Source organism: Pseudomonas yangonensis, assembly GCF_009932725.1.
Lineage (GTDB): Bacteria > Pseudomonadota > Gammaproteobacteria > Pseudomonadales > Pseudomonadaceae > Aquipseudomonas > Aquipseudomonas yangonensis.
In genome coordinates, this window is record NZ_BLJU01000021.1 from 1 (window position 1) to 55,613 (window position 55,613).

A 55,613-nucleotide genomic window follows, 5' to 3' on the forward strand; every position below is an offset into this window, starting at 1 on the left:
CCGAACCAGTAAGGCTGCGGGATATGGGCGATGCCCGGAATCGGCAGATCGCCCTGCTCGTGCATGAACTTCATGCCGCCGAGGCTGGCGCCGGCCACGGTGGAGCCGTGATAGCCGTTCTCGCGGCCAATGACGATTTTCTTGTTTGGCTGACCCTTGCACGCCCAGTAGTGGCGCACCAGGCGCAGCATGGTGTCGTTGCCTTCGGAACCGGAGCCGGTGAAAAACACGTGGTTCATGCCGGCCGGCGCCAGTTGGGAGATGGCATGGGCCAGCTCCAGCACCGGCGGGTGGGCAGTCTGGAAGAAGGTGTTGTAGAACGGCAGCTGCAACATCTGCTTGGAAGCAGCCTCGACCAATTCCTCGCGGCCATAGCCGACGGCCACGCACCACAGGCCGGCCATGCCGTCGAGGATCTTGTTGCCCTCGCTGTCCCACAGGTGCACGCCTTTTGCCTCGGTGATGATGCGCGGGCCCTTTTCGGCCAGCTGCTTGTAGTCACTGAACGGCGCCAGGTGGTGGGCCTGGCTCAGGGCCTGCCAATGTGCGGTTTTCGAGTGGTTCATGTCGCCTCCTTCTATCCGTGACATCACAGGTACCAGCGGTATTCGCGCGGGCTGATGTCGTGCATGAAGGCCAGGTGATCCTGGCGTTTGTTCTCGCAATAAACCATGACGAACTCGCTGCCGAGGCCGGCCGCGACGCGCTCGCTGGCCTGCATGCGGCGTACGGCGTCGAGCATGTCGTTTGGAAAGCCGACACCGCTTTGGCGGTCGTCATTGAGCGGTGCGATGGGCTCGACCTGGGCATCGAGCCCCTGCTCGATACTGGTCAGCAATGCCGCCAGCACAAGATAGGGATTGGCATCGGCACCCGGCAGGCGGAACTCCAGGCGCAGGTTGCGCGCGTCCGACTCGGGAATGCGCACGCAGGCGTCGCGATCCTCGAAGCCCCAGCTGGCCTTGCTCGCCGAGTTCACCTGGGCGCCGAAGCGACGGTAGCTGTTGTGATTCGGTGCGTAGATCGGCATCAGCTCCGGCAACAGTTCCAGGCAGCCGGCCACGGCATGACGCAACGGACGCTGCTCGTCACGAGCCAGCAGGTTGTCGCCGGCCTCGTCGTACAGGCTGACATGGATATGCATGCCGCTGCCCGGATACTGCAGGTACGGTTTGGCCATGAAGCTGGCGCGATGGCCATATTTGAGCGCCACGCCTCGGGTCAGCCGGCAGAACAGCGCCGACCAGTCGGCCGCCTGCATGGGATCGGCGTTATGGCTGAAGTTGATCTCGAACTGCCCCGGGCCGATCTCGGCGGTGATCACCGTGGTGTCGATGCCCTGCAGCCGCGCGGTCTCGGCGATATCGTCGAGCACGTCGGCGAAACGCGAGAGCCGCTCGATGTGCATGTTCGGCTGATCATCGGCATCGCCGCTCAGGTCATCGCGCGGGTACTGCGGCAGACCGTCCTTGAGCGCCTTGTCGAACAGGTAGAACTCCAGCTCGAACGCCACCACCGGGCGGATGCCGCGCGCGGCCAGGCGCTGCACCACGCGCGCCAGCACCTCGCGCGGTTCGAACTCGATGGGCGCTTCAGTGCCGTCGGAGCTGATCAGCATCTGCCCCAGCGGCTGGCGCTCCCAGTTCACCAGCTTGAGCGTGCCGGGAATCAAGCGGCGAGGCGCGTCCGGATCGCCATCGTGAAAGCAATAGTCGCCGATCTCGTAGAGCCCGCCCTGGGCACCCAGCAGTACGCAGTTCTGCGGCAGCTTGAGGGCGCTGCCGGCGGCGACCTTTTCCAGCATCTCGATGGGATAGCGCTTGCCGTAGAAATGCCCGGGGATGTCCAGGCAGATCAGGTCGACGAAGCGCACCTCGGGGTGGGCCTGGCGGAATTGGCGGACTTCATCGAGCAGCTCGACTCGGGTGGCGTTCATTATGATTGTTTCCGGTTCACGAGTAGGTTCAGGTGTAGATCCACAGCACGCGCGCAGGCGTTTCACCCTGGTTGGCATAGCGCAGGCGCGCGTAGCTCGGCACCTGGAAGGCATCGCCGGGATACAGAGTGGCGCTCTGTTCGTGCTCGCCCAGCCACAGGGTCAGCTGGCCTTCGAGCACGTAGCCGGCCTGCTCGGAGCGATCGCTCATCTGCCGCTCGCCGCTGCTGGCGCCAGGTTCGAGCAGGCTGTCGACCACCATGAAGGCGCCCTGCAGGGTGGGCGAGGCCATGATGTCGGTGATGCCGCCGGCCAGGTACAGGGTGCGGCGCTCGTCCGGGCGGGTGACCCAATCCAGCGCCTTGGGTTTGGGCAGGTTGTAGAAATAGGTGGTGGGTACGTCGAGCGCCTCGCTAATGGCGGTCAGGTCCGCCACCGTGGGGCGCGACAGGCCGCGCTCGACCTGCGATAGAAAGCCCACGGAACGGCCGATACGTTCGGCCAGCTCGTTGAGGGTGACCTTCTTGTGCTTGCGCAGGTCGTGAATCAGGACAGCCAGCGCTGCCATTTCTTCGTTCTTGTCCATCTCAGAAATAGTCTCTAAGTCGGTACCAGGCCTTGCCGACAGCCTCCAGCGGCGCCGCCAGGCGCTCGCCGAAGGGAAAGGCGGGATTGCGCAGTTGCCGGTACAGCGCCAGCTCATCGTCATCGCCGAGAATCGCGTCGCTGACCGCCCGCGCCGCCGCGAGCGTGGGCAACACCCCGTGGCCGGAGAAGCCCTGCAGCCAGTAGCGGCCGTTCTCGCCGCCGATATCCGGCGTACGGGCACGAGTGACGTCGATATGCCCGCCCCAGGCGAAGTCGATGGCCGCGCCCGACAGTTGCGGGAAGACGCGTTCGAGGAACGGCCGCGTTGCCGCCGCCATGTCCTTTGGCAGGCCGCCCAGATAGGTGCAACCGCCGCCGAACAGCAGACGGTGATCCGGCGTGCGGCGGAAATAGTCGAGTACGAACTGGTTGTCGGTGACGCAGGCATTGCGCGGCAACAGTGCCTCGGCGCGCTCGGCGCCCAACGGTTCGGTGGCGATCTGGTAGGTGCCGACTGGCAAAATGCGCCGCACCAGGCGTGGCTCCAGATCGTCGATATAGGTATTGCAGGCCAGCACCAGATTGTCGGCCTGCACGCTGGCCTGCTCGGTACGCACCCGGTAGCCCGCGTCCTGTGCCTCCTGGCTCAGCGCGCGACTCTGCTCGAAGATCTGCCCGCCGGCGCGGACGACAGCCTCGGCCAGGCCGAGCGCCAGCTTGAGCGGGTTGAGATGCCCCGCCTCGGGGTCGTAAAGGCCGGCGAGATAGCGCTCGCTGGCGACCCACTCCGGCATCTGCTGACGGGAGACGAACTGCAGCGTGCGGTGCCCCCACTTGTAGGCGGCCTCCTCCTGCCATTCGTGCAGTAACGCCACCCGCCTTGGCAGCACCGCCGTCCACAAATGACCACGGCGGTAATCGCAATCGAAGCCATGGCGCTGCGGCAATTCGCGCAGCTCCCGCGCAGCCCAGGCCATGCCATCCCAGAGGCGGCGAGCACGCTCGATGCCGAGCGCTTTCTCCAGCGGCGGCATATCGCAGGACCAGCCGAGAATCGCCTGCCCGCCGTTGCGCCCAGACGCGGCCCAGGCCACCCGGCTGGCTTCAAGAACGATCACCCGCCGCCCAGCCTCGGCCAGGCGCAAGGCGGTATGCAGGCCACTGAAGCCGGCGCCGATGACCAGCACATCACACCGCAGTTGCCCCTGCAAAGCGGGATACGGGGTCAGTCGATCCTTGCAGCTATGGGCGTAATAACTGTCGACGTGCTCACTGGCGTGGCGAAACATAGACGGCTCATGAAATTTAAAATAATTAATTTCATGAAAATCTATAGAGATAAATTCACAAAGGCAAGCTCGAGCGGCTTGTGAGCGCCCTGCGAAAGACTACCTGAAACCGACCTCAGGCCACCTGCTGCTGCAGCTCCACAGCGCATTCGAGATGGCTGAACAGCACTTCGTCTATCGCCTGCGCCAATACCCGGCGCAGACCTTCGCTGCCGAGAAAGGCATCTCGCGCCGCCGCCGAGCGCCATTGCCCTTCTACCTGCCAGGTCAGCGGATCACTGCGCAGCGAGAAAATCCGTAGGCGCAAGCAACCGGGAATGTCCCGACCTACCTCATCCAGCCGAGCCAGGCACTGCCCCAACCGGGTCGAGCGATCCTGGCGGGCGCGAACGGTCATACGGTGAATGATGCTCATGGCAACCTCCTGGAATGAGTCAGTACATACCGGCAGCGTTTCGCTGCAACACATGGGGCGCCGCTTGCGGCTCGGCGAAAACCGCATCGCCGGCGGTGCGGGAATCGAGCCAGGCCGTGGCAAGCAGCAATAGCGTCAGTGGCGCGATCAACCATTTGCTGGACATGGTTCGCTCCTTGATTGACAGGTGGGGCACCGCTCAGCGGGTACATCGCTAATGCATGGCTTCGGGCCGACGCAGAGGAACGGCGCGATGGCTACAGAGATTAAGACGAAGGTCACCAGGGCGTTAGTCGATTACTGGCAGATTCTTGCCTAAAACTGCAGCCTCAGAATTTGCACCAGGCAGGTGCACAGCGTTGCAGGACAGCTTGAAATACTCTGTATCACCCGCCATTTGCCCATTACTGGCAAATATTTGCCTAATCCTGCCACCCCTCATGACTTGCCTGAAAAACCTGGCTAGGCTTCGCTGACTTCCAGGAGGCTCATCATGCAGTCACCCCTTGCTACCGCTGCAACCCTCGATACCCCACTCGCTGAACTCAGCCACGAAATGGCCCGCCTGGTTGAGCGCTTCGTGCCTGACGACGGCTTGCACCTGACGGCCATTCCAGGCCTCAAACTGGCACGCGCCACCTCGCCAAGCCTGCCGATGCAGACGGTTTACGATCCCTGCCTGTGCATCATCGCGCAGGGTCGCAAGGAGGTACGTCTGGGCGACGAGCTCTATGTCTACGATCCGCTCAATTATCTGGTGGCGTCGGTGATGCTGCCGGTCACCGGCCGGGTGATCGAAGCCAGTCCGGAGGCGCCGTACCTGAGTCTCGCGCTGGAGATCGATCCGGCCCTGATCAGCAGCCTGCTGACCGAGATGCCACCCATCCCGGCGCCTAATGCAGCCTCGCAACGCGCCCTGTTCCTTGACCGCCTCGATCCGCGCCTGCTGGATGCGGTTATCCGCCTGCTGCGTCTGCTGGAAACCCCGCGCGACATCGCCATGCTGGCGCCACTGGCTCTGCGTGAGATCTTCTATCGGATGCTGCTCAGCCCGCAGGGCCATCGCCTGCATGAAGTGGTGATAGCGGACAGCCAGAGCCAGCGCATATCCAGGGCTATCGAGTGGCTGCGCAAGAATTTCGACCAGCCGCTGCGCATCGAAGAACTGGCCCGCGAAGTCAACCTGAGCCCATCGACCCTGCATCACCGCTTCAAGGCCGTCACCGCCTTCAGCCCGTTGCAATATCAGAAGCAACTGCGCCTGCAGGAGGCTCGCCGCCTGATGCTGTGCGATAACCTCGAGGCGGCCGCGGCCAGCTACCGCGTGGGCTACGAGAGCCCTTCGCAGTTCAGCCGCGAATACAGCCGCCTGTTCGGCGCCCCGCCGCAGCGCGATATCGCTCGCCTGCGGCAGGCGGCGCAGAACCAGGTGGCGTCCTGAATGCCGCGCTGGGCCACGCGCCCGTGGGAGGCGCTTCAGCGGCGAGCTTTTCCGCCCTTTGTTAAAGGATGATCGCGGCTAAAGCCCCTCCCACGATACCTGCTACAACCCCATCTGCTTGGCGATGATCTCGTTCATGATCTCGCGCGTGCCACCGCCGATGGAGAGAATGCGGTTGTCGCGGTACAGGCGCTCGACCAACGATTCGCGCCATTGAGGCCCAGATGCCGCCTCTACAGCCCCATCTGCTTGGCGATGATCTCGTTCATGATCTCGCGGGTGCCACCGCCGATGGAGAGAATGCGGTTGTCGCGGTACAGGCGCTCGACGAGAGATTCGCGCATATAACCCATGCCACCCATGATCTGCACGGCATCGTAGGTAAGACGGTCGGCGATATCGGTGGCGAAGTTCTTGGCCATGGAAATCTCCTTGATCACGCTGCGCCCAGCCGCCATCTGCGCGGCCTGGCGGTAGGTGAACTCGCGGGACACCTCCAGCTGCGTGGCCATCTCGGCCAGGCGGTGCTTGAGCACCTGGAACTTGCCCACCGGCTTGCCGAACGCCTGGCGCTCGCGCGCCCATTTCAGTGACTCCTCCAGCGCCAGCTGCGCGGTCATGTTGGCCATGATCGCCAGGCTCAGGCGCTCGCTCTGGAAGTTGGCCATGATGCAGGCGAAGCCGGCGTTCTCCACGCCGATCAGGTTCTCCACCGGCACCTTGCAATCGTCGAAGAACAGCTCGGCGGTGTCGGACGCCCACCAACCCATTTTTTTCAGCTTGCGGCCCACGCTGAAACCCGGGGTGCCTTTCTCCACCAGCAACAGGCTGACGCCGCCAAAACCTTCGCCCCCCGTGCGCACCGCCACCGTGTAGTAGTCGGCGCGTACGCCACTGGTGATGAAGGTCTTGCTGCCACTGATGCGGTAGTGATCACCATCGCGCACGGCGCGGGTCTTGAGATTGGCCACGTCGGAGCCACCGGAGGGCTCGGTCACCGCCAGTGCCATGATCTTCTCGCCGGCCAGCACCTGCGGCGCCACGCGCTCGCGCACGGCGGGCTTGGCCCACTTGACGATGGGCGGCAAGCCGATATCCAGCGAACCGAGCCCGGCGACCATGCCGCCGGAACCGCAGCGCATCAGCTCCTCGCTGGCCGCGACCTTGGCGAACACATCGCCCTCATGGCTGCCGCCGTACTGCTCGGGATAGCCGATACCGAGGATGCCCGCCGCGCCCGCCTTCTGATACAGCTCGCGAGGGAATTCCTCGGCCTCCTCCCACTCATCGATATGCGGCAGGATCTCGCGCTCGACGAAACGCCGAACGGAGTCGCGAATCAACTGATGGGAATCATCGAAGTACGACTGAGGGGCGGCCATGCGGGGTTCTCCCGTTATTGTTTTGGCCACCCTAACCTAGCGCTTGCTTGGTTTTCAAGCAGGCGTTTTATTTTTGCTCACGCAGCGCCTTTCTCACGCGCTCGCCCATTTCGTAGGCCGGCCCTTCGACTGACTGGAAGTTGCGCGTATAACGTTGGGCAAAGCCGTCGGTGCCCCAGTCACGGTACTGCTGCACATGCCAGAGCTCATGCGCCCAGAGTACGGGATCCTCGGCAGCTGCCTGCGCATCACGAAACACCACCACATCCACCAGCGTCACCGCCTGCACATCGGGGTTCTGCAGCATGACAGTGGCGGCGTCCATCTCGTCGGTGATGCCCACGCGAAAGCGTACTTCGTCGAGCAACGCATCGTCGTAGAAGGGTGCGAGCTGCGCGCGAATCATCAAGGGAATGGGTTCGGTACCGGCCCGTAGCGCCGCCTCACGCGATTGCAGCAGCCAGGCTTCCAGACGCGACGCCGCCATCTTCAGACCATCTTCGCGAACGCGTACCGGATCGGGCACGCACAGACAGGAACCGCCCAGGCAGACCTGTATCTGCCCGGTCGGACATTGGGCCTGGGCGACCAGGGGCGCTCCCAGCAGGAGCAGCAGAGCGATGCAGCGCAGAGTGTCGGTGATCACAGGCACTCCGAGTTGGAAGGTTCCGAGGACTTACAGACTGATCGGACGCCGACCGGCCAGGGCATGAGCCAGGGTGCCGCCATCGACCAGCTCCAGTTCGCCACCCAGCGGCATGCCATGGGCGATACGCGAAGCGACCAGGCCCTTGCCGGCGAGGATTTGCGCAATGTAGTGCGCCGTGGCCTCGCCTTCCACCGTAGGGTTGGTGGCGAGGATCACTTCGCTGAAGGCGCCGGCCTCGATGCGCTCGAGCAGTTCGGGAATGCCGATGGCCTCCGGGCCGAGGCCATCGAGTGGCGACAGATGCCCCTTGAGCACGAAATAACGGCCGCGAAAGCCGGTCTGCTCCACGGCATGCACGTCCATCGGCCCCTCGACCACACACAACAGGCTGTCATCACGACGCTCGTCCAGGCACAGCTGGCAGACCTCGTCCTCGCTCAGGCTGCGGCAGCGCTTGCAGTGCCCCACACCTTCCATCGCCGCATTCAGCGCCTGCGCCAGGCGCTGACCGCCGCTGCGATCACGCTCGAGCAGCTGCAGCGCCATGCGCTGCGCCGTCTTCTGCCCGACACCGGGCAGGATGCGCAGGGAGTCGATCAACTGGCGAATCAGGGGACTGAAGCTCATGGCGTTCCTAGGGTTCGTAGCCCGGATGCAGTCCGGGAGCACAGGTTACAGATCATTTCCGGATTGTATCCGGGCTACAAATTTGAAGCCTGTCGCCCGTCCTGCGCATGCGAGCAATAAAAGTATCAGGCGGCGTGCAGGGCAAGGCGCCGGCAGACGAGGAACCGCAGAATGCTGCAGCACATGAGGATTCCGAGTTCGCCGGCAACGCCGCCATGTGCTCGACTGGACGGCACGTGCCTGTCAGAAGGGCATCTTGAAACCTGGGGGCAGCTGCATCCCTGCCGTCATGCCAGACATTTTCTCCTGGCTGTTCTGCTCGACCTTGCGCACGGCATCGTTCACCGCTGCGGCGATCAGGTCTTCGAGCACTTCCTTGTCTTCCTGCATCAGGCTGTCGTCCAGGGTGATGCGCTTGACGTCGTGGCGACCGGTCATCACTACGCTCACCAGACCGGCGCCGGACTGGCCGGTAACTTCGGCGTTGGCCAGCTCTTCCTGCATCTTCTGCATCTTTTCCTGCATCTGCTGAGCCTGCTTCATCAGGCCTGCCATGCCACCTTTCATCATGTCGGTATCCTCGGTATTCGGGGTGTTAGCTAGGGGTATCGATAGGTTCGATGCTGTCGTCGCGCACCTTGGCGGCGAACTGTTGAATCATCTGCTGCACCAGCGGGTCGGCATGGATCGAGGCCTCGGCACTGCGCTGGCGTTCAGCGCGGCGACGGGCTGCAGCCTGCGCCGGGGTCTCTTGCTCCGGCTTGCACAGCTCGATACGCAGTTTGATGGTGCGACCCTGCTGCTGGTTCAGCGCGTCGTTGAGGCGGCGCTGCTGAGTCGGGTTGAACAGCGCGCTGTGCGCCGGATCCAGATGCAGCAGCCAGTCGTCGCCATTGGCTTCGATCAGCGTGCAGTTGGCGGCGATGCTGCCGGTCATGCCGCCCAGGCCAAGCTGCGGGAACAGCGACAGCCATTCCGCGGCCAGGCCGGTAGCGGGCTTGGAGGCTGGTAAGGGTTCTTCGATTACCGGCGTCTCTTCGGTTTCGGGCTGGCCGAAGTCGTAATCGAGCGTCTCCGCGTCCATTTCGACGTAGTCGTAGTCGCCGGGCGGTGGTTCGTCCTCACCGCCATCGGCTTCCACTACAGGCTGCATGATCTCGTTCAGGAAAGGCTCTGCAACCGCAGCAGCAGGCGCCGTTACAGGCTCCGGCTCAGCCGCTGCAACCGGCTCAGCGGGTGCGGCGACTGGTTCAGGCGCTTCAGCCGTTTCCCAAGGCACATCGACGGCAGCCGCGCGTTCAAGAGCAGCGGGCTCGGGCTCGGGCTCGGGCTCGGGCTCGGGCTCGGGCTCGGGCTCGGGCGACAGATTAGCGACTGGCGCCACGGATACTTCAACCTTCGGAGTCGGTTCGGGGATCGCAGGCTCAGCGCCCGCAACCGCAGCGGGCGGGCTGGGTTCGATAGCAGCCGGAGCAACGGGCGCCTGCATGGCAGGAACCGCGGGGGCGGAAACCACAGGAGCCGGCATAGCGGTGCCGGCCACTGGGCTTTGTTGGGAATCAGCAGTGGCCTGGCTGATCCCCAAGGGCTTTAGCGTGACCTTTGGCGCGTCGTCGGCGCCTGCGGGGCGAAACGCCAACATCCGCAGCAGCACCATCTCGAAGCCACCGCGCGGCTCAGGCGCAAGGGGCAAGTCACGACGACCGATCAACCCCATCTGGTAATAGAACTGCACATCTTCGGCCGGCAGCACCTGGGCCAACTGCAATACGCGCTCACGATCACCCTGACCGTTGTCCACGGCATCCGGCAACGCCTGAGCGATGGCCACTCGGTGCAACACATTGAGCATTTCCGCCAGCACGCCGTTCCAGTCAGGCCCTTGCTCGGCCAGATGACGCACTGCCTCGATCAGCGCGCGCGCGTCACCCTCAATAAGCGCATGCAGCACGCCGTAGACCTGGCCGTGATCGAGGGTACCCAGCATCGCACGCACATCGGCAGCCAGCACCTTGCCTTCACCGAAGGCGATGGCCTGGTCAGTGAGGCTCATGGCGTCGCGCATCGAGCCATCAGCGGCGCGGCCAAGCAGCCACAACGCGTCGTCTTCGAACGGTACATTCTCGGCGGTCAGAACATGGGTCAGGTGTTCTACAACCCGCTCCGGCGGCATGTTCTTCAGCGAAAACTGCAGGCAGCGCGACAGCACGGTGACCGGCAGCTTCTGCGGATCGGTGGTGGCGAGCAGGAATTTCACATGGGGCGGCGGCTCCTCCAGGGTCTTCAACAGTGCGTTGAAGGAACTGGTTGAGAGCATGTGCACTTCGTCGATCAGATAGACCTTGAAGCGTCCGCGACTCGGCGAGTACTGCACGTTATCGAGCAGCTCGCGCGTGTCTTCCACCTTGGTGCGGCTGGCGGCGTCGACTTCGATCAGGTCGACGAAGCGCCCTTCATCGATTTCCCGGCAGACCGAGCAGGTGCCACAGGGCGTGGAGCTGATGCCGGTTTCGCAGTTCAGGCACTTGGCGATGATCCGCGCGATGGTGGTCTTACCCACACCGCGAGTACCGGTAAACAGGTAGGCGTGGTGCAGGCGCTGGCTGTCCAGAGCGTTGATCAGGGCTTTGAGCACATGGGTCTGGCCGACCATTTCGCGGAACGAGCGCGGACGCCATTTACGTGCAAGAACCTGATAACTCATGGAAAACCGTCGTATGAGGAAAGCAAAAGTGGGCTAATCCTAGCGGAGCAACCGGCAAATTGCATCCGCCAACCGAACCCGACGGACGCCGCTCATGGAGTCGGCAAATAGAGCTGGTCAAAACTTGAACAGCCATGTATCATCCGCGCTGTTCGTACCACGCTGCAAGTCATAAAGGCCTTTGCGCCCCCTCGCTGGTTTCCCGGTTCAACGTCTAGCGCATCCCTGCGCTGTCGCCCTCCCCGATCCCATCTGCTGACTGAATCAGGCCAATTCACCGTTCATCGGTGCTATATCCCGCCTGTGTCCGACGTACCGACCACGCCGAAGAACCGTAACAATGGAACTTTATCGTGCCAATAAAGCTCCGAATGGTTACTTGCTTGGGCCCTTTTTTCGGCCGACCTCATGGAGCAATACAACGCGCACCGACGCGCACATGTTTTAAGGAAATACTTAGAAAAATGAATACTCAACATCAGATCCAGAAAGCCATCAGCACATTGACTCATGCCTTCGCGCCCTTCGACTGCCGTATCCAGGCCGCGCGCAAGGGCAGCTTCAGCTTTACCCTCGTAGACAAGACCGGTATTGCCCAATACAGCCAGCGCTTGTATCCCGGCCAGTACAATGACGAGTCGCTGCAGCAGGTGATCGAGCGTACCCGCCAGTCGCTTACGGCCTGAACCAATCCACCATCCCGAGGTCGAAGGTGACCAACCATCAGGATGGAGTGGGATATTGAAACTCACCAACCAAGAACTCGTCGACCATCTGTTCAGTCCACTGCGCGCGAGCTTCAGCTTGCCACGCCCGGACGGCAGCATCATCCTCGCCCTGCTCGACGAGAGCGACAGCACTGTCTACAGCCGCGTCCTGACCAAGCCGCAAGTCAACGACCAGAGCGCCTTTACCCAGAGCCTCGAAGAAATTCGTCTCGAGCTGGCCGTACGCGCCGGTAACATCCCGGCCGACCTGCGTAAGACGCTCAAGGAACAGGACAGCGTGTTGAATTACCGCATCGCCTGATTCCGCTCCTCAAGACCGAAGCCCGCGCCAATGCGCGGGCTTTTTTTGCGCGCAAGAAAACGCGGCAAGCGGCTGGCAAATGGGGAATAAGGAAGATGGCGAACGCCAAAAAACTGGAGGTGGACCCCACCAGCCACACCCCGGCACTCGATGTCACCGCTGCGGCTGCTCCCTTCCGGGCCTGACCGGGTTCACGGCTGATCAATGCGAGGGGACCGGCAGGGCCACCATAACGCTGCCCGTCATTGCGACGGGCCGCGCCATTGTAACGACTAAACGCAAACTTACAACTGCTTCAAACACTTAGATACGCCGACCGCTCACCTCAAACCCGGAAACGGCCCACCAGCTGGGCCAGACCATTGGACAGCTCGGACAGGTGCTGGCTGGCCCGCGTGCTCTGCTCGGAGGTCTGCGCCGCTTCGTTGGACAGGTCGCGGATGTCGCTGATGTTGCGTGCGATCTCTTCGGTAACGCTGCTCTGCTGCTCGCAGGCCGTGGCGATCTGCGCAGCCATATCGTTGATACGCTGCACCGAATCACCGGTCACGCTCAGCGCCTGATCGACGCCGGCTGCCTGCTCCACGCTCTGTCGCGCGCGGGCGCTCCCGGAGTGGGTAGCCTTGACGGCATTCTGCACACCGGTCTGCAAACGCTCGATCATCTGCTGGATGTCCTTGGTCGACTCCTGGGTGCGCGCAGCCAGCGCCCGCACCTCATCGGCGACTACGGCGAAACCGCGCCCCTGCTCCCCTGCCCGCGCAGCCTCGATGGCAGCGTTGAGCGCCAGCAGGTTGGTCTGCTCGGCGATGCCCTTGATCACCGCCAGCACGGCGCCGATATTGGCGGTTTCCTGCTCCAGGGTTTGTATGGTGTCGGAGGCGCTTTCCACCTCCTGCGCCAATTGTCGAATCGAGTTGATGGTCACGCCGACGACCTGCGCGCCTTCACGTGACTGCACTTCGGCATGCCGTGCGGCATCGGCGGCATTCTGTGCGTTGCGAGCGACTTCATGCACCGCCACGCTCATCTCGGTCGCAGCGGTGCTGACCTGATCCACCGCGGCATGCTCGCTGCTGATCAGCCGGTCGTTGGCCGCCGCCATTCCCGCCAGGCTCTCGGCCGAATCAGCCACTTCGCCGGTTACCCGTCCGACCTCCCTGATCAAAGGCTGCAGCTTGTCGAGGAAGCGGTTGAAAGCGTGGCTGAGCTTGCCCAGTTCGTCCCGGGACAGCACATCCAGGCGGACCCGCAGATCACCATCGCCGTCCGCGATCTGCTCGATGCGGTGGAGCAGGCTGTGCAAGGGACGGGTTACCAGAAGTGGAAAACCGACCACCAGTACCACGCAGACCAGCAAGCCGATGGCGATTATCAGCCCCTGCTGCCAGGCCAACGCCTCGCCGTGCGCAATGGCTTTGGTACCGACCGCATTGGCAGCACTGTCTTCCAACTCACCCAGTTTATCGATAGCGGTACGCGCTTGTTCGAAATGCACTTCGCTGTCAGCGAAACTCAGCCTACTGGCTGCGTTCGGATCGCTGTCGGCCATTTCCAGTACGCGCAGCGAAGTCGCTTTCCAGCGCTCATAACCTTGATCGAATTCCGCCACCAGCGCCAACGCTTCACGACTCGGCTGCATTGCGGCGAATTCATGCACCCGGTCGTAGGCTTGCTGCAGATTCTCCGCATGGGAGGCACGAAGCTCCGCCGCATGCGCCTCGGAGTCTTCGTCGAGCAAACTGCGCTCGGCAATGAAGGCCTGATAAAGATCGCGGTCTGCGTTGAGCAGCAGACTGATTGCCGGTAAATGACGATTGGTCAACGTGGTGCTGGACTCAGCAACCTGAGCGATACCCCGCATCCCCAGTGTCCCCATGCTCACCAGCAACACGGCCAGCAATAGGATGGGCAGCGCGATTTTCCAACGAAACCCTAGATCAGCGAATGTGCGCAGCATAATGGCACTCCAGCATTGGGCAGATTCCTGTAGCTTAGCCGAGCCGCGCCGAGTCGCCGTCGGCGTGAGCAACAACAGCGACAATTGCCTCCATCAATAATGCCCTCGCCCGGGTATGAGTAACGCCGTGTGATGCGATGCCGCCCACGGTACCCGGGGCCTCGCCGGCCGCTGCGTTTTTTTGGTCGCGCACCGGAACCACGCCGAGCGATGCGACACTAAGCCCTATCGGAAGTGCCTGCTACGGCGCTGCCGAGCCGTATCTTTTGTGCTAGCGTTCCCACGTTTTCGGCTGTGCGGCCCCGCCTGTCGCGCCGAACCTCTTACCTGCAAACGGAGTTACATCATGGCAATCACCAAAGACCAACTGATCAGCGACCTGGCCGAGGCCGTATCCCTGCCGAAAGCCACGGTCCGCACCCTGATCGATCAGCTGGGCGAAATTGTCGGCGACGCGCTGGAAAACGATGGTGAGATCACCCTGCCGGGCATCGGCAAGCTGAAAGTGAGCGAGCGCCCGGCCCGCACCGGCCGCAACCCGCAGACTGGCAAGAGCATCGAAATCGCGGCCAAGAAAGTGGTCAAGTTGGTGCCGGCCAAGGCCCTGAGCGACGCGCTGAACTGAGTGTTCGCCGGCCCGGAGCGCAATGCCCGGGCCGGCTCTGCGGGCTACTCCACTACCTGCAGTTCGGTAACGATGTAACGGTTACCCTCCTGGCGCGCCTGGAAGCGCACCTTCTCTCCCGCCGAAACCCCTTCCAGCAGTTCCGCTTTCTCAACCTCGAAGACCATGGTCATCGGCGGCATGCCGATACTGGCGATTGGGCCGTGACGCAGAGTGATCTTCTGCGCGGCGGCGTCCACCTTGCGTATCTCGCCCTGACTCAGCGGCGCGGGATCGGCAGCCTGCAGCGGCAGGCTGAACAGGGCGGCCAGCGCCGCGATCAGCAATGGCTTCTTCATGCGTGTTTCCTCTCGTAGGTCAGTCGGCCAGCACCTGGATGGTGCCAAGCATGCCAGCCTGGTAGTGGCCGGCGATCAGGCAGGCGAAATCGAATTCGCCGGCGCGGTTGAAGGTCCAGATCATCTCGCTGCTCTGCCCCGGCGCAACGTGGGCCATGTAGGGCTCGTCGTGCTCCATGCCGGGAAAACGCAGCATCGCCTCGGCATGTTCATCCAGGGTTTCGCGGGTACCGATGACAAACTCGTGGAGGATCTTGCCGTCGTTGTGGTGTACAAAACGAATGGTCTCGCCCTGTGTGACCTGCAGCCGATCCGGGGTGAAGCGCATCTGATCGGTCATGCGGATCTCGATGGTGCGGTCGACCTCACCGGCATCGCCGGCAATGCCCCTGGGCTTCTGCTCCCTGATCGTTGCGGCAGCGTGATGTTCCTTGTGCGCCTCGCTGTGGGCCAGCGCTGCCGGGCTGCCGAGCAGCCCGATCAGGGTCAGAACCAGTAACTGTGCTGTTTTCATCGGTGAATCCTCGCTTGCTGTGGGGACCGGGCCGCGTGGCGGCCCGCCCCGTTAATGCCCGGCATGGCCGCCGGGCTTGCGTACCTGCACTTCCACCGGCGCCTCGATCGGTTGCTTGAGTGGCATCGACTGGCCGCCGCCATCATGCGAGCGGCTCGGGTTGGCCAGTGCTCCCTTCCACTCATAGGCCACGGTGCCGGCCGGATGCTTGAACCAGCCCGGGTCGCGGTAGTCGCCGGCGGCCTGCTCCTTGCGCACCTTGAGCATGGTGAACATGCCGCCCATCTCCACCGAGCCGAACGGGCCGTCGCCGGTCATCATCGGCACGGTGTTGTCCGGCAGCGGCATCTGCATCTCCGCCATGTCGGCCATGCCGCGCTCGCCCATTACCATGTAGTCCGGCACCAGCTTGGCGATCTTGCGGGTCATGTCGCGGTGATCGACGCCGACCAGGGTCGGTACGTCGTGGCCCATGGCGTTCATGGTGTGGTGGCTCTTGTGGCAGTGCAGCGCCCAATCGCCCTCCTCGTCGGCGATGAACTCGAGCTGGCGCATCTGCCCCACCGCCACATCGGCGGTCACCTCCGGCCAGCGCGAGCCGACCGGGGTCGGCCCGCCATCGGTGCCGGTGACCTCAAACTCGTGACCGTGCAGGTGGATCGGGTGGTTGGTCATGGTCAGGTTGCCGACGCGCAGGCGCACGCGCTCGCCCTGGCGCGCCACCAGTGGGTCGATGCCGGGGAACACGCGGCTGTTGAAGGTCCACAGGTTGAAATCGAGCATCTGCATGATCTTCGGCGTGTAGGCGCCCGGCTCGATGTCGTAGGCGCTGAGCAGGAAGCAGTAGTCGCGGTCCACCTCGGCGATCAATGGGTGATGCTCCCTGGGGTGAGTGACCCAGAACCCCATCATGCCCATGGCCATCTGCACCATCTCGTCGGCGTGCGGGTGGTACATGAAGGTGCCGGGGCGGCGGGCGACGAACTCGTAGACGAAGGTCTTGCCCACCGGAATCGCCGGCTGGGTCAGGCCCGCGACGCCGTCCATGCCGTTGGGCAGACGCTGGCCGTGCCAGTGGATGCTGGTATGCTCGGGCAGCTTGTTGGTGACGAAGATGCGCACCCGGTCGCCCTCCACAACCTCGATGGTCGGCCCCGGCGACTGGCCGTTGTAGCCCCACAGGTGGGCCTTGTAGCCGGGCGCCAGCTCGCGCACCACCGGCTCGGCGACAAGGTGGAACTCCTTGACGCCGTTGTTCATCCGCCACGGCAGGGTCCAGCCGTTGAGGGTGACCACCGGGTTGTAGGGCCGCCCGCTGTTCGGCTGCAACGGCGGTTGGGTGTCGGCGCTGGCCTGCAGCACCGGTTCGGGCAGGGCCGCCATGGCCACCCGGCTGACCGCCGAAGTGGCCACCGCAGCGCCGATGGCGCCGGCTCCGAGAAAGAAATCGCGTCGTGAAACCATCTGGGAAATTCCTTGTTCAATGGCCGGCGGCGGCGGCCGGCCCGGCAGCAGCGGCAGGCGCCGCGCCGAGCGAGGGATTGGGGGCGCCCAACAGGGCCATGTCGAGGTCGGCGCGCGCCAGCCAGAAGTCGCGTTGCGCCTGCAGGTAGCCATCCACCGCCTGCATCTGCCGGCGCGCATCGGCGAGCAGGTCGAAGGTGCTGATGAACATGCCGTTGAAGCGCAGCAGGTTTTCCTCGGCGATGCGCTGGCGCAGCGGCAGTACCTCGGTGCGGTAGTGCTGCGCCAGTTCGAAGGCGTTGCGGTAGGCGTGGTAGGCCTCGCGCACCTGCGAGCGGGCGTTGATCGCCGTCTCGGCGGCGCGGTTGAGCGCCTGGCGATACTGCGCCTCGGCCCGCGCCACCTTGGCCCCGTTCCAGTCGAACAGCGGCAGCTCGACGCTGATCTCGTAGCCTCGCTGGGTCGGCTCCTCGTTGGAACGGTTGTTGACCACGCCCAGCTCCAGCACGTTGATGAAACGCGTGGTGCGGCTCAGGCCGAGGTTCTGCGCCAGGCGCTCTGCATCCAGGCGCACGGCCTGGATGTCCTGGCGCTGGTTCATGGCCAGGCGCTCCACGTCCGGCAACTCGTCCGCGGTTTTCGGCAGCGCCGGCAGGCGTTCGGGCAGGCGGTAGTCGAGCTGCTCGCCCCACAGGCCGAGCAGCCGAGTCAGCTGCTCGCGGCTGCGCACCCGCGCCTGTTCGGCCTGGATCAGTCCGATGCCGGCCTCGGCGTAGAAGTTCTGCTGCTCGGCCTGCTGCAACTTGCTGAAGTTGCCCACCGCGGCCAGGCGCCGGGCCAGCTCGGCGCCGGCTTCGGCGGCGTCCAGCACCTGCCGCGCGTAGACCAGGCTCTCCTCGGCGGCGACCGCCTGGTACCAGGCCTTGCGCGTCTCGCTGGCCAGGTCGAACACCGCCAGGCTGGTCTGCCGCTGCAGTTGCTCGAAGCGCCGTCCTTCCAGGCGCGAGGTCAGCGGCAGGGCGATCAGCCGCGCCAGATTCAGGTGCAGGCCGCGCTCGTATTCGACCTCGCTGCCCTTTTCCAGACGACCGTAGGAGAAGCCGGGATTGGGCAGGCGCCCGGCCTGCACGCGATCGGCCTCGCCGATGCCCAGCTCGTCGAAGGATGCCTGCAGACCTCGGTTGTTGAGCAGCGCCAGCTGCACTGCGGCGTCCAGACTCAGGGGGTCGGCCAGCAGCTCGGCGACGCGCGCCTCGATCTGCCCACGGTCGGCCTCGTCGCGCGCCCACAGCAGTTGCTTGTCCAGCTGGCGCTCGGCGCTTTGCTGCACCGGGTCGAAGCCGCCGTCCTGGCTGAAGCCGGCGCAGCCGGCCAGCAGCAGCGCGGCGCAGAGCAGTACGGCGGGTTTAATGGTGGTCATGGCCACCTCCCTCGACGGGTTCGGCGCCCTGCTCGGCCGGCTGCTCCCAGCCTTCCATGCTGTAGGTGCGCCAGCCGCCGATACGGCCGACCAGATCGTTGGCCGCGCGCCAGTCCTGCAACGGCTCGTCGGCCTGGGCGCGGTAGTCTTGCAAAGGGGAACGGTAATCCTGCGCCGGCACGGCGGCGTTGGCGTCCAGCGGATCGGGCTGGGCCGCCATCAGGATGCCGGGCAGCGCCAGGGCAGTGATGCCCAGCAGCCTTCCGGCAAGGGAATGCAAAGTCATGATGTGTTCTCGCATACGGCGGCCAGGCGGCCGCGTGAGCTACAGGCGCCGCAGGACGGCGCTAACTAGGGGGCTCAGACGAGAGAAAGACGCGGGGGGCGTTCGGGCGTGTCGGCCACACCGACGATAAGGCGGTCGGGCCAGGCTGTAGCCGGCTCGACGGTTTGCAGGGCAGAGTCGTTCAGAAACGGCTGGCTGGGCGCTGCGACACCGACGCAGAAGGCGCACAGGGTGCAGAGGCTGCCATCGGCGGGAGCATCGCTGCTGGCCAGCGGGGCAGCGTCCTGATGCGCGCCATGTGCGCTGTCGGCCGCCATGTCGTGGTGCATACCGTGCTCGCCGTGCTGACTGGCGCTGATCTGCAGAGCGCCGCTGCGATGCACCTGCTCGCACAACTGCATGCCGAGCGCCGCCATGGCCTGTGCCGGCAGGGCCAGCATCAGCATCCAGATGAGGGCGGTACGCAGGGATTTGCGCATAGGGGTCGCGAGGCCAGGGTCAGAGGGCGATGGGGCGGATTATCCGCGCGCTGGCCGCTTTGTCCAGCGCTAGCAGGCCCTTGAAAAACGTAAGCGAGGCAGGCAAGACAAGGCAAAAACGGCCGAAAAAGCGCAGTTTACGCGTTGTAAATGAGCATTTTGACTGGGCTCGCACGCGAGGCCGTTTTTAACGCAGTATTGCCAACGCAGGTAGTTTTTCAACGGCCTGCTAGAGCGTCAGGTGACCGGCATACAGGCCATAGCCGGCCAGAACGGCGGTCAGCAATACGGCGGCGAAGATCGGCCATTCGTAGCGGGCGAACAGTACCTGCCCCTGCTCGCGCTTGGCCTGGCGAAACAGCAGCGCTCCCGGCGCGTAGAGCAGCGCCGACAGCAGCAGGTACTTGACCCCGCCGGCATACAACAGCCAGATCGCTTAGCCCACCGCCAGCAGGCCGATGGCCAGATCCTTGCGGCGCAGCCCGGCCTGGCCTTCGTAGGTTTCGCCGCGCAGCGCCAGCAACAGCGCATAGACCGCCGACCACAGGTAGGGCACCAGAATCATCGACGACGCCAGGTAGATCAGCGACAGGTAGGTGCCTTGGGAAAACAGGGTGATCAGCAGAATCAGCTGGATCATGCCGTTGGTCAGCCACAGCGCGTTGACCGGCACCTGATTGGCATTCTCGCGGTGCAGGAAGGCCGGCATGGTGCCGTCCTTGGCAGAGACGAAGAGGATTTCGGCGCACAGCAGCGCCCAGGACAGCAATGCGCCAAGCAGCGAAATCGCCAGGCCGATGCTGATGAAAACCGCGCCCCAGCGCCCCACCACATGCTCCAGCACTCCGGCCATGGACGGGTTCTGCAGCGCCGCCAGCTCGGGCTGGCTCATCACCCCCAGCGACAGCAGGTTAACCAGCATCAACAGCGCCAGCACGCCGAGAAAACCGATCACCGTGGCCTTGCCCACATCGCGGCGGCGCTCGGCGCGCGACGAGTACACGCTCGCCCCTTCGATACCAATGAACACGAACACGGTGACCAGCATCATGTTGCGCACCTGCTCCAGCACGCCACCGAATTGCGGATTGCTGCGCCCCCAGATGTCACGGGTGAAGATGTCACGGTCGAAGGCCAGGCCGACGATAACGATGAACACCAGGATCGGCACCAGCTTGGCCACTGTGGTGATCAGGTTGATCAGCGCCGCCTCCTTGATGCCGCGCAGCACCAGGGCGTGTACGCACCACAACAACACCGAGGCACAGGCGATGGCCAGCGGCGTGTTGCCCTGGCCGAAGGCCGGGAAGAAGTAACCCAGAGTCGAGAACAGCAGGACGAAGTAGCCGACGTTGCCCAGCCAGGCGCTGATCCAGTAGCCCCAGGCCGAGGAAAACCCCATGTAATCGCCCAGCCCTGCCTTGGCGTAGACGTACACCCCACCGTCGAGCTGCGGCTTGCGGTTGGCCAGGCTCTGAAACACGAAGGCCAAGGCCAGCATGCCTACTGCGGTAATGCCCCAGCCGATCAGCACGGCGCCGACATCGGCCCGCGCGGCAATGTTCTGTGGCAGCGAGAAGATTCCGCCGCCGACCATCGAGCCCACCACCAGCGCGGTCAGCGCCCCCAGGCCCAGCTTGCGATTCCCATCCGACATGGCGGCTCCTTCGTGCGGTTACCGCCAAACTCTAGCCGAGGCTGGCTCAGCTGCCAGCCGCCCGGGCGGCTCAGCCCAGCATGGTCACATGACGTGGATGGCTGGCGACGCGTTCGACCCAGGCGCGCACAGCCGGGAAGGCGTCGAGGCTGAAGCCGCCCTCACCCGCCACATGGGTGTAGGCATACAGGGCGATATCGGCGATGGAGTAATGCTCGCCGACCAGGTAGGGCGTACGCTCGAGCTGTTTCTCCATCACTTTGAGGGCCTTGTAGCCGAGCTTCAGGCAGCGCGCGTGTTCCTCGCGGCGCTCCTCGGGCATGCCCTGGTAGAGCTGGATGAAACGCGCGACTGCAACGTAGGGCTCGTGGCTGTACTGCTCGAAGAACTGCCATTGCAGCACCTGGGTGCGCAGGCGTGGCTCGGTCGGCAGAAACTCGCTGCCATCGGCCAGGTAATTGAGGATGGCATTGGACTCCCACAGGCAGGTGCCGTCGTCCAGCTCCAGCACCGGAATCTTGCCGTTGGGGTTCTTGGCCAGGAAGGCTTCGCTCTGCGTCTCGCCCTTGAGAATATCGATCAGCACCCATTCATAGGGTTTGCCGAGCAGATGCAGCATCAGCTTGACCTTGTAGCAGTTGCCCGAACGGTAATCGCCGTAGACCTTGAACATCGCATTGCCCTCCCTATCAAAACGTCGCGGCAAGCTCGCCGCCAATCACCCCTGCCTTGGTAGGAGCGGCTGGGCAGCATTTCGCTTCAGCCGCGAATCGCGGATAAATCCGCTCCTACAGGGGAACATCCAATCACGCACTCTGCGCATCACGAATCACCGCCGCCAGCCGGCGCAGCCCCTCGCCCAGACGCTCCGGCGCCACGTGGCTGAAGTTCAGTCGCAGGTGACCGGGGTTGGCATCCGGATCGATGAAGAACGGCTCGCCCGGCATGAAGGCGACGTTCTGCCCCAGTGCCGCATCGAGCAGCGTGCGGGTATCCAGCGGCTGCTTCAGGGTCAGCCAGAAGAACAGACCGCCCTGCGGGATTTCCCACGTGGCCAGATCGCCGAAGTGTTCCTGCAGCGCGGCCTGCATGGCGTCGCGACGAATGCGGTAGAAATCACGTAGCTCGGCCAGATGGCCCCGGTACTGCTCGCTGCCCAGCCACTGCAGCGCCTGCCACTGACCGATGCGGTTGGTGTGCAGGTCGGCCGACTGCTTCAGACGCAGCAGATGCGGGTAAAGGTCCTTGGTGGCGATCAGGTAGCCGACGCGCAGGCCCGGCAGCAGGGTCTTGGATACGGTGCCGGTGTAGATCCAGCTGGCCTTCTTCAGGCGGCTGACGATGGGCGTGGCGCTGCCTTCATCGAACACCAGCTCGCGGTACGGCTCGTCCTCGATCAGGGTCACGCCGAACTCGTCGAGCAGTGCCGCCACCGCTTCGCGCTTGGCTTCGCTGTAACGGGTGCCGGACGGGTTCTGGAAGGTCGGGATCAGGTAGGCGAAAGCCGGCTTGTGGTTTTCCAGACGCTGGCGCAGCGCCGCCAGCTCGGGGCCGTCGGCTTCCTGCGGCACGCTGATGCAATCGGCACCGAACAGCTGGAAGGCCTGCAGTGCGGCCAGGTAGGTCGGCGCTTCGAGCAACACTTCGGTGCCCGGATCGATGAACAACTTCGAGGCCAGATCCAGCGTCTGCTGCGAGCCGCTGACGATCAGCACCTGGCTGGCCTCACAGGGTACGCCCAATGCACGCGCCTCGGCAGCGATGGCTTCGCGCAGCGCCGGCTCGCCCTCGCTCATGCCGTATTGGCCCATACTCGCCGGCATCTCGGTCCAGTCCACCTTGGGCAACATCGGCTCGGCCGGCAGACCACCGGCGAACGACATCACCTCCGGACGCTGCGCCGCGGCAAGGATTTCACGAATCAGAGAGCTTTTCAGGCGGGCGATGCGTTCGGAGAAGGCCATTGGATGTCCTGGGGTGCAAAAGTCATTGGAATTAAGTCAAACTGCTTGACCGAAACTACGCCCGCAGCCCGAGATACGTCAATATGTCTGACCTAAAAAATTTCCCCGAGAAGTTTTTAACGTCGCCCCTCGAGGGCGCACAGGGCGGCCGTCAAGGCCTGCAGGTCATCAAGAATGCCGCTACTCAGCAAGCCGCCATGGAAGCCTTCTTCTTCGGCTACCAGGCCTTCACCGCCAAGCCCGACGAAATGCTGGCCAAGCGCGGCCTGTCACGCGTGCATCACCGCATACTATTTTTCATCGCCAAGTATCCGGGCCTGAACATGACCGAGCTGCTGGGTTATCTGGGTGTGAGCAAACAGGCGCTGAACATGCCGCTGCGCCAGCTGATCGAGATGAACCTGGTGCAAAGCGAAGCCGCCGCTGACGACAAGCGCAAACGCCTGCTCGGCTTCACGCCAGAAGGCGCCAAGCTGGAACAGGCCCTGCGCCGTGAGCAGGCGCGCCTGCTGCAGCGCGCGTTCGCCGAAATGAGCGAAGATGCGGTGCGCGGCTGGCTGGAGGTCAATCACGCCCTGGCACGCAGCCGCCAAGAACGCACCTGAGCCCTTCCACTCCCCGACTCAACCTGCCTCTTTCGTTGGCCCGCACCACCGGTCACGCCAGCAATTGCGTGATTGCACCCTGACACGAGCTCTGCAATCATATGCGAATCATTATCACCTTAACTTAGATATCGCGAGGTGCGCGTGTCGGTTCAGGATTCCAGCGATCAGCAGCTGGTCGGTCTGCTTTACCGCGACCACCGTGACTGGCTGTTCGGCTGGCTGCGCAGAAGCCTGAACTGTGCGCAGCGCGCCGAAGACCTGAGCCAGGACACTTTCGTACGCCTGCTCGGTCGTACTGATCTGCACAGCCCACGCGAGCCCAGGGCGCTGCTGACCACCATCGCCAAGGGCCTGCTGGTCGACCAGTTCCGCCGCAGCGCGTTGGAGCGCGCCTATCTGGAAGAACTCGCGCAAGCTCCCGAAGCCGTGCAGCCGAGCCCGGAGGAACAGACACTGGCGCTGGAACAGTTGGCCGAAATCGACCGCCTCCTCGACCAACTGTCGAGCAAGGCACGCGCGGCCTTCTTCTATAACCGGCTGGATGGTCTGGGCCATGCCGAGATCGCTGAACGCCTTGGCGTGTCGCCATCCCGCGTGCGTCAGTACCTCGCCCAGGCTCTGCGCCAGTGCTATGTCGCGCTGTACGGAGCGCCGCGATGAGCCAGGTCTCGGCGCGCGTGCTCGATGAAGCCATCGCCTGGCAACTGTGCCTCGACTCCGGCGAAGCCAGCGAACAGCAGCGCAACGATTTCGCCGACTGGTTGGCTGCTCACCCGGAGCATGGCCTGGTCTGGCGGCGTCTTGGCGGGATCGACCAGCAACTCTACGCAGCCAGCGCCCCCATGGCACGACGCGCACTGCTACAAGGCAATGCCAGCCGTCGACGCAGTCTGCGCCGGCTTGGCGGTGGTGCTCTCGGCCTGCTGCTGGCCACCGGCGTCACGCTGCTGGCTCAGCAACGCCCGCTGGGTGATTATTTCGCCGACTACCATACGGCCAGCGGCGAGCAGCGCGACCTGTTGCTCACCGACCGCAGCCAGATTCGCCTCAACAGCCGCAGTGCACTGGATATCGAGTTCGACGACAACGAACGACGCCTGCATCTGCGCAGCGGCGAGATTCTGATCCAGACGGCCAATGGCGATGCCCGACCGTTCATCGTCGAGACGGATCAGGGGCGTTTGCGGGCGCTGGGCACGCGCTTTCTGGTGCGGCGCGACGGCGCCGCGACCGAGTTGATCGTGTTGCAGTCGGCGGTCGCAGCCAGGCCGCTGGCCGGCTCGCAGGAGCGCATCATTCACAGCGGTGAACAGGTGCGCATGGACAGCCAGCACCTCAGCGCCAGCAGCCCCGCGCCGGTCGGCGCCGACGCCTGGAGCCGCGGCATGCTGGTGGCGGACAACCTGCCGCTGCAACACCTGATCGACCAGCTTGGGGAATACCACAGCGGCTTTCTGAGCCTCGATCCCAGTCTGGCCGGGCTGCGCATCAGCGGCAGTTTCCCCCTGCATGACAGTGACAAGGCGCTGGCAGCGCTGGCATTGAGCCTGCCAGTACGGGCCGAGCGGCTGGGGCCCTGGTGGACCCGCGTGGTGCCGGCGGAAAAATAATTTTTCCCGCCCCTGTCACTTTTCCTTTCTGCTTCGGCAGAAGGGCATTGAGATACATTAACTCTTAGGAGAGGTTCGCAATGTCCTTCCGCCCTGCCCCGTTCCGCCATACGCTGCTGGCCCTGACCATCGCCTTAGCCGGCCATGCCGGGCTGACTCATGCCGAGCCCTATCAGTTGCCGGCCGGTCCCTTGGCCACCACGCTCAACCAGATCGCCAGCCAGGCCGGCGTAACACTGAGCATCGATCCCACGCTGACCGAGGGCAAAAGCTCGGCACCGGTCACGGGTGACTACGAGGCCATCGAAGCGCTCAATCAGGCGCTGCGTGGCACCGGCCTGCAGCTGCAAGGCAGCGGCGGCGCCTACAGCCTGGTCCCGGCAGCGGAAGCTGCCGTAGCACTGCCGGACGTGACCGTCACCGCCAGCGAGCAGGCCGCCGAAACGGCGCTGGGCCCGACCCGCGGCTACCTGGCCAACCGCACCGCGACCGGCACCAAGACCGACACGCCGCTGCTGGAAACGCCGCGCTCGATCTCCGTCGCCACCCGCGAACAGATGCAGGACCGCAAGGTGCAGAACCTCGATGACGCCGTGCGCTACATGCCAGGGGTGATCGCCAGCAGCTACGGCAGCGACAGCCGCGCCGACTGGATGAAGATCCGCGGCTTCGAGCCGATCCAGATGCTCGACGGCCTGCCGCTGCCCAAGGGCAGCTACACCATGGCCAAGCTGGAAACCTGGAATCTGGAGCGTGTCGCCGTGCTGCGCGGCCCCGCCTCGGCTGTGTATGGCCAGACGCCGCCCGGTGGCCTGGTGGATGCCGTCAGCCGCCGCCCGCAGGCTGAAAGCAGCCATGAAGTACAGGTCCAGGTCGGTAACTACAACCACAAGCAGATCAGCTTCGACAGCACTGGCAAAATCGATGATGAAGGCCAGTTTCTCTACCGTTTCAGCGGCACCGGCCGTGACAGCGGCACCACCGTCGAACATATCGACGATCAGCGTTTCAATCTCGCGCCAAGCCTGACCTGGAATATCGCCGACGACACCAGGCTGACCTTCCTCGGTCAGTTCAACCGTGACGATACCGGCGGCACCAGCCAGTTCCTGCCGCTGCAGGGCACCAAGCTGGGCACGCCGGCCGGCAAGGTCGACTACCACAAGAACCTTGGCGACCCTGACTGGGAGTTCTACGACAAGACCTTCTATGCACTGGGCTATGCCTTCGAGCACCGTATCAACGATATCTGGCAGTTCAATCAGAACCTGCGCTACAGCAAACTCGAACTGGATAACCAGATCATCACGGCTGGCGGCTGGGCCACCGCTGTCGCTGACGACGGCACCGTTGCGCGCGGCGCGAACGTGTATGACGAAAACATCAGCCACTTCGCCGTGGACAACAACTTCCAGGCCGATTTCAACACTGGCGTAGTCGGGCATACCCTGCTGCTCGGCGTCGACTATTTGCGCGTCGACACCGATTACCGCTGGCTGTATGGCACAGCGCCGAGCAGCAACATCATCCGCCCGGTCTATGGGCAGGACTTTAGCGGCGTCACTTACTCAGCCTTTCAGGACTACAACCAGAAACGCCGTAATACCGGCCTCTATCTGCAGGACCAGATGGCACTCGACGCCTGGCGCCTGACCCTGGGCGGTCGCTGGGATCGGCTGGATACCGACTCGGTCTTCTATAACGCCAACAATGCCAGGGACAGTCGCCGCGATAGCCAATTCAGCGGCAACGCCGCGCTGAGCTACGTGTTCGACTCAGGTTTCACACCTTACGTGTCCTATGCCGAATCCTTCCAGGCCGAAGCAGGCGGCATGGTAGACACCGGCGCTGGCAGTGGAGAAGCCTTCCAGCCCAGCACGGGCAAGCAGTATGAACTGGGCATCAAGTACCAACCGCCTGGCAGCGAAATGCTGTTAACTGCCGCAGTTTACGATCTGAAACGCCAGAACATCATCACGACCAACACACTGGGGGCCAGCGAGCCCGTGCGTGAAGTAGAAGTTCGCGGCCTGGAGCTGGAGGCCACCGGCAGCATCACTGAAAGCATCAGCCTGACCGCCTCCTACACCTATACCAATAGCAAAATGATCGATACGGCTGATCCTCGTGACAAGAACCGCGCCCTGCCGCTGATTCCCGAGCATCAGGCGTCGATCTGGGCCGACTACGACTGGAACCGGGGTATGCTGGCGGGCTTCGGCGTCGGTTTTGGCGCCCGTTTTGTCGGCTCCACCGATAATATTGCCGTCGGCAACATGGGTTTCGTACGTGACGCCTCCGACGGCCACAGCAGCGCTTACACCGTCTACGACGCTGCGGTGCGCTACGACCTCGGTCAGCTCGATGCCAGCCTGCGTGGTGCCAGCGTATCGCTCAACGCCAACAACCTGTTCGACAAGGAATACCTGGCCACCTGCGACGGTTTCTACTGCTATGCCGGCGACCCCCGCCGCGTGACGGCGAGCCTCGACTACAAATGGTAAGACGCTGAAAAACCAGAGCCGCCCATGGGCGGCTCTCGTCACTTCGGGCGCAGGTGATCGGCCGCCTGCAACTCGGCAGCCCCTCTGAAGAACACCAACATCAGCGCCACCCCGGCGCCGAGCAACGGCAGCAGCGCCAGCAGCATCAACAGCACGGTGGCCAACATCAGCCCACCGACGATATCGAGCCAGGCCATCACCTTCAGTGGCGGATAAGGGTATTGCAGCTTGAGCAGCCGGATGCCCAGCCAGGTGGTGCCTATCCCTGTCAGGCACAGCAGCGTCATATAGCTCAAAGTCTGCCAGTCGAGCCCAGTAAACAGCTGCTCGCCGAACAGTAAATCGACCAGCTCCAGCAACAGAGAACCTGCCAGCACAGCCCATACCGGTGCGCCCAGGTTTCGTGCAGCAAAGCGGGCTTCGGCAAAGGCCTTGAAGCGCAGCAGCAGGTAGCAGCCAAGCAGTACCAGCACCAGACCCAGCCAGTCGGTGTAGGTAAACAGCAGCTCGGCCTCATGCGCTTCCAGCAGCGCGCCGGCGAACGTCAGCCCGACCACCAGCGCATTGCCCAGCACCGAGACCAGCGCCAGCCAGCCAAGTACACGCAACTGCCTGGCATGCCAACCCGGCAATGCCCGAGCATCGGAGCCGTCGAGCAATTCCACCTCAGGCGTACTGTAAGGATTGTCCGGTTGCATGGCCTTTATCCCTGTTCGGCAAAAATCCGAGGCTAACCACCCAGGCAGCGCTTGGCCAGACTGTACGGCCCAACCCAGCCATGGCTGTACCGCGACGCCGCTGCGGTGGCGCAATAGGCTTTGCCAGTCCCGGGAGAACGACCATGTCCACCGAACTGCTGCTCGCCTTCATCGCCTTCGCCTTCGTCACCTCGGTGACGCCTGGCCCCAACAACATGATGCTGCTCGCCTCCGGCGTGAACTTTGGTGTGCGCCGCAGCATTCCGCACATGCTCGGCATCAGCCTGGGTTTCATGCTGCTGGTGGCCGCCGTAGGGCTGGGCCTTGGCCAGGTGTTCCAGCGCCTGCCGGTGCTGCACGATGTGCTGCGCTATGTCGGCGCTGCGTATCTGCTCTACCTGGCTTGGAAGATCGCCCAGTCCGGCGCGCCGCAAAGCCGTGAGAACCCGGAGGCCAAACCCTTCACCTTCATTCAGGCAGCGGCCTTTCAGTGGGTCAACCCGAAGGCGTGGATCATGGCCATCGGCGCCATTACCACCTATACACCGCAGGATGGTTTTTTCAGCAACGTGTTGCTGATCGCAGCCCTGTTCGCGTTGGTCAACTGCCCCAGCGTAGGTTTGTGGACCGTCGCCGGCAGCATGCTGCGCAAGTGGCTGGACAACCCGCGCGCCCTGCGCGCATTCAACATCGGCATGGCGCTGCTGCTGGTCGCCTCGCTCTATCCCATCATCGTCGACACTGGAATGTTCTGATGCAAGACGCCGCCCCTACCCGCCTGCGACCACTGGCGGACACCTCCACCTCGGCCGTGGTCGCTGGCTTCATCGCCATGCTCACCGGCTATACCAGTTCCCTGGTGCTGATGTTCCAGGCCGGTCAGGCTGCCGGCCTCACAGCAGGGCAGATCTCTTCGTGGATCTGGGCGCTGTCGATCGGCATGGCGCTGTGCTGCATCGTGCTTTCGCTGCGCTACCGCGCGCCGGTGATGATCGCCTGGTCCACTCCCGGCGCCGCGCTGCTGATCACCAGCCTGCCGCAGGTCTCCTATGGCGAGGCGATTGGCGCCTACATCCTGGCCTCGGGCCTGATCGTGCTGATCGGTCTGACCGGCACCTTCGACCGCCTGATGCGCCGCATCCCCGCCTCCATTGCTGCCGCGCTGCTGGCTGGCGTGCTGTTCAAGATCGGCCTGGAAATCTGCGTGGCCGCCGAGCAGCAACCCATTCTGGTGGTTGCCATGCTGCTCGCCTACCTGCTTGGCAAACGCCTGTGGCCGCGCTACTCGGTGCTCTGCGCACTGATCGTCGGCAGCGTACTGGCGGCGGTCTTCGGTCTGCTGGACTTCAAGGACTTCCAGCTGCAACTGGCCACGCCTGAATGGACCACGCCAACCTTCTCGCTGGCCGCGGCAATCAGTATCGGTATTCCGCTGTTCATCGTTGCCATGGCTTCGCAGAACCTGCCGGGCATGGCCGTATTGCGCGCCAACGGCTATGACGTGCCGGCCTCGCCGCTACTGACCAGCACCGGCCTGGTATCGATTCTGATGGCGCCGTTCGGCAGCCACGGGATTCACATGGCCGCCATCAGCGCTGCCATCTGCGCCGGCCCGGAGGCTCATGAAGATCCGCGCAAACGCTACACCGCGGCGGTCTGGTGCGGGGTGTTCTACGCCATCGCCGGCATTTTCGGCGCCACCCTGGCCTCACTGTTCGCGGCGCTACCGGCAGCGTTGATTCTTTCAATCGCCGCGCTGGCACTGTTCGCCTCGATCATCGGCGGCCTGACCCAGGCCATGAGCGAGCCCAACGAGCGCGAAGCGGCGCTGATCACCTTTCTGGTCACCGCCTCGGGCATGACGCTGGCCGGTGTCGGCTCGGCGTTCTGGGGTATCGTCGCCGGCCTGCTGACTCTGGCCGTGCTGAACTGGGGCAAGCGGTAGATTCTCTGTAGCCAGATGCAATCCGGGCTACGGTCTCCGTCGAAAGTGGGAGGGGCTTAGCCGCGACTATCGCAGGCAAGCCCCTCCGCCATTCTTCAACGCTACGCCTTCTCCCCTTGCACCACTGGCTCGGCCAGCTCGGCGCCATGCACCCGATTGACCCACAAACCGAACAACGCCGCCGTGATGAACATGATCAGGCTGTAGATGGCCGCGGGGATGGCCATGGTCGGGTTGTTCAGCAGCGCCGGGCTCAGCGCCAGGGCGATGGCCAGGGTGCCGTTGTGGATGCCGATCTCCATGGCGATGGCAATCGCCTGGCGCAGGTTGAGCTTGAGCAAGCGTGGCACGCAGTAGCCCACCGCCATGCTCAGCAGGTTGAAGGCCAGCGCCGCACCACCGACCGAGGGTGCGTAGTCCACGAAAGTACGCCAGTCCTTGGCCACCGCCAGCAGGATGATCAGCAGCAGGAACAGCGCCGAGACGATTTTCACCGGCTTCTGCATGCGCTCGGCGAACCCTGGGAAGCGGCTGCGCAACCACATGCCGATCGCCACCGGGCCGAGGACGATGATGAACACCTGCACCACCTTGGCGAACTGCAGCGGAATGGCCTGATCGGCGGACATGAAGTATGCCAGCGACAGATTGACGATCAGCGGCATGGTCAGGATCGCAATGACCGAATTGACCGCAGTGAGGGTGATGTTCAGCGCTACGTCGCCATGGGCCAGATGGCTGTAGAGGTTGGCCGTGGTGCCGCCTGGCGAGGCCGCCAGCAGCATCAGGCCGACGGCCAATGCCGGTGCCAGACCGAACAGTTTGGCCAGGAAGAAACACGCCAGTGGCAACAACAGCAGTTGGCAGGCCAGCCCGATCAATACCGGTTTGGGAAATTTGGCCACACGGGCGAAGTCGGCCAGGCTCAGGGACAGGCCAAGCCCGAGCATGATGATGCCCAGTGCAGCGGGAAGGAAAAACGTCAGCAAGGGGTCGGCGGTCATTATTGTTATCGCTCCAGTTGAACCTGGCAGGATTTTGCGCAGTCAGGGCCACTGCTGACAGTGGCCCTGCGAGCCAACCTTAGCCTGCGGGCCAAAGCCTTCAGATTGCCGTAGCGCCGCCATCGACCGCCAACGCATGGCCGGTGGTGAAAGCCGCATGGTCGCTGCACAGGTAAAGCACCGCGGCGGCGATTTCCTCGACCTTGCCGATACGCCCCACCGGGTGCATGGCAGCGGCGAACTCGGCCTTCTTCGGATCGGCTTCATAGGCGCGGCGGAACATATCGGTGTCGATCACCGCCGGGCACACCGCGTTGACGCGGACTTTTTTCTTCGCGTACTCCACCGCTGCGGATTTGGTCAGGCCGATGACCGCATGCTTGGAAGCGGCGTAGATACTCATCTTCGGCGCGGCCCCGAGGCCAGCCACCGATGCGGTATTGACGATGGCACCACCGCCCTGGGCCAGCAGCAGCGGAATCTGGTGCTTCATGCACAGCCACACGCCCTTGACGTTGACGCCCATGATCGCGTCGAACTCGGCCTCGTTGCCATCGGCCAGCTTGCCCTGCTCGATCTCGATGCCGGCGTTGTTGAAGGCGTAATCCAGACGACCGTATTGCGCCACCGTGGCGTCCAGCAGCGCCTTGACCTCGGCGTCGCGGGTCACGTCACAGCGCACGAAGCAGGCCTCGCCACCGGCCGCGCGAATCAGCTCGACGGTACCCTCGCCGCCTGCCACATCCACGTCGGAAACCACCACCTTCAGCCCTTCGGCGGCGAAGGTCTGGGCCGTGGCACGGCCAATACCGGCGGCAGCGCCGGTGACCAGGGCGACCTGGCCGGAGAACGTCATGCTCATGTCTGCTTCCTCGCAGCGATTCTTGTTGAATTGGCGAGGAGTCTAGCCAGCAAGCCAGACGGCGAGCAGCACTATCAGGCTCTGGAGTGGTGGGTTATGCAGGGCACTGATGGCGACTTCACCAGCGCGGCGCTGCGATCAGCGGGCAGCCCGGATGAAATCCGGTAAAGATCGGACGGCGTGCCAGGCCGCCCCGGATCTCATCCGGGCGACAGGGCTCAGGCGCGCAGTTCTGCGACCACGTCAGCCAAGGCCTGCGCCGGATCGGCGGCCTGACTGATCGGGCGACCGATCACCAGGTAGTCGGAGCCGGCCTCCAGCGCCTGGCTCGGGGTGAGGATGCGCTTCTGGTCGTCGGCGCTGCTGCCGGCAGGGCGGATGCCCGGGGTCACCAGTTGCAGGCGCGGCTGCGCGACTTTCAGCGCGCGGGCCTCCTGCGCCGAGCAGACCAGGCCATCGAGCCCGGCATCGGCGGCCAGGCCGGCCAGTCGCAGCACCTGCTCCTGCGGCGGCACGTCCAGGCCGATGCCGGCCAGGTCCTGCTGTTCCATGCTGGTCAGCACCGTCACGCCGATCAACAGCGGCTTGGCGCCGGCCAGCTTGTCCAGTTCATTGCGGCAGGCCGCCATCATGCGCAGGCCACCGGAACAGTGCACGTTGACCATCCACACGCCCAGCTCCGCCGCGGCCCTAACCGCCATCGCCGTGGTGTTGGGAATGTCGTGGAATTTCAGATCGAGAAACAGCTCGAAGCCCTTGGCCTGCAGCGCCTCGACCACCTGCGGGCCGCTGCGGGTGAACAGCTCCTTGCCGACCTTGACCCGGCACAGCGCCGGATCGAGCTGATCGGCCAGGGCCAGAGCGGCATCACGGCTGGGAAAGTCGAGGGCGACGATGATCGGAGTTTGGCAGGCGGGCATGAACGGGTCTCGGACAGGTAAAGAACGCCGCGCATTGTAGCGCAAAGCTCGCGGGCGCTGGTCATGGCCTAAGACCAGCACACAGGCAGGGTCTTACGGGAAATACGCTGGGGGAAGCCGTAGGAGCGAGCTCTGCTCGCGAACGCGTTTTCGCGAGCAGAGCTCGCTCCTACAAGGTTTTCCGGCCGATCAGGCAATCAGACGCTCACGCAGACGGCCGAGCATGCCCATCAAACTGCCCACCTTCTCCTGCTCACGCTCGTCACGCGGCGCCTCGGCCAGACGGCTGACCACCTGCTGCGGCTGTGCGCGCCAGATCAAAGCCTGCTCGGCGGCGGCCTTGAGCCCTTTCTCGAACAAGCCGCGGCGAATCGGCTTGGGCAGATAACGAAATATCTGCGCCTCGTTGACCAGTCGCAGCAGCGCCTGGGTGTCCTGAAACGGCGTGACCACCAGGCTGAGCAGGCGCGGATGCGCTTGTGCCAGGGTCTTGAGCAGCGGCGCGGTGTCTTCGCCGGCCAGCTTGAGGTCGCTGACCAGAATGTCCACGTTGTCGTTATTGAGCATCAACATGGCCTCGGCCAGATTGCGGGCACGTAGCAGGTTGTGGCCGCCCGCAACGCAGAAATCGCCTACAACGCCGAGCGTGTCCGGCTCGTCGTCCAGCAACAGCAGCGTCAACGGCGCGCTCAGCTTCTCGCTGGCAACAGCCTGCAGCGGCTGCGCCTGACGCACGGCCAGCTCGGCCGCCTGGCGCAGGGTGAACGCCATTTCCTGCTGATCCCAGGGTTTGGTCAGATAGCGGAAGATGCCACCGTTGTTCAATGCGTCCACCGCGGCATCCAGATCGGAATAACCGGTGAGCAGGATGCGCAATGTATTCGGCGCGATCTCACGCGCTTCGGCCAGCAGCTGTGCCCCACTCATCAGCGGCATGCGCTGGTCGCTGATCAGCACATCAATGTGTTCCTCACGCAGTCGCTGCAGCGCGCGCAGCGGGTCGCTTTCGGTCAGCACCTCGTAATGGCGGCGAAACTGCAGGGCGAGACTGCGCAGAATGCGCTCCTCATCGTCGACGAACATGATGCGAACGGGTGCAGACATCAGGCGCTCCTTTGCATGGCGACGGTGGCGGGCAGTGGCAGGCTGATAAGAAAGCGCGTGCCTCGTCCCGGCTCGGAGGCGACGCGAATCTGGCCGCCATGGTCCTGGACGATCTTGTAGCTGATGGACAAACCCAGGCCGGTGCCCTGGCCGACCGGTTTGGTGGTGAAGAAGGGATCGAATATCTTCGCCATGACCTCAGCGGGCATGCCACGGCCGTTGTCCTGCAGCGAGATGTGGATGCCCTGGGCATCGGCCCAGCTGCGAATCTGGATGCGCCCCATGCCATCGATGGCCTGGGCGGCGTTGGTCAGCAAGTTGAGCAGCACCTGGTTGATCTGCGATGGCGCACAGGCGATACGCGGCAACTCGCCAAGTTGCTGCACCACTTCGGCCTTGTCCTTGATGTTATTGCGCGCGATCAGCAGCGCGCTGCGGATGCAGTCGTTGAGGTCGACCTCCTCGCTCATGGCGCGGTCGAGACGGGCGAAATCCTTGAGACCAACCACCAGTTCGGCAATCTGCTCCAGGCCGTAAAGGGTGTCGCCATACAGCTGCTGCAGGTCCTCGGCCAGCAGTTCCGGCGCGGCCTGCTGGCGAGCCTGTTCGGCAGCCTGCAACGCCTGAGCAAGGCTCGCCTCATCGCAATCGGGGTCGTTCAGGCATTGGCCCAGCCGCGCCTGGGCGGCGGCGAGTTCGAACAGCGGCTCACTCAGTTCGCGCAATAACTGCACGTTGTTCTTCACATAGCCCAGCGGCGTGTTCAGCTCATGAGCGACGCCAGCGACCATCTGCCCGAGCGATGCCATCTTTTCCGACTGCAGCAGTTGTGCCTGGGATTCCTTGAGGTCCACCAGGGCCTGACGCAGTACACGGTTGCGCTGGGCTACCCTCGCCTCCATGGCTTTGAGCAGGTCCAGGACCGTGCCCAGTCCGCAGTACTTACCCTGGACATCGATCAGGATAAAGTCCTCGGTGATCGGGTACTGCAACTGCGCGGAGACCTGCTTCGAGGCCTCCTCCAGGCTGGCTTGCAGGCTGACGATCAGCGGCGCATCGTTCATCACCTCGCCAACCGGGTGGCGGCCGCGCAGGTCGCGCCCGAAACGCTGCATGAAGATGTCCTGCAGGGTGGCGCGGCTAACCAGGCCGATCGGCCGATTATGCTCATCCACCACCGGCAGGGAGAGAAACGCACGGTGCTCGGTGGCCAGGAACAGGTCGGCCACCTCGTTGATACTCATCGATGCGGCGAGCGGCGTGACGGCTCGCATCAGCGATTGCAGCGCTCTGGCATGGGTCACGAACGGCCTCCCCGTGCGATCGGAAAGCCGCCATTCAAACAGCATCAGGTTGCCATCATGTGACAGGTGTCACACGCAGATGCGCCAGGCAGGTGCATCAGGCTCTGCCCTGCACTCATTTCATTCACAACACAGGTCCCACAGCTTCCTCGTACTACGCATTGGCGGCAGTCAGGCGCTGGCATGAGCGCTGCACGGCAAAGCGAGTTCTCTTTGCTACGGATTGCAGACATGCCCTACCAGACCACCATCGGCAGCCTGGTCTACCGCTTCGCCGACCTCAAGACGCTGCTGGCCAAGGCCAGCCCGGCGCGCTCCGGCGATTACCTGGCGGGGCTGGCCGCCGCCACCTACGAAGAGCGCATGGCGGCCAAGCTGGCCCTGGCCGAGGTGCCGCTCAAGCGTTTTCTCGACGAGGCGCTTATCCCCTACGAACAGGACGAAGTCACCCGCCTGATCATCGACCGCCATGATGCCGCTGCCTTCGCCCCGATCAGCCACCTGACCGTGGGTGACCTGCGCGACTGGCTGCTGCTGGAAAAGACCGACAGCGCGCGACTGGCGGCCGTAGCCGCCGGCCTGACGCCGGAGATGGTCGCCGCCGTGAGCAAGCTGATGCGCAATCAGGACCTGATTCTGGTGGCGCGCAAATGCCAGGTGATCAGCCGTTTCCGCAACACCCTGGGCCTGCCCGGTCATCTGGCCGTGCGCCTGCAACCCAATCACCCCACCGACGACGTGCGCGGCATCGCCGCCAGCATGCTCGATGGCCTGCTCTACGGCTCGGGCGACGCCACGGTGGGCATCAACCCGGCCAGCGACTCGCTGCCGACGCTGATGCGCCTGTGGCAGATGATGGACGAGGTGCGCCAGCACTTCGAAATCCCCATGCAGAGCTGCGTGCTGACCCACGTGACCACGCAGATCCAGGCCATCGAAGCCGGCGCGCCTATCGATCTGGTGTTCCAGTCCATCGCCGGCACCGAGGCCACCAACGCCGGATTCGGCGTCTCCCTGGCGATCCTGCGCGAGGCTCACGAAGCCGCGCTGTCGCTCGGTCGCGGCACCCTGGGGGATAACGTCATGTACTTCGAAACCGGCCAGGGCAGCGCGCTGTCGGCCGGCGGCCACCATGGCGTCGACCAGCAGACCTGCGAAACCCGCTCCTACGCCGTGGCCCGTGAATTCCGCCCGCTGCTGGTCAACACCGTGGTAGGCTTCATCGGCCCGGAATACCTCTACGACGGCAAGCAGATCATCCGCGCCGGCCTGGAGGATCACTTTTGCGCCAAGCTGCTCGGCCTGCCGATGGGCTGCGACGTCTGCTACACCAACCACGCCGAAGCCGATCAGGACGACATGGACAGCCTGCTCACCCTGCTCGGCGCGGCCGGCATCAACTTCATCATGGGCATCCCGGGCGCCGACGACATCATGCTCAACTACCAGAGCACCTCGTTCCACGATGCGCTGTACCTGCGCAGCGTGCTGGGCCTGAAACGTGCCCCGGAGTTCGATGCCTGGCTGGCGCGCATGGCCATTACCGAACCGACCGGCCGCCTGCGCGAGATCGGCCGCGGCCACCACCTGCTCAAGCAACTGCCACATATCTCGGGAGCCGCGTGATGGCCAACGATCTGATCCAGCACAACCCCTGGGACGAACTGCGCGCGCACACCTCGGCGCGCATCGCCCTCGGCCGCGTCGGCTGCAGCCTGCCCACCCGCGAGGTGCTCAAGTTCGGCCTGGCCCATGCCCAGGCGCGCGATGCCGTGCATCGCCCGCTGGACTTCAACAAGCTCAAGCACCAGCTGCATGCCGCCGGTTTCCGGGTGCTGAAGGTGCGCAGCAATGCCGAGGACCGCCAGACCTACCTGCTGCGCCCGGATCACGGCCGCCACCTGCATGGCGACTGCCGGCTGCAGCTGCAACACGAGCTTCCGGCACCGGAACTGGCCATCGTGCTGGCCGACGGCTTGTCCGCCATCGCCGTGCAGCGCCATGCCCTGCCGCTGCTGCAGGTCTTTCGCGAACGCTTCGCTACCGATTGGGCCAACACCCCGGTGGTGCTGGCCGAACAGGGCCGCGTGGCGATTGGCGACGGCATCGGCGAAGCGCTGCGCGCCCATCTGGTGATCGTGATGATCGGCGAACGCCCTGGCCTGTCTTCGCCGGACAGCCTGGGCCTGTACCTGACCCATGCGCCGCGGCTGGGCTGCCCGGACAGCGCACGCAACTGCATCTCCAACGTACGTCCCGAGGGCCTGCCTTACGAACTGGCGGCGCACAAACTCGACTACCTGACGCGCCAGGCGCTGCGCCTGCAACTGAGTGGCGTGCAGCTCAAGGACGAAAGCGATCTGCAAGCCGTAGCGCTACAGGCTAACTGACAACTCTCGGATCGCGGGGTATGGTGAAGGCTACATTCCCCCGTGAGGACTCGTCATGCCCTGGTACGTCTGGCTATTGCTGGTCCTGGTATTCGGCTCGGTGATCGGTAGCCTGCTGGTACTGCGCAGCAGCGCCAAGAAGATGCGCCTGAGCGAGGATCAGCTCGAACGCATGCGTAAACGCGCCATCGAGCAGGAAGCCAAGGACGCGCGCGAGCGCCAGCGCTAGGCGCGCCCGCTCTCCTCGCCCGCAGAGACAGCCTGCTAGACTGCGCGCCTTCCAAGGAGGAAGGTGCCATGCTTCTGCATCTGCGCTTGCTGTTCCCCGTTCTTACCCTGGCCCTGGGCACGGGGCTGGGCTTCATCGAGCCCCTCGGGCTGCTGCTGGGCAGCCTGTTCGTCGTGCTCCTGCTGGCCGGGGAGCGACATCTGCCGGACTGGTTGTGGCTGTCTCTGATCCTGCTCGGCGGCATCGCCCTGGCGGCACACCTGATCCCCGGCTTCAGCCCCTGGCAACTGTGGCAACCGCGCCTCATCAGCGCCGATGCTGCGCCCTACGGTCTGCGTCTTTCCTGGGACAAGCTGCTGCTGGGCACCGCTCTGCTGGCCTGGTGGCTGGGGCAACCCCGCCGGCCCGTCATATCGCTGCAATGGGCCTGGCTGGTGTGCCTCGCCACCCTGCTGCTGACACCGGTTCTCGCCATGGCCTTGGGGCTGGTCGCCTGGCAACCCAAATGGCCACAAGGGCTGCTGCTGTGGTTGGCAGTCAATCTCGGTGTGGCGGTGCTGGCGGAGGAGCTGCTGTTTCGCGGCGTACTGCAGCCGGCACTGGTCAAGCGCCTGGGTACCAGGCCTGGTTTGCTGCTGACGGCAGCTCTGTTCGGCGCAGCCCACCTGCCCTTCAGTCCGCTATTCGCCGCGGTGGCGGCCTGTGCGGGATTGGGCTACGGCCTGGCCTTTCACTACAGCGGCCGCATCAGCCTGGCCATCGCTCTGCATGCAGCGGTCAATCTCGTTCATTTTCTGTTGCTGAGTTATCCGCTACGACTGGCATGACGGCAATGCGGTAAGGCGAGAAGATACGCTGCAATTCGCCGCTGACCCGCAGTTGCTCGAGCAGCGCGGCGAAGCGTTCGGGGCTGATCGGCGCCCCGGCCCGAATCATCGCATGGTGGCGATAGACCTGATCGATACGCTCCGAGACAAGCAACTGCCGCGCATACTCACGATTGCGCTCGAAGAAGTCATAGAGATTGGAGCGGGTCACCAGCGCGACATCGGCTCGCCCGCGCAGCACCATCAGCAGGTTGCTGTCATGCGAATGACCGAGGTTGGCGTTGAAGGTGCTGCTGAGGAATTCCGGATCACTGTTGAAGCCGGCGAAGCCGTAGTGGTAACCACGGTACAGCGCCAGACGCTTGCCCTGCAGCTGCTCGAAATACTGCTGGCCGCGCAGCTCTTCGCTCTTGGCGACGAAAACCTCCGCATCCTCCAGGCCCATGTCGACGGCTTCGGCATCGATGCCCTGCCAACCCCATTGCGGATTCTCGAATATCGCCATGTCGATGCGTCCGCGCTGCAGGTCGCCAAAGCGGCGCACGATGGCAGTGGGCAGCATGGTGAAGTGGTATTCGCTCTGGGCTTGATTGAGCGCCTCGAGCAATTGCGGCAGCAGTCCGCTCGACTCCTGCAGATTGGACTTGATCACATAGGGCGGGAAATGCGCGCCGCCGACCTTGACCACTTCGGCAGCGCAAAGAAAACCGGCAAGTAACGTACACAAGGCACCCACGCATCCATGAACCCAGCGCCGCATATGCCGCATCTAGAATCCCCAATTCGTTCTGCCAGTGAGGTGCAGCCTACCCGAGTCTCTCCTGACCGACTAGATAGATTTTATGACGCCAGCACTTTATTGATTGATAACAGACGATAGCCCCAAATCCTGCACCATCTGGAGCCATTGCAAGGGCGGAGGACCGCTTAGCGTATTGGGGATTCCCGGGATCGAATCGGCTCAGAAGTCTTTGCACACCAGCGACAGCGCCTCTTCGGCCAGTTGATCCAGGCTCATCGGCCCCTGCGGTCGGAACCAGGTATTGGTCCAGCTCAGAGCGCCGGTGAGAAAGCGTCGCTGAATGAAAGGGTCGCCCTTGAAGTACCCCGCATCGCGCGCCTCGCCCAGCACCGCCAGCCAGATCTGCTCGTAGGTGTCGCGCAGCGCCAGAACTTGAGCCTGCCCCTCCTCCGAGAGCGAGCGCCACTCATAGACCAACACCGCCATGGCCTCACCGGTGCCGCCCATGATCGACTGCAGCTCGCAACGGATCAGCGCCAGCAGCCGCTCGCGAATCCCCTGCGCCTCGGCCAGCGCGGCGCGCATCAGCGCAGTGTTGTAGGTGATGGTCTCTTCCATCACCGAGCGCAGGATTTCGTCCTTGCTCTTGAAGTGGTGAAAGATGCTGCCCGACTGAATGCCGATGGCGGCGGCCAGGTCACGCACCGTGGTGCGCTCGTAGCCCTTGCTGCGGAACAGGTGGGCGGCCATCTGCAACAGCTTGCCGCGGGCACTGTCCGGATCGGTCACTTGGCCGCTGGCGACCAGTTCCTGCATCACGGCCTGGGCTCTGTGTTCATCCACGCTGACTTCTCCCCCTGATTGCCCTGCACGGCGATTGTTCTGATGGATTCTTCATGCTGCCGGCAAGTGCTTGTCTTGCTTGATGAAATGTATGCGCCGCCAGCTGACCAAGCAAGCGCTTGGCCGCACTTTTGGCCACTTTGCCCTTCTTTGACGCTTTTCAACCAAGCGCTTGCTTGGTAATGTCGACTCACCTTCAATGTGTGACGGGCCAATTCCAATGAACAAAACCGTACGCATCGGCTGCGCCTCCGCGTTCTGGGGCGACACCTCTACCGCTGCCGCCCAGCTTGTTCGGGGTGCCGAGCTGGATTACCTGGTGTTCGACTACCTGGCCGAAATCACCATGTCGATCATGGCCGGCGCCCGCATGAAGAAGCCGGATGACGGTTATGCCCGTGACTTCGTCGAGGTACTTACCCCGCTGCTCGGCGAACTGGCGGCGAAGAAAATCCGCGTCATCAGTAACGCCGGCGGGGTCAACCCGATGGCCTGCGCCGACGCCCTGAGCGCAGCGTGCGAGCAGGCCGGCGTACAGCTGAAGATCGCCGTGCTGCACGGCGACAATCTGCAACCCAAACTCGGCGAGCTGGTCAAGGCCGGCACTCGCGAGATGTTCACGGGCGCGCCGCTGCCGCCCTTTTGCGTCTCGGTCAACGCCTACCTGGGCGCACCGGGCATCGTCGCTGCATTGGAAGCCGGCGCCGACATCGTCATCACCGGCCGCGTGGTCGACAGCGCGGTGGTCAGCGCTGCCCTGGTGCACGAGTTCGGCTGGGCCTGGAGCGATTACGACAAGCTGGCCCAGGCCGCGCTGGCCGGGCACATCATCGAGTGCGGCGCGCAGTGCACCGGTGGCAACTTCACCGACTGGCGCGATGTGCCGGATTACGAGCACATCGGTTTTCCCATCGTCGAAGTCGAAAGCGATGGCCGTTTCGTCGTGACCAAGCCGGAGGGTTCCGGCGGCCTGGTCACGCCTTTTACCGTTGGCGAGCAGATGCTCTACGAGATCGGCGACCCGCGCGCCTATCTGCTGCCGGACGTGGTCTGCGACTTCACCCAGGTCGAACTGAGCCAGGTCGGCGACAACCGTGTGCAGCTCCAGGGCGCTCGCGGCCTGCCGCCCACCGAGCAGTACAAGGTCAGTGCCACGCACCCGGACGGTTTTCGCTGCACCGCCAGCTTTCTGCTGGCCGGTATCGATGCCGTGGCCAAGGCCGAGCGCGTCAGCCAGGCGATCATCAACAAGACCGAAGAGATGTTCGCCGAACGCAGCTGGGGGCCTTATCAGGAGGTCAGCATCGAGCTGCTGGGCAGCGAAGCCACCTATGGCGACCATGCCCACCGCAAATACAGTCGCGAAGTGGTGGTGAAAATCGCCGCACGCCATGCCAGGAAGGAGGCGCTGATCCTCTTCTCCCGCGAGATCGCCCAGGCCGCCACCGGCATGGCGCCGGGCCTGACCGGCATCGTCGGCGGCCGCCCCACCGTCTACCCGGTGATCCGCCTGTTCAGCTTCCTGGTGGACAAGAATGCCTGCGCCCTGAGCGTCGAGATCAATGGCGAACGCCAGCCGGTCACCCTGCCCCAGGTCGACGCCTTCGACCCAGCCCAGCTTCGTGCGCCAGCCGCCCTGCCCGTCTCCGAGGGTGAAGCCGACGCTGCCGTACCGTTGATCCGCCTGGCCGTGGCCCGCTCCGGCGACAAGGGCAATCACAGCAACATCGGCGTGATGGCGAGAAAGCCCGAATACCTGGCGTGGATAGCCGCTGCGCTGACGCCCGAGGCCGTGGCCAACTGGATGGCGCATACCCTGGAGGCCGAACAGGGCCGCGTTAGCCGCTGGTACCTGCCGGGCAGCCACAGCCTCAACTTCCTGCTGGAAAACGCGCTGGGCGGTGGCGGCGTCGCCAGCCTGCGCATCGACCCGCAGGGCAAGGCTTTCGCCCAGCAACTGTTGGAGTTCCCGGTGCCGGTGCCCAAGGCGCTAGCTGAAAGCCTGTAGGAGCGAGCTCTGCTCGCGAAGACGTTTCGTTCGCGAGCAGAGCTCGCTCCTACAACAGATCTAGGCGTCCCCAAAGAGCCGAAGGACAAGAACAATGAGCTACGACTCCGTATTCAAACCCGGCCTGTTCGCAGACCAGACCATCCTGGTCACCGGCGGTGGCAGCGGCATCGGTCGCTGCGTGGCCCACGAGCTGGCCCACCTGGGCGCCCATGTGGTGCTGGTTGGGCGCAAGCAGGAAAAGCTGGAAAAGACCTGCGCCGAGATCATCGAGGATGGCGGCAGCGCCAGCTTCCAGGCCTGCGACATCCGCGACGAAGAGGCGGTCAAGGCCATGGTCGGCGCGGTGCTCGCGCAGCGCGGACGCATCCATCACCTGGTCAACAACGCCGGCGGCCAGTTTCCCGCGCCGTTGATCGGCATCAACCAGAAAGGCTTCGAGACCGTGGTGCGCACCAACCTGGTGGGCGGTTTTCTGGTGGCCAAGGAAGTCTTCCTGCAGAGCCTGAGCAAGCACGGTGGCAGCATCGTTAACATGCTCGCCGACATGTGGGGCGGCATGCCCGGCATGGGCCACTCCGGCGCTGCGCGCGCGGGTATGGAGAACTTCACCAAGACCGCCGCCTGCGAGTGGGGCCACGCCGGCGTGCGGGTCAACGCCGTGGCGCCGGGCTGGATCGCCTCCAGCGGCATGGACACCTACCCCGAATCGATGAAGAACATGATCCGCAACCTCAAGGATCACGTGCCGCTGCAACGCATCGGCAGCGAGTCCGAGGTGGCTGCCGCCATCGTCTTTCTGCTCAGCCCCGGCGCCAACTTCATCAGCGGCAACACCATTCGCATCGACGGTGCAGCCAGCCAGGGCACCCGTGCCTGGACGCTGGGCAAGGCGAGAAACAGCGAGCCCTACAACGGTTTCCACCGGGCCTACCTGCCCGATGTACTGAAAGATCAGGAGTAAGGCGATGCCCGTGATCCAATCGGAAATCGACGTGCATGGCGAAGCCTTCGCACAGAATCGCAAGGCCATGCTGGCCGCCATCGCGACCTTTCGCGACGTCGAGCAGAAGGCGCTCGACAAGGCGCAGGAGGCCAAGGCCAAGTTCGACAAGCGCGGCCAGCTGCTGCCGCGCGAACGCCTCAACCTGCTGCTCGATGCCGGCGCGCCCTTTCTCGAACTGGCCTCGCTGGCCGGCTACAAGCTGCACGACGACAAGGACGGCAGCCAGGCCGGCGGCGGCCTGATCGCCGGCATCGGCTACATCGCCGGCGTGCGTTGCCTGGTGATCGCCAACAACAGCGCGATCAAGGGCGGCACCATTTCCCCCACCGGCCTGAAGAAATCCCTGCGCCTGCAGCAGATCGCCTTCGAGAACAAGCTGCCGGTGGTGACCCTGGCCGAGAGCGGCGGCGCCAACCTCAACTACGCCGCCGACATCTTCGTCGAGGGCGCGCGCGGCTTCGCCAACCAGGCGCGCATGTCCGCCATGGGCCTGCCGCAGATCACCGTGGTACATGGCTCCAGCACCGCCGGCGGGGCCTACCAGCCCGGCCTGTCAGACTACGTGGTGGTGGTACGCGGCAAGGCCAAGATGTTCCTCGCCGGCCCGCCTCTGCTCAAGGCCGCCACTGGCGAGATCGCCACCGACGAGCAACTCGGCGGCGCCGAGATGCACGCCCAGGTCGCCGGCACTGCCGAGTACCTGGCCGAGAACGATGCCGATGGCGTGCGCCTGGCGCGCGAAATAGTCGGCATGCTGCCGTGGAACCAGCAGCTGCCGGCACGTGAGAAACGCACCTGGCGCGAGCCGCTGTACCCGGCCGAGGAACTGCTCGGTATCGTCCCGGCCGATGCCAAGAAGCCCTACGACGTACGCGAGATCATCGCGCGTATCGCCGACGGCTCGGCGTTTCTCGACTTCAAGAACGAGTTCGACAGCCAGACCGTCTGTGGCCATCTGCAGATCGAAGGCCAGGCCTGCGGTTTCATCGGCAACAACGGCCCGATCACCCCGCAGGGCGCGGCCAAGGCGGCGCAGTTCATCCAGCTGTGCGAGCAGAGCAATACGCCGATCCTGTTCTTTCATAACACCACCGGTTTCATGGTCGGCACGGAATCGGAACAGAACGGCGTGATCAAGCACGGCTCGAAGATGATCCAGGCCGTGGCCAACGCCACGGTGCCGAAACTGACCATCGTCGTCGGCGGTTCCTACGGCGCCGGCAACTACGCCATGTGCGGCCGCGGCCTCGACCCGCGCTTTATCTTCGCCTGGCCCAACAGCCGCACCGCCGTGATGGGCGGCGCCCAGGCCGGCAAGGTGCTGCGCATCGTCACTGAGGACAAGCACGCCAAGGAAGGCAAGGAGCCTGACCCGAAGATGCTCGACATGCTGGAGATGGCCACCGCGCAAAAGCTCGACAGCCAGTCCACCGCCCTCTATGGCACCGCCAGCCTGTGGGACGACGGCCTGATCGACCCACGCGACACCCGCAAGCTGCTGGGCTTCTTGCTGGATATCTGTGCCGAAGCCAACCTGCGACCGCTGAAAAAGAACAGCTTCGGCGTCGCGCGTTTCTGACCTCGATAAAAATATTTGGTGCGCACAGCGCACCCTACGGAGAACAATAATGATCTTCACCCAGGAACACGAAGAACTCCGCCGTACCGTCCGCAACTTCGTCGACAAGGAAATCAACCCGCACGTCGACGCCTGGGAGAAGGAAGGCCGCTTCCCCATCCACGACATTTTCAGAAAGGCCGGAGAGCTGGGTCTGTTGGGCATCTCCAAGCCGGAGAAATTCGGCGGCATGGGCCTGGACTACAGCTACTCGATCGTGGCCGCCGAAGAGTTCGGCACCATCCATTGCGGCGGCATCCCCATGTCCATCGGCGTGCAGACCGACATGTGCACACCGGCCCTGGCGCGCTTCGGCTCCGATGAGCTGCGCGAGGAGTTCCTGCGCCCGGCCATCAGCGGCGAGATGGTCGGCTGCATCGGCGTCTCCGAAGTTGGCGCCGGCTCCGACGTGGCAGGCCTGAAGACCACCGCGCGCAAGGACGGCGACGACTACGTGATCAACGGCAGCAAGATGTGGATCACCAACTCTCCGAGTGCCGACTTTATCTGCCTGCTGGCCAACACCTCGGACGACAAGCCGCACGTCAACAAGTCGTTGATCATGGTGCCGATGAAGACCCCGGGCATCAGCGTCAGCCCGCACCTGGACAAGCTGGGCATGCGCAGCTCGGAGACCGCCCAGGTGTTCTTCGACAACGTGCGCGTGCCGCAGCGCTACCGCATCGGCGCTGAGGGCGCCGGGTTCATGATGCAGATGCTGCAGTTCCAGGAAGAGCGCCTGTTCGGCGCGGCCAACATGATCAAGGGCCTGGAGCACTGTGTCGACAGCACCATCGACTACTGCAAGCAGCGCCACACCTTCGGCCAACCGTTGATCGACAACCAGGTCATCCACTTCCGCATGGCCGAGCTACAGACCGAGATCGAGTGCCTGCGCGCGCTGGTCTACCAGGCCACCGAGCAATACGTGAAGGGCCGCGACGTGACCAAGCTGGCGTCCATGGCCAAGCTCAAGGCCGGCCGCCTGGGCCGCGAGGTGTCCGACGCCTGCCTGCAGTACTGGGGCGGCATGGGCTTTATGTGGGACAACCCTGTGTCGCGCGCCTACCGCGACGTGCGCCTGGTCAGCATCGGCGGCGGCGCCGACGAGATCATGCTCGGCATCATCTGCAAGCTGATGGGCATCCTGCCAGGGAAAAAGAAGGGCTGAACTGCCACTCATACCGTTGCGGCGGGTTTCACCCGCCCTACACCGAGGCTATGCGATGAACGACCTGCCCAACTGCGAAACCCTGCTGCTGAACCTCGACGGAGGCGTACTGCACGTCACCCTTAATCGCCCGGACAGCCGCAACGCCATGAGCCTGGCCATGGTCGGCGAACTGCGCGCGACCCTGGAGGCTGTGCGCCATGAGCCGAACGTGCGCGCCCTCGTCCTGCGCGGCGCGGGCGGCCACTTTTGCGCCGGCGGCGATATCAAGGACATGGCCGGCGCCAGAGCCCGCGGCGGCGATGCCTACCGCGAGCTGAACCGCGCCTTCGGTGCGCTGCTGGAAGAGGCCCAGGCCGCACCGCAGGTACTGGTGGCGGTGCTGGAAGGCGCCGTGCTCGGCGGTGGTTTCGGCCTGGCCTGCGTGTCCGACGTGGCCATCGCCGCCAGCGGCACCAGGTTCGGCCTGCCGGAAACCACCCTCGGCATCCTCCCGGCGCAGATCGCCCCCTTCGTGATGCGGCGCATCGGCCTGACCCAGGCGCGCCGCCTGGCGCTGACCGCCGCCCGCTTCGACGGTGCAGAGGCGTTGCGCCTGGGTCTGGTGCACTACTGCGAGCACGATGACGCCGCCCTGCAGCAGCGCCTGGACGAGACCCTGGAGCAGATTCGCCAGTGTGCGCCGCAGGCCAACGCCCAGACCAAGGCCCTGCTGCTGGCCAGCGAACGCGAAGCCCTCGGCCCGCTGCTCGACCGCGCCGCCGAACAGTTCGCCGCCGCGGTCACCGGCGCCGAGGGCCTCGAAGGCACCATGGCCTTCGTGCAGAAGCGCAAGCCGAATTGGGCCCAGTAGTAGCTCCCCTCTCCCCAGGGGAGAGGGAACGAATAGACCGTAGCCCGGATGCAATCCGGGAGCGCTCGGCCAACATGATTCCCCGGATTGCATCCGGGCTACGCACAGCAGGAGCACGAAGATGCCCGCATTCAACAAGATTCTGATCGCCAACCGTGGCGAGATCGCCTGCCGGGTGATGCGCACCGCCATCGAGCTCGGCTATCGCACAGTGGCGGTGTACTCCGAGGCCGATGCCGATGCCCGCCATGTACAGATCGCCGACGAAGCCGTATGCATCGGCCCGGCCCAGGTCAGCCAGTCCTACCTGCGCATCGACGCCATCATCGAGGCCGCGCGCAAGACCGGTGCCGACGCCATCCACCCCGGCTATGGCTTCCTCTCCGAGAACGCCGACTTCGCCCGCGCCTGCGAGGCGGCCGGCATCGTCTTTATCGGCCCGACCGTCGAAGCCATCCACCTGATGGGCAGCAAGCGCCTGTCCAAGATCGCCATGCTGGAGGCCGGCGTGCCCTGCATCCCCGGCTATGAAGGCGCCGCCCAGGATGACGAGACCCTGGCCAGCGAAGCCGAACGCATCGGCTACCCGCTGATGATCAAGGCCAGCGCCGGCGGTGGCGGCCGCGGCATGCGCCTGGTACAGGAGTCATCCGAACTGCTGGCACAGATCCGCACCGCCCGCTCGGAGGCGCAGAACGCCTTCGGCTCCGGCGAGCTGATCCTCGAACGCGCGGTGATCCGCCCACGCCACGTGGAAATCCAGGTGTTCGGCGACCAGCACGGCAATATCCTCTATCTCGGCGAACGCGACTGCTCGGTGCAGCGTCGCCACCAGAAAGTGGTCGAGGAAGCCCCCTGCCCGGTGATGACGCCCGAGCTGCGCCGCGCCATGGGCGAGGCCGCGGTGAAGGCGGCGGCCTCGGTCAACTACGTCGGTGCCGGCACGGTGGAGTTCCTCCTCGACGCCAGCGGCGAGTTCTTCTTTCTGGAAATGAACACCCGCCTGCAGGTGGAACACCCGGTCACCGAGCTGATCACCGGACAGGATCTGGTGGCCTGGCAGATAAGAGTCGCCGAGGGCCAGCCCCTGCCGCTACAGCAGGGCGAAATACGCCTCACCGGCCACGCCATGGAGGTGCGTCTGTACGCCGAGGATTCGGCCGCCGGCTTCCTGCCGCAAACCGGCCAGGTACTGCGCTGGGAACCCGAGTTGTTGACTGGCGTGCGCATCGACCACGGCCTGGTCGAGGGTCAGGCCGTCACCCCTTTCTACGACCCGATGCTGGCCAAGGTCATCGCCTACGGCGAAACCCGCGACGAAGCCCGGCGCAAGCTGGTGCGCGCAGTCGAGCAGTGCGTGCTGCTCGGCGTCAACGGCAACCAGCGCTTTCTCGCCAACCTGCTCAAGCACCCGGAGTTCGCCGCCGGCAACGCCACCACGGCGTTTATCACCGAACACTTCGCTGATGACCCCAGCCTGCAGCCGCACACGGCCAGCCTGGCCGAGCTGGCCATGGCCGCCGCCCTGCTCTACCAGACCTCGGCCTGGTCTCGCGCGCACCAGCCCGGCCTGTCCGGCTGGCGCAGCGCCGGCAGCGCGCCCTGGCGCTTCGTCCTCAAGCAAGGCGAGCACAAGCACGCGGTGGAGCTGGACGTGCTCGCGAGCGGTACGCAAGCGCACCTTTGCGTGCGTCGGGGCGAAGAACAGCTACCTGTGCGCCTGCTGGCCAGCGACGGCCGCTGGCTGAGCCTGGAACTGGACGGCGTGCGCCGCCGCCAGGCCTACCACCTCGAAGGTGAGCGCCTGTGGCTGTACGGTGAGCATGGCAACCTGGAGCTGCTGGATGTTACCCACGAGCCGGCCGGCGGGCAGAACGCCGCCAGCAGCGGTGCGGTGAAGGCGCCGATGGATGGTGCCATAGTCGAGGTGCTGATCGCCGAGGGCGCCAGCGTCAGCAAGGGGCAACTGCTGGTTGTGCTGGAAGCGATGAAGATGGAGCACCCGCTCAAGGCTGGCGTCGAAGGCATCGTCCGCCACGTTGGCGTGAGCCAGGGCGACCAGGTGAAGAGCCGCCAGTTGCTGGTGGAAATCGAAGCTGCGGAGGCTTGATTTATCGCTGTGGGAGGGGCTTTAGCCGCGAGCGTTGTTCATCGCGGCTAAAGCCCCTCCCACGCCCCGATAACAACAAGAAGGAGCACGCCCATGTCCCTTTCCGGCAAGACCCTGTTCATCACCGGCGCCAGCCGTGGCATCGGCCGCGAGATCGCCCTCAAGGCCGCCGCCGATGGTGCCAGTATCGTCATCGCGGCCAAGAGCGCCGAGCCACACCCGAAGCTGGCGGGCACCATCCACAGCGTCGCCGCCGAGGTCGAAGCCGCCGGCGGCAAAGCGCTGGCCCTGCAGCTGGATGTGCGCGATGAGCAGGCCGTGGTCGCCGCCATGGCGCGCGCGGCCGAGCATTTCGGCGGCATCGATGCCCTGGTCAACAATGCCGGAGCCATCAAGCTGGTCGGCGTGGAGAAGCTCGAACCCAAGCGTTTCGACCTGATGTACCAGATCAACACCCGCGCAGTGATGGTCTGCAGCCAGGCGGCCTTGCCATATCTGAAACAGAGCGCCAGCGGGCATATCCTCAACCTCTCCCCGCCGCTCAACCTCGACGCCAAGTGGTTTGCCCAGCACGGCCCCTACACCGTCACTAAGTACGGCATGAGCATGCTCACCCTGGGCATGAGCGAGGAGTTCAAGAAGTACGGCATCAGCGTCAATTCGCTGTGGCCGAAGACCATGATCGCCACCGCGGCCATCGAGTTCGAACTGGGCAGCCGCGACGCCTTCAAGCGGGCACGCACGCCGGCCATCATGGCCGATGCGGCCCACGCCATCCTCAGCAGCGAAGGCCGCAGCCTCACCGGGCGTTTGCTGATCGACGAAGACATCTTGCGTGAACGGGGCGTCAGCGACTTCGAGCAGTACCGCTTCGATCCCGCTGGCGGCAGCCTGGTGCCCGACCTGTTCGTCGATTGACGCCCTGAATGCGTTGGCTTCGTAGCCCGGATGCAATCCGGGGATTGGCCGCAAGGGCCTTCCCGGATTTTCATCCGGCTACGTGCGAGCCGCGATCCGTAAGATGCGCCGCGTGCACCTAGACAACCGTGGGATTCGCGCCTTGCCCGGTGCGCACGGCGCACCGCTACGAGCGGCAAGGCTATTTGCCGATCTGCCCGCCGCTCGGCGCACCAGAGCCATGGCTGGTGCGCGCCAGGCTGACTAGAGTCAGGACTCGCCTCCAATTCATAACAGCCCAAGTGCGAGCCCCATGAGCCAAGCCGATCTGATTTCGCCCTTCCGCTTCCTGGCCCACCTGCCGCAGCACCTGCCGCGTGTGCCGCGCATGTTGCGTGGCCTGTACTACGCCGGCATCCGTAACCGCGAGAAGAACCTGTCGCTGGCCTGGGCACTGCAGCGCGCCGCCGAACGCCATCCCGAACGCCCGGCGCTGATGGATGAAAACCGCCAGCTCAGCTACCGCGCCTTCAATGCCTGGGCCAACCGCCTGGCCTGGGCGTTCAAGGCCGAGGGGGTCGGCCATGCTGACGTGGTCGCGGTGATGCTGGAAAACCGCCTGGAATTGCTGGCGATCCTCGCCGCCCTGAGCAAGCTCGGCGCCGTGGGCGCGCTGATCAACACCACCCAGCGCGGCAAGGTGCTGGCGCACAGCTTCAACCTGGTAAAGCCCGGCTACCTGGTCATCGGTGACGAACTGCTCGGCGCCTTCGAGGAAATCGCCACGCAATTGCACAATCAGCAGGCCAAACGCTACTGGGTCGCCGACCAGGACTGCCTGCGCGATCCCGGCCAGGCGCCAGATGGCTGGCTCAACCTGATGCAACTGGCCGCCGGCCAGGCCCAGGACAACCCGTCGGACAGCCAGCGCGTACGCATGAAGGATGCCTGCTTCCTGATCTACACCTCCGGCACCACCGGCCTGCCCAAGGCCTCGATCATGAGCCACGGCAAGTGGATCAAGGCCTATGGCGGCTTCGGCCATTCGGGGCTGACTCTGAAAGAGCACGACGTGCTCTACCTCACCCTGCCCTGCTACCACAACAACGCCGTCACCGTATGCTGGAGCGCAGCCCTGGCCGGCGGCGCGGCCATCGCTCTGCGCCGCAAGTTCTCTGCCAGCGCCTTCTGGAGCGACGTGGCGCGTTACCAGGCCACCTGCTTCGGCTATATCGGCGAACTGTGCCGCTACCTGCTCAACCAGCCGGAAACCGACAGCGAAAGAAACAACAGCCTGCGCTGCATGATCGGCAACGGCCTGCGTCCCTCGATCTGGGCCGAGTTCAAGCAGCGCTTCGGCGTCGAGCAGATCACCGAGTTCTATGCCTCCAGCGAAGGCAATATCGGCTTCACCAACGTCTTCAACTTCGACAATACCGTCGGCTATACCCCGGCCACCTACGCCATCGTCCGTTACGACCTGGAAAACGACCGCCCCGTGCGCGGCAAGAAGGGCTTTCTGCAGAAGGCCGACAAGGGCGAAGCAGGCCTGCTGATCAGCGAAATCAGCGCCAAGTGGCCGTTCGACGGCTACACCGATCCGGCCAAGAGCGAGGCGGCGATCCTGCGCGACGTGTTCAAAAAGGGCGACGCCTGGTTCAACACCGGCGACCTGATGCGCGACATCGGCTGCAAGCACGCACAATTCGTCGACCGCCTTGGCGACACCTTCCGCTGGAAGGGCGAGAACGTATCGACGACCGAGGTGGAAAACGTGCTCGGCGCCTTCCCCGGGGTGGAGGATGCGGTGGTCTACGGTGTGGAGATTCCCGGCACCAACGGCCGCTGCGGCATGGCAGCACTACGTCTGGCGCCAGGCTGCATGCTAGATGGCGCGGCGCTGGCCGCGCACCTCGACGCGGAGCTGCCGGCTTACGCCGCGCCGCTGTTCGTACGCCTGCTCGGCGAAGTCGAGACTACCGGCACCTTCAAGTACAAGAAGGCCGATCTGAAACTGGCTGGATACGATCCGGCCAAGGTCGATGGCCCGCTATTCGTGCGCCTACCAGGCTCGAACGGCTTCCAGCCACTCGATGGCGAATTGCATAAGACCATCATCGGGCAAACCTACCGTTTCTGAGCGCCATGCCACTGGTCCGGCCTGCTATTGCCTGAACTCGAACTGCAGTTCGGCACCTTCGATGGAGTCCCAGTAGTCGTCCACTCGCTCGTTATTGATCAGCCGACCGCTGATCTGAAATGGGCTGACCCCCTCGGGCTTATCGCCGAACAAAGGCGGCAGCAGCGGCGCAAGCTCCTCGCTGGTTTCGCTTTCCAGCGCCTGCTCGAACAACTCCTGCGGCACGCTCAGATCCAGCGCCAGCCGGGGTTCGGGCTGGGGTGCGATGGCGGGTTTGGCCTTGGCCGGGGGCTTGGCCTGCGCTTGCGGTTTGTCCGTGGCCGTGGCCTTGGGCTTGGCGGGTTCCGCCGGCTCCGGCTTGGGGGCAATGACCGGAGCAGGCGCCTCGTCCGGCTCGCTCACCGTCACATCCGCCGGTGCCTCGGGGGCTGGCGAAACGACAGCGGGAGCGGCGCTTTTGGGCTTTTCCGCAGCGGGCTCCGGGGCGGGCTCGCAGCCGCTCAGCAAAGCCAGGCATACGAGCGTTAGACAGGTTCTACGCATCATTGGGCAGCAGCAACTCGATCAACATACTGCCCATGCTCCCCTGCCCGGCGGCAACTGGCAAGCCGACTTACAGGACATTTACCGGTCCTTGCCCGCCTCGCCGCTTTCAGACGCCAGATGCGCGAGTTCAGCTTCGATATCCAGTTGCGGATAGTCGGCCTCAAGCTGCTCCAGCAGCCGCTGCGCTTGCTCCTGCTCGCCAGCCTTGCGCAGCTCAAGCAAACGCAGCAACGCCTCGCGCGGTTCGCTCTGCATCACCAACTCAGCCATCGGAGCGATTGCGGCAGCACTGGCCATCGGTGCCTCGGCCATATCGGCAGACGGCGCCTGGCGTGCCATGGCCTGGCTCTTCATGCGCTCCTGCGGCGCCACCATGGGAGCCACCGCCTCCTGCTCGGCCGCACGCTTGGCCGCCATCGGAGCCGGTGTAGCCGGGCTCATCAGCACGCTGGGCGGGACTGCATCGAAGGTATCCGGCGCCCGCTCCAGCGTGCGCCAGGTCAGGCTGACACCGATGCCGACGCAGGCCAGTCCGGCCACTGCCACCGACCAGCGCTGCCGGCCGCTGCCGAACAGCCACTGGTGCAAACGCTGCGCCCAGCCAGCCTTGTCGCTGACGGCTTCGGCCTGCTGCGCCTCACGGGCGGCTGCGCTTGCCGCCGCCAGAATGCGCGCATCCAGCTCGGCCGAGGGTTCGCCGCTGCCATGGGCTCGGAAATGCGCCAGCAGCGCCTGTTCGTGATCCAGCGGTTCTCGATCATGGGTCATGCGGACAACTCCTCGGTGGCCAGCAGTCGGCGCAGTTTCTGCAGGGCGTAGCGCAGACGGCTCTTGACCGTCTCGGCCGGCGTGCGGGTCAACTCGGCAATCTCGTTCAGTTCCAGGTCGCCATGGGCGCGCAACAGAAAGACCTCGCGCTGATCTTCCGGCAGGTCGGCCAGCGCCGCCTGCAGCCGTTCGCTGTCGCGACTCAGGCCCCACTGCTGCTCCGGGCCGGGCTGCGGGTCGGCCTGGGCATGCCGGCTCTCGTCGTATTCGTCGTGCCCGGCCTGATGCCGGCCCGTTTTACGCCAATGGTCGATCAGGCGATTGCGCGCGATCTGGTATAGCCAGGTCTTGAACAGCACCGCCTCGCGCTGTTCGCTCTGGCTGCGCACCAGGCTCATCCAGGTTTCCTGGAACACTTCCTCGGCCAGGGCATGATCGCCACACAGGCCGAGCAAAAAGCGGAACAGGCCAAGCCGATGGCGCTGGTACAGCGCATTGAAAGCCGTGGCATCGCCGCGGCGGTAACGCCGCAGCAAGGCGGCGTCGTCATCCGTGAGAGGTGCGTTCACTGCTGGACTCGTGCAGAGGTGGAGCCGGAAGTGTGCAGGCTCTGGGCAATTTCGGCCAGCTGGATGAACTCGCCGCGCAGACCGAAGCGATCCTCACCCTTGCCCGAGCGGGCCAGCGCGATGCTCTGCGCCAGGTCGAAGTCGCCGGTGTAGCGGCCGTCCTTGAGCTGCTGGGCGAAGGCAGCGACCGCGGCGGCGAAACGCAGATCCTCGCTGGCGGCCGCAACCGGTTTCGCCTCGTTGCGCGCAATGGGTCGTTCCAGCAGGCGACTGCTCGCCTCCCCCGGCGCCTTGTAGCGAATCCGCAGCCAGGCCAGCTCGCCGCTCTTGCCCGCTGGCTGAGCGCTGCTCTGATAGCGCAATGGCTCCAGCCAACCCTTGCCACCGGCCGGGACGATCTCGTACAGCGCGGTGACGGTGTGCCCGGCACCGATCTCGCCGGCATCGACCTTGTCGTTGCTGAAATCCTCGCGCTTGAGTGCGCGGTTCTCGTAGCCCAGCAAGCGGTACTCGCTGACCTCGGCCGGGTTGAATTCCAGTTGCAGCTTCACGTCGCTGGCCACGGTGGCGAGGGTCGACGCGAGCTGATCCACCAGCACCTTGCGCGCCTCGCGAAGGTTGTCGATGTAGGCGTAGTTGCCGTTGCCGGCATCGGCCAACTGCTCCATCAGGCGCTCGTTGTAGTTGTCCACGCCAAACCCCAGGGTAGTCAGCGAGACGCCGCTCTTGCGCTTGTCGGCGGCCAGCTGCTTGAGGCTGTCGAAGTCGCTGATACCGACGTTGAAGTCACCATCGGTGGCCAGCAGGATGCGATTGATGCCGCCCTCGATCAGGTGCTTGCCCGCCTGCTGATAAGCCAGCTGGATGCCCGACTCACCGGCAGTGGAGCCGCCTGCCGTCAGTTGATCGATGGCCGCACGAATCTTCGCCTTGTCGCTACCTGGCGTGGAATCCAGCACCACCCGGCTGTCACCGGCATAGGTGACCAGCGAGACGCGATCCTGCGGGCGAAGCTGGTCGACCAGCAGCTTCAGCGTGCCCTGCACCATCGGCAACCCTTCGCGGCGATGCATCGAGCCGGACACGTCGACCAGAAACACCAGGTTGGCCGGCGGCAGATCATCCACGCCGCTATCCGACGCCTTGATGGCGATGCGCAACAGGCGCGTCTGCGGGTTCCACGGCGTCACCGCCAGTTCGGTGCTGACGCCGAAAGGTACGTCCCCCTGCGGCAACGGATAGGAATAGGGGAAGTAATTGACCAGTTCCTCCAGACGCACCGCATCCTTCGGCGGCAGTTGCCCGCCATTGAGAAAGCGCCTCACGTTGGCGTAGCTGCCGGTGTCGACATCGATGCTGAAGGTGGACACCGGTGTCTCGGCGACGGCGAAAACCGGATTGTCGGGGTAGTTTTGGTACTGCTCGCGCGACTCGTCACGGTAGCTCGGTGGCAGGATATCGGCGCTAGGGGCCGGCGCATAAGCCAGGGTCGCCATACGTTTCTGGCTGGCCTCGGCATGCATCTCGGCAACCGCGGGTTGAGCCAGCCGTTCGCGTACTAGCGATGGCG

The 55,613-nt window shown here is 64.4% G+C and carries 57 protein-coding genes, 1 other RNA gene and 1 pseudogene (1 of these 59 running past the window's edge); 22 read left to right on the forward strand and 37 right to left on the reverse strand.

Features of this window, described 5'->3' with window-relative positions; translation table 11 throughout:
- The 6 genes from GYB81_RS19190 to GYB81_RS24515 form a co-directional block, all read right to left on the reverse strand.
- Positions 1-566 (reverse strand): aminotransferase class III-fold pyridoxal phosphate-dependent enzyme (locus GYB81_RS19190; RefSeq protein WP_161897937.1); only part of this gene is annotated, 566 nt, incomplete at its 3' end.
- A 23-nt stretch (positions 567-589) separates the two neighbouring features.
- On the reverse strand, positions 590-1,936 hold the full coding sequence (locus GYB81_RS19195; protein ID WP_161865253.1) for a glutamine synthetase family protein: 1,347 nt from the start codon (positions 1,934-1,936) through the stop codon (positions 590-592).
- A 28-nt stretch (positions 1,937-1,964) separates the two neighbouring features.
- Positions 1,965-2,522 carry a helix-turn-helix domain-containing protein gene (locus GYB81_RS19200; RefSeq protein ID WP_161865254.1) on the reverse strand — a complete coding sequence of 186 codons (558 nt, stop codon included), beginning with the start codon at positions 2,520-2,522 and terminating at the stop codon, positions 1,965-1,967.
- 1 nt (position 2,523) lies between these two features.
- Positions 2,524-3,813 carry an NAD(P)/FAD-dependent oxidoreductase gene (locus tag GYB81_RS19205; protein WP_161865255.1) on the reverse strand — a complete coding sequence of 430 codons (1,290 nt, stop codon included), beginning with the start codon at positions 3,811-3,813 and terminating at the stop codon, positions 2,524-2,526.
- A gap of 115 nt (positions 3,814-3,928) precedes the next feature.
- Positions 3,929-4,228: an antibiotic biosynthesis monooxygenase family protein gene (locus GYB81_RS19210; RefSeq protein WP_161865256.1), complete on the reverse strand. Its 300-nt coding sequence runs from the start codon at positions 4,226-4,228 to the stop codon at positions 3,929-3,931.
- Between the two features lie 19 nt (positions 4,229-4,247).
- The gene (locus GYB81_RS24515) at positions 4,248-4,394 is read right to left on the reverse strand and encodes a hypothetical protein (RefSeq protein WP_177323702.1); all 147 of its coding nucleotides are present in this window, start codon (positions 4,392-4,394) and stop codon (positions 4,248-4,250) included.
- Positions 4,395-4,721: 327 nt separating this feature from the next.
- On the opposite strand from GYB81_RS24515, the gene GYB81_RS19215 reads away from it, so the two are divergent.
- Complete coding sequence (locus GYB81_RS19215) at positions 4,722-5,669, forward strand: AraC family transcriptional regulator (protein WP_161865257.1); 948 nt, start codon at positions 4,722-4,724, stop codon at positions 5,667-5,669.
- Positions 5,670-5,771: 102 nt separating this feature from the next.
- Here the strand turns inward: GYB81_RS19215 and GYB81_RS24970 are convergent, their stop codons facing one another.
- The 6 genes from GYB81_RS24970 to dnaX form a co-directional block, all read right to left on the reverse strand.
- Entirely contained in the window at positions 5,772-5,870 is a 99-nt protein-coding gene (locus tag GYB81_RS24970; protein ID WP_074676714.1) for an acyl-CoA dehydrogenase family protein, read from the reverse strand.
- Between the two features lie 32 nt (positions 5,871-5,902).
- A complete protein-coding gene (locus GYB81_RS19225; protein WP_161865258.1) occupies positions 5,903-7,051 on the reverse strand; it encodes an acyl-CoA dehydrogenase family protein in 1,149 nt (382 codons plus the stop codon).
- Positions 7,052-7,118: 67 nt separating this feature from the next.
- Positions 7,119-7,697: an eCIS core domain-containing protein gene (locus GYB81_RS19230; protein ID WP_161865259.1), complete on the reverse strand. Its 579-nt coding sequence runs from the start codon at positions 7,695-7,697 to the stop codon at positions 7,119-7,121.
- A 30-nt stretch (positions 7,698-7,727) separates the two neighbouring features.
- Positions 7,728-8,327 (reverse strand): recombination mediator RecR, encoded by a 600-nt coding sequence (gene recR / locus GYB81_RS19235; RefSeq protein WP_129483408.1) that lies wholly within the window; start codon positions 8,325-8,327, stop codon positions 7,728-7,730.
- 243 nt (positions 8,328-8,570) lie between these two features.
- Positions 8,571-8,897 carry a YbaB/EbfC family nucleoid-associated protein gene (locus tag GYB81_RS19240; protein WP_003460931.1) on the reverse strand — a complete coding sequence of 109 codons (327 nt, stop codon included), beginning with the start codon at positions 8,895-8,897 and terminating at the stop codon, positions 8,571-8,573.
- Between the two features lie 25 nt (positions 8,898-8,922).
- Positions 8,923-11,031: a DNA polymerase III subunit gamma/tau gene (dnaX, locus tag GYB81_RS19245; RefSeq protein WP_161897938.1), complete on the reverse strand. Its 2,109-nt coding sequence runs from the start codon at positions 11,029-11,031 to the stop codon at positions 8,923-8,925.
- 464 nt (positions 11,032-11,495) lie between these two features.
- On the opposite strand from dnaX, the gene GYB81_RS19250 reads away from it, so the two are divergent.
- Together GYB81_RS19250 and GYB81_RS19255 are read left to right on the forward strand one after the other, a co-directional pair.
- Complete coding sequence (locus tag GYB81_RS19250; protein ID WP_090428363.1) at positions 11,496-11,717, forward strand: hypothetical protein; 222 nt, start codon at positions 11,496-11,498, stop codon at positions 11,715-11,717.
- A 55-nt stretch (positions 11,718-11,772) separates the two neighbouring features.
- The gene (locus GYB81_RS19255) at positions 11,773-12,060 is read left to right on the forward strand and encodes a DUF3509 domain-containing protein (RefSeq protein ID WP_161865261.1); all 288 of its coding nucleotides are present in this window, start codon (positions 11,773-11,775) and stop codon (positions 12,058-12,060) included.
- Positions 12,061-12,184: 124 nt separating this feature from the next.
- Here the strand turns inward: GYB81_RS19255 and ffs are convergent.
- The 3 genes and pseudogenes from ffs to GYB81_RS25305 all read right to left on the reverse strand — a co-directional run.
- Positions 12,185-12,281: signal recognition particle sRNA small type (gene ffs, locus GYB81_RS19260), an RNA gene on the reverse strand.
- A 104-nt stretch (positions 12,282-12,385) separates the two neighbouring features.
- On the reverse strand, positions 12,386-13,165 hold the full coding sequence (locus tag GYB81_RS25300; RefSeq protein ID WP_438810727.1) for a methyl-accepting chemotaxis protein: 780 nt from the start codon (positions 13,163-13,165) through the stop codon (positions 12,386-12,388).
- A 78-nt stretch (positions 13,166-13,243) separates the two neighbouring features.
- Positions 13,244-14,020 (reverse strand): annotated as a pseudogene (locus tag GYB81_RS25305) (HAMP domain-containing protein); the annotation flags it as partial.
- Positions 14,021-14,366: 346 nt separating this feature from the next.
- On the opposite strand from GYB81_RS25305, the gene GYB81_RS19270 reads away from it, so the two are divergent.
- A complete protein-coding gene (locus GYB81_RS19270) occupies positions 14,367-14,645 on the forward strand; it encodes an HU family DNA-binding protein (protein WP_037054278.1) in 279 nt (92 codons plus the stop codon).
- Positions 14,646-14,689: 44 nt separating this feature from the next.
- Here GYB81_RS19270 and GYB81_RS19275 read toward each other — a convergent pair whose 3' ends face one another.
- The 10 genes from GYB81_RS19275 to GYB81_RS19315 form a co-directional block, all read right to left on the reverse strand.
- Entirely contained in the window at positions 14,690-14,983 is a 294-nt protein-coding gene (locus GYB81_RS19275; protein WP_161865263.1) for a copper-binding protein, read from the reverse strand.
- A gap of 19 nt (positions 14,984-15,002) precedes the next feature.
- Positions 15,003-15,497 carry a cupredoxin domain-containing protein gene (locus tag GYB81_RS19280; RefSeq protein WP_161865264.1) on the reverse strand — a complete coding sequence of 165 codons (495 nt, stop codon included), beginning with the start codon at positions 15,495-15,497 and terminating at the stop codon, positions 15,003-15,005.
- Between the two features lie 51 nt (positions 15,498-15,548).
- Entirely contained in the window at positions 15,549-16,961 is a 1,413-nt protein-coding gene (locus tag GYB81_RS19285; RefSeq protein ID WP_161865265.1) for a multicopper oxidase family protein, read from the reverse strand.
- 16 nt (positions 16,962-16,977) lie between these two features.
- Positions 16,978-18,381 (reverse strand): TolC family protein, encoded by a 1,404-nt coding sequence (locus GYB81_RS19290; protein WP_161865266.1) that lies wholly within the window; start codon positions 18,379-18,381, stop codon positions 16,978-16,980.
- A complete protein-coding gene (locus tag GYB81_RS19295) occupies positions 18,368-18,667 on the reverse strand; it encodes a hypothetical protein (protein ID WP_161865267.1) in 300 nt (99 codons plus the stop codon). Before GYB81_RS19295 ends, GYB81_RS19290 begins: the two co-directional genes overlap by 14 nt.
- Before the next feature lie 74 nt (positions 18,668-18,741).
- Positions 18,742-19,146: a hypothetical protein gene (locus tag GYB81_RS19300; RefSeq protein WP_161865268.1), complete on the reverse strand. Its 405-nt coding sequence runs from the start codon at positions 19,144-19,146 to the stop codon at positions 18,742-18,744.
- A gap of 229 nt (positions 19,147-19,375) precedes the next feature.
- On the reverse strand, positions 19,376-19,570 hold the full coding sequence (locus GYB81_RS25310) for a hypothetical protein (protein WP_438810724.1): 195 nt from the start codon (positions 19,568-19,570) through the stop codon (positions 19,376-19,378).
- A 12-nt stretch (positions 19,571-19,582) separates the two neighbouring features.
- Positions 19,583-20,803: an arginine-ornithine antiporter gene (arcD, locus tag GYB81_RS19305; protein ID WP_438810725.1), complete on the reverse strand. Its 1,221-nt coding sequence runs from the start codon at positions 20,801-20,803 to the stop codon at positions 19,583-19,585.
- Between the two features lie 70 nt (positions 20,804-20,873).
- Positions 20,874-21,476: a glutathione S-transferase family protein gene (locus GYB81_RS19310; protein WP_161865269.1), complete on the reverse strand. Its 603-nt coding sequence runs from the start codon at positions 21,474-21,476 to the stop codon at positions 20,874-20,876.
- A 133-nt stretch (positions 21,477-21,609) separates the two neighbouring features.
- Positions 21,610-22,767 carry an aminotransferase-like domain-containing protein gene (locus GYB81_RS19315; protein ID WP_161865270.1) on the reverse strand — a complete coding sequence of 386 codons (1,158 nt, stop codon included), beginning with the start codon at positions 22,765-22,767 and terminating at the stop codon, positions 21,610-21,612.
- Between the two features lie 83 nt (positions 22,768-22,850).
- Between GYB81_RS19315 and GYB81_RS19320 the strand changes: the two genes are divergently transcribed.
- From GYB81_RS19320 to GYB81_RS19335, 4 genes are all read left to right on the forward strand, one after another.
- The gene (locus GYB81_RS19320) at positions 22,851-23,372 is read left to right on the forward strand and encodes a MarR family winged helix-turn-helix transcriptional regulator (RefSeq protein ID WP_161897939.1); all 522 of its coding nucleotides are present in this window, start codon (positions 22,851-22,853) and stop codon (positions 23,370-23,372) included.
- Between the two features lie 138 nt (positions 23,373-23,510).
- The gene (locus tag GYB81_RS19325; protein ID WP_438810726.1) at positions 23,511-24,035 is read left to right on the forward strand and encodes an RNA polymerase sigma factor; all 525 of its coding nucleotides are present in this window, start codon (positions 23,511-23,513) and stop codon (positions 24,033-24,035) included.
- Entirely contained in the window at positions 24,032-24,985 is a 954-nt protein-coding gene (locus tag GYB81_RS19330) for a FecR domain-containing protein (RefSeq protein ID WP_161865273.1), read from the forward strand. Before GYB81_RS19325 ends, GYB81_RS19330 begins: the two co-directional genes overlap by 4 nt.
- 80 nt (positions 24,986-25,065) lie before the next feature.
- A complete protein-coding gene (locus tag GYB81_RS19335; protein WP_161865274.1) occupies positions 25,066-27,489 on the forward strand; it encodes a TonB-dependent siderophore receptor in 2,424 nt (807 codons plus the stop codon).
- Between the two features lie 38 nt (positions 27,490-27,527).
- Here GYB81_RS19335 and GYB81_RS19340 read toward each other — a convergent pair whose 3' ends face one another.
- Positions 27,528-28,187, reverse strand: coding sequence for a hypothetical protein (locus tag GYB81_RS19340; protein WP_161865275.1), 660 nt, complete (start codon positions 28,185-28,187; stop codon positions 27,528-27,530).
- A gap of 143 nt (positions 28,188-28,330) precedes the next feature.
- Here GYB81_RS19340 and GYB81_RS19345 point away from each other — a divergent pair, with 143 nt between their 5' ends.
- Positions 28,331-28,942 carry a LysE family translocator gene (locus GYB81_RS19345; protein WP_017677277.1) on the forward strand — a complete coding sequence of 204 codons (612 nt, stop codon included), beginning with the start codon at positions 28,331-28,333 and terminating at the stop codon, positions 28,940-28,942.
- On the forward strand, positions 28,942-30,132 hold the full coding sequence (locus tag GYB81_RS19350; protein WP_161865276.1) for a benzoate/H(+) symporter BenE family transporter: 1,191 nt from the start codon (positions 28,942-28,944) through the stop codon (positions 30,130-30,132). The genes GYB81_RS19345 and GYB81_RS19350 overlap by 1 nt, the downstream gene beginning before the upstream one ends.
- A gap of 101 nt (positions 30,133-30,233) precedes the next feature.
- Here the strand turns inward: GYB81_RS19350 and GYB81_RS19355 are convergent, their stop codons facing one another.
- The 5 genes from GYB81_RS19355 to GYB81_RS19375 all read right to left on the reverse strand — a co-directional run bounded on the left by GYB81_RS19355 (position 30,234) and on the right by GYB81_RS19375 (position 35,326).
- A complete protein-coding gene (locus GYB81_RS19355; protein ID WP_161865277.1) occupies positions 30,234-31,136 on the reverse strand; it encodes a bile acid:sodium symporter family protein in 903 nt (300 codons plus the stop codon).
- A gap of 100 nt (positions 31,137-31,236) precedes the next feature.
- Entirely contained in the window at positions 31,237-31,998 is a 762-nt protein-coding gene (locus tag GYB81_RS19360; protein ID WP_161865278.1) for an SDR family oxidoreductase, read from the reverse strand.
- 218 nt (positions 31,999-32,216) lie between these two features.
- Entirely contained in the window at positions 32,217-32,918 is a 702-nt protein-coding gene (pyrF, locus tag GYB81_RS19365) for an orotidine-5'-phosphate decarboxylase (RefSeq protein ID WP_161865279.1), read from the reverse strand.
- 189 nt (positions 32,919-33,107) lie between these two features.
- Positions 33,108-34,025 (reverse strand): response regulator, encoded by a 918-nt coding sequence (locus tag GYB81_RS19370; protein ID WP_161865358.1) that lies wholly within the window; start codon positions 34,023-34,025, stop codon positions 33,108-33,110.
- Complete coding sequence (locus tag GYB81_RS19375; RefSeq protein WP_161865280.1) at positions 34,022-35,326, reverse strand: ATP-binding protein; 1,305 nt, start codon at positions 35,324-35,326, stop codon at positions 34,022-34,024. The genes GYB81_RS19370 and GYB81_RS19375 overlap by 4 nt, the downstream gene beginning before the upstream one ends.
- A gap of 231 nt (positions 35,327-35,557) precedes the next feature.
- Here GYB81_RS19375 and GYB81_RS19380 point away from each other — a divergent pair, with 231 nt between their 5' ends.
- The 4 genes from GYB81_RS19380 to GYB81_RS19395 all read left to right on the forward strand — a co-directional run bounded on the left by GYB81_RS19380 (position 35,558) and on the right by GYB81_RS19395 (position 38,772).
- The gene (locus tag GYB81_RS19380) at positions 35,558-36,952 is read left to right on the forward strand and encodes an ethanolamine ammonia-lyase subunit EutB (RefSeq protein ID WP_161865281.1); all 1,395 of its coding nucleotides are present in this window, start codon (positions 35,558-35,560) and stop codon (positions 36,950-36,952) included.
- A complete protein-coding gene (gene eutC, locus GYB81_RS19385; RefSeq protein WP_161865282.1) occupies positions 36,952-37,716 on the forward strand; it encodes an ethanolamine ammonia-lyase subunit EutC in 765 nt (254 codons plus the stop codon). Before GYB81_RS19380 ends, eutC begins: the two co-directional genes overlap by 1 nt.
- A gap of 55 nt (positions 37,717-37,771) precedes the next feature.
- Complete coding sequence (locus tag GYB81_RS19390) at positions 37,772-37,945, forward strand: DUF2897 family protein (protein ID WP_161865283.1); 174 nt, start codon at positions 37,772-37,774, stop codon at positions 37,943-37,945.
- A 68-nt stretch (positions 37,946-38,013) separates the two neighbouring features.
- A complete protein-coding gene (locus GYB81_RS19395) occupies positions 38,014-38,772 on the forward strand; it encodes a CPBP family intramembrane glutamic endopeptidase (RefSeq protein ID WP_161865284.1) in 759 nt (252 codons plus the stop codon).
- On the opposite strand, the gene GYB81_RS19400 is transcribed toward GYB81_RS19395, so the two are convergent.
- Positions 38,723-39,541, reverse strand: a complete 819-nt coding sequence (locus GYB81_RS19400) for a substrate-binding periplasmic protein (protein ID WP_178101798.1) — start codon at positions 39,539-39,541, stop codon at positions 38,723-38,725. The genes GYB81_RS19395 and GYB81_RS19400 overlap by 50 nt on opposite strands.
- A 192-nt stretch (positions 39,542-39,733) precedes the next feature.
- The gene (locus GYB81_RS19405) at positions 39,734-40,357 is read right to left on the reverse strand and encodes a TetR/AcrR family transcriptional regulator (protein ID WP_218573855.1); all 624 of its coding nucleotides are present in this window, start codon (positions 40,355-40,357) and stop codon (positions 39,734-39,736) included.
- Positions 40,358-40,577: 220 nt separating this feature from the next.
- On the opposite strand from GYB81_RS19405, the gene GYB81_RS19410 reads away from it, so the two are divergent.
- The 8 genes from GYB81_RS19410 to GYB81_RS19445 all read left to right on the forward strand — a co-directional run bounded on the left by GYB81_RS19410 (position 40,578) and on the right by GYB81_RS19445 (position 52,160).
- Positions 40,578-42,365 carry an acyclic terpene utilization AtuA family protein gene (locus tag GYB81_RS19410; RefSeq protein ID WP_161865286.1) on the forward strand — a complete coding sequence of 596 codons (1,788 nt, stop codon included), beginning with the start codon at positions 40,578-40,580 and terminating at the stop codon, positions 42,363-42,365.
- Between the two features lie 94 nt (positions 42,366-42,459).
- Positions 42,460-43,329: an SDR family oxidoreductase gene (locus GYB81_RS19415; protein ID WP_161865287.1), complete on the forward strand. Its 870-nt coding sequence runs from the start codon at positions 42,460-42,462 to the stop codon at positions 43,327-43,329.
- 4 nt (positions 43,330-43,333) lie between these two features.
- Positions 43,334-44,950, forward strand: coding sequence for a geranyl-CoA carboxylase subunit beta (gene atuC / locus GYB81_RS19420; protein ID WP_161865288.1), 1,617 nt, complete (start codon positions 43,334-43,336; stop codon positions 44,948-44,950).
- 49 nt (positions 44,951-44,999) lie between these two features.
- Positions 45,000-46,160: a citronellyl-CoA dehydrogenase gene (gene atuD, locus GYB81_RS19425; RefSeq protein WP_161865289.1), complete on the forward strand. Its 1,161-nt coding sequence runs from the start codon at positions 45,000-45,002 to the stop codon at positions 46,158-46,160.
- 55 nt (positions 46,161-46,215) lie between these two features.
- On the forward strand, positions 46,216-47,013 hold the full coding sequence (atuE, locus tag GYB81_RS19430; RefSeq protein ID WP_161865290.1) for an isohexenylglutaconyl-CoA hydratase: 798 nt from the start codon (positions 46,216-46,218) through the stop codon (positions 47,011-47,013).
- Positions 47,014-47,134: 121 nt separating this feature from the next.
- Positions 47,135-49,123, forward strand: coding sequence for an acetyl-CoA carboxylase biotin carboxylase subunit (locus GYB81_RS19435; protein ID WP_161865291.1), 1,989 nt, complete (start codon positions 47,135-47,137; stop codon positions 49,121-49,123).
- A gap of 93 nt (positions 49,124-49,216) precedes the next feature.
- Positions 49,217-50,041: an SDR family oxidoreductase gene (locus GYB81_RS19440; protein WP_161865292.1), complete on the forward strand. Its 825-nt coding sequence runs from the start codon at positions 49,217-49,219 to the stop codon at positions 50,039-50,041.
- A 292-nt stretch (positions 50,042-50,333) separates the two neighbouring features.
- Positions 50,334-52,160, forward strand: a complete 1,827-nt coding sequence (locus GYB81_RS19445) for a long-chain-acyl-CoA synthetase (RefSeq protein ID WP_161865293.1) — start codon at positions 50,334-50,336, stop codon at positions 52,158-52,160.
- Positions 52,161-52,184: 24 nt separating this feature from the next.
- On the opposite strand, the gene GYB81_RS19450 is transcribed toward GYB81_RS19445, so the two are convergent.
- The 4 genes from GYB81_RS19450 to GYB81_RS19465 all read right to left on the reverse strand — a co-directional run.
- Positions 52,185-52,562, reverse strand: a complete 378-nt coding sequence (locus GYB81_RS19450; RefSeq protein ID WP_233787639.1) for a hypothetical protein — start codon at positions 52,560-52,562, stop codon at positions 52,185-52,187.
- A 222-nt stretch (positions 52,563-52,784) separates the two neighbouring features.
- Complete coding sequence (locus tag GYB81_RS19455; RefSeq protein WP_161865294.1) at positions 52,785-53,474, reverse strand: hypothetical protein; 690 nt, start codon at positions 53,472-53,474, stop codon at positions 52,785-52,787.
- Complete coding sequence (locus GYB81_RS19460; RefSeq protein WP_161865295.1) at positions 53,471-54,043, reverse strand: RNA polymerase sigma factor; 573 nt, start codon at positions 54,041-54,043, stop codon at positions 53,471-53,473. Before GYB81_RS19460 ends, GYB81_RS19455 begins: the two co-directional genes overlap by 4 nt.
- Positions 54,040-55,613: the 3' portion of a vWA domain-containing protein gene (locus GYB81_RS19465; protein ID WP_161865296.1), read on the reverse strand. 127 nt of this gene lie beyond the right edge of the window; only the last 1,574 of its 1,701 coding nucleotides appear in the window; the start codon falls outside the window, past its right edge; the stop codon is at positions 54,040-54,042. Before GYB81_RS19465 ends, GYB81_RS19460 begins: the two co-directional genes overlap by 4 nt.

What these genes read in the sequence shown, in the direction of transcription:
- atuD (WP_161865289.1), top strand. Translation starts at nt 45,000, where the DNA reads ATGATCTTCACCCAGGAACACGAAGAACTCCGCCGTACCGTCCGCAAC.
- GYB81_RS19205 (WP_161865255.1), bottom strand. Translation starts at nt 3,813, where the DNA reads ATGTTTCGCCACGCCAGTGAGCACGTCGACAGTTATTACGCCCATAGC.
- GYB81_RS25300 (WP_438810727.1), bottom strand. Translation starts at nt 13,165, where the DNA reads ATGGCGGCGGCCAACGACCGGCTGATCAGCAGCGAGCATGCCGCGGTG.
- GYB81_RS19415 (WP_161865287.1), top strand. Translation starts at nt 42,460, where the DNA reads ATGAGCTACGACTCCGTATTCAAACCCGGCCTGTTCGCAGACCAGACC.
- GYB81_RS19440 (WP_161865292.1), top strand. Translation starts at nt 49,217, where the DNA reads ATGTCCCTTTCCGGCAAGACCCTGTTCATCACCGGCGCCAGCCGTGGC.
- GYB81_RS19295 (WP_161865267.1), bottom strand. Translation starts at nt 18,667, where the DNA reads ATGACTTTGCATTCCCTTGCCGGAAGGCTGCTGGGCATCACTGCCCTG.
- arcD (WP_438810725.1), bottom strand. Translation starts at nt 20,803, where the DNA reads ATGTCGGATGGGAATCGCAAGCTGGGCCTGGGGGCGCTGACCGCGCTG.
- GYB81_RS24515 (WP_177323702.1), bottom strand. Translation starts at nt 4,394, where the DNA reads ATGTCCAGCAAATGGTTGATCGCGCCACTGACGCTATTGCTGCTTGCC.
- GYB81_RS19280 (WP_161865264.1), bottom strand. Translation starts at nt 15,497, where the DNA reads ATGAAAACAGCACAGTTACTGGTTCTGACCCTGATCGGGCTGCTCGGC.
- GYB81_RS19410 (WP_161865286.1), top strand. Translation starts at nt 40,578, where the DNA reads ATGAACAAAACCGTACGCATCGGCTGCGCCTCCGCGTTCTGGGGCGAC.
- GYB81_RS19390 (WP_161865283.1), top strand. Translation starts at nt 37,772, where the DNA reads ATGCCCTGGTACGTCTGGCTATTGCTGGTCCTGGTATTCGGCTCGGTG.
- GYB81_RS19275 (WP_161865263.1), bottom strand. Translation starts at nt 14,983, where the DNA reads ATGAAGAAGCCATTGCTGATCGCGGCGCTGGCCGCCCTGTTCAGCCTG.
- GYB81_RS19250 (WP_090428363.1), top strand. Translation starts at nt 11,496, where the DNA reads ATGAATACTCAACATCAGATCCAGAAAGCCATCAGCACATTGACTCAT.
- GYB81_RS19330 (WP_161865273.1), top strand. Translation starts at nt 24,032, where the DNA reads ATGAGCCAGGTCTCGGCGCGCGTGCTCGATGAAGCCATCGCCTGGCAA.
- GYB81_RS19200 (WP_161865254.1), bottom strand. Translation starts at nt 2,522, where the DNA reads ATGGACAAGAACGAAGAAATGGCAGCGCTGGCTGTCCTGATTCACGAC.
- dnaX (WP_161897938.1), bottom strand. Translation starts at nt 11,031, where the DNA reads ATGAGTTATCAGGTTCTTGCACGTAAATGGCGTCCGCGCTCGTTCCGC.
- GYB81_RS19240 (WP_003460931.1), bottom strand. Translation starts at nt 8,897, where the DNA reads ATGATGAAAGGTGGCATGGCAGGCCTGATGAAGCAGGCTCAGCAGATG.
- GYB81_RS19455 (WP_161865294.1), bottom strand. Translation starts at nt 53,474, where the DNA reads ATGACCCATGATCGAGAACCGCTGGATCACGAACAGGCGCTGCTGGCG.
- GYB81_RS19320 (WP_161897939.1), top strand. Translation starts at nt 22,851, where the DNA reads ATGTCTGACCTAAAAAATTTCCCCGAGAAGTTTTTAACGTCGCCCCTC.
- GYB81_RS19270 (WP_037054278.1), top strand. Translation starts at nt 14,367, where the DNA reads ATGGCAATCACCAAAGACCAACTGATCAGCGACCTGGCCGAGGCCGTA.
- eutC (WP_161865282.1), top strand. Translation starts at nt 36,952, where the DNA reads ATGGCCAACGATCTGATCCAGCACAACCCCTGGGACGAACTGCGCGCG.
- GYB81_RS19400 (WP_178101798.1), bottom strand. Translation starts at nt 39,541, where the DNA reads ATGCGGCATATGCGGCGCTGGGTTCATGGATGCGTGGGTGCCTTGTGT.
- GYB81_RS19335 (WP_161865274.1), top strand. Translation starts at nt 25,066, where the DNA reads ATGTCCTTCCGCCCTGCCCCGTTCCGCCATACGCTGCTGGCCCTGACC.
- GYB81_RS19395 (WP_161865284.1), top strand. Translation starts at nt 38,014, where the DNA reads ATGCTTCTGCATCTGCGCTTGCTGTTCCCCGTTCTTACCCTGGCCCTG.
- GYB81_RS19350 (WP_161865276.1), top strand. Translation starts at nt 28,942, where the DNA reads ATGCAAGACGCCGCCCCTACCCGCCTGCGACCACTGGCGGACACCTCC.
- GYB81_RS19355 (WP_161865277.1), bottom strand. Translation starts at nt 31,136, where the DNA reads ATGACCGCCGACCCCTTGCTGACGTTTTTCCTTCCCGCTGCACTGGGC.
- GYB81_RS19195 (WP_161865253.1), bottom strand. Translation starts at nt 1,936, where the DNA reads ATGAACGCCACCCGAGTCGAGCTGCTCGATGAAGTCCGCCAATTCCGC.
- GYB81_RS19315 (WP_161865270.1), bottom strand. Translation starts at nt 22,767, where the DNA reads ATGGCCTTCTCCGAACGCATCGCCCGCCTGAAAAGCTCTCTGATTCGT.
- recR (WP_129483408.1), bottom strand. Translation starts at nt 8,327, where the DNA reads ATGAGCTTCAGTCCCCTGATTCGCCAGTTGATCGACTCCCTGCGCATC.
- GYB81_RS19435 (WP_161865291.1), top strand. Translation starts at nt 47,135, where the DNA reads ATGCCCGCATTCAACAAGATTCTGATCGCCAACCGTGGCGAGATCGCC.
- GYB81_RS19345 (WP_017677277.1), top strand. Translation starts at nt 28,331, where the DNA reads ATGTCCACCGAACTGCTGCTCGCCTTCATCGCCTTCGCCTTCGTCACC.
- GYB81_RS19360 (WP_161865278.1), bottom strand. Translation starts at nt 31,998, where the DNA reads ATGAGCATGACGTTCTCCGGCCAGGTCGCCCTGGTCACCGGCGCTGCC.
- GYB81_RS19340 (WP_161865275.1), bottom strand. Translation starts at nt 28,187, where the DNA reads ATGCAACCGGACAATCCTTACAGTACGCCTGAGGTGGAATTGCTCGAC.
- GYB81_RS19215 (WP_161865257.1), top strand. Translation starts at nt 4,722, where the DNA reads ATGCAGTCACCCCTTGCTACCGCTGCAACCCTCGATACCCCACTCGCT.
- GYB81_RS19300 (WP_161865268.1), bottom strand. Translation starts at nt 19,146, where the DNA reads ATGCGCAAATCCCTGCGTACCGCCCTCATCTGGATGCTGATGCTGGCC.
- GYB81_RS19290 (WP_161865266.1), bottom strand. Translation starts at nt 18,381, where the DNA reads ATGACCACCATTAAACCCGCCGTACTGCTCTGCGCCGCGCTGCTGCTG.
- GYB81_RS19285 (WP_161865265.1), bottom strand. Translation starts at nt 16,961, where the DNA reads ATGGTTTCACGACGCGATTTCTTTCTCGGAGCCGGCGCCATCGGCGCT.
- pyrF (WP_161865279.1), bottom strand. Translation starts at nt 32,918, where the DNA reads ATGCCCGCCTGCCAAACTCCGATCATCGTCGCCCTCGACTTTCCCAGC.
- GYB81_RS19225 (WP_161865258.1), bottom strand. Translation starts at nt 7,051, where the DNA reads ATGGCCGCCCCTCAGTCGTACTTCGATGATTCCCATCAGTTGATTCGC.
- GYB81_RS19380 (WP_161865281.1), top strand. Translation starts at nt 35,558, where the DNA reads ATGCCCTACCAGACCACCATCGGCAGCCTGGTCTACCGCTTCGCCGAC.
- GYB81_RS19210 (WP_161865256.1), bottom strand. Translation starts at nt 4,228, where the DNA reads ATGAGCATCATTCACCGTATGACCGTTCGCGCCCGCCAGGATCGCTCG.
- GYB81_RS19310 (WP_161865269.1), bottom strand. Translation starts at nt 21,476, where the DNA reads ATGTTCAAGGTCTACGGCGATTACCGTTCGGGCAACTGCTACAAGGTC.
- atuC (WP_161865288.1), top strand. Translation starts at nt 43,334, where the DNA reads ATGCCCGTGATCCAATCGGAAATCGACGTGCATGGCGAAGCCTTCGCA.
- atuE (WP_161865290.1), top strand. Translation starts at nt 46,216, where the DNA reads ATGAACGACCTGCCCAACTGCGAAACCCTGCTGCTGAACCTCGACGGA.
- GYB81_RS19445 (WP_161865293.1), top strand. Translation starts at nt 50,334, where the DNA reads ATGAGCCAAGCCGATCTGATTTCGCCCTTCCGCTTCCTGGCCCACCTG.